Origin of the sequence: Streptomyces sp. NPDC001717 (genome assembly GCF_042892775.1) — a bacterium.
Classification (GTDB): Bacteria; Actinomycetota; Actinomycetes; order Streptomycetales; family Streptomycetaceae; genus Streptomyces.
In genome coordinates, this window is record NZ_JBIAUK010000025.1 from 57,672 (window position 1) to 112,570 (window position 54,899).

Sequence of the window (54,899 nt, forward strand, 5' to 3'; positions counted from 1 at the left end):
GGCCGCGATCAAGGCGGAGTTCCAGCGCAGTGCCGGGAACACCAGCCTCAGCCTCATCGACGACACGTGGGACTACCCCCGTGCGAGGCGCGACGCCTGGGACGCCGACGTACTCGACACGCGGCGTCACCAGGCCGCCGCTGCCCGGGCGTTCGTCGAACGCCCCGGCGTCGGCACCATGCTCATTCCCTGCCCGCCACTGGGCTCGATCCGCTACCCGGCCTGAGACGGGCCGCGCGGTCGTGCGGGCGCGGTACCTCAGTGGTCCACGGTGACCACGATCTTGCCGAACTGGGTGTTGGACTCCATGTGTTCGTGCGCCCGCACGATCTCTTCGAGCGGGAACACGCTGTCCACCACCGGGTGCAGGGTCCCGTTGCGCAGGCCGGAAGTGATGAATGCCGTCGCGCGGCGCATCCGCTGCGGGTTCCGGGTGATCTCCAGCATCGTGTACGTGCGCATGTTCAGCGCGGGCATGCCCAGGTCGAATCCGGGGTAGGGCGTGGGCTGCCCGCTCTGCGCGCCCCACAGGAACAGCGTGCCGTCGGGAGCCACGCCCCGGGCGAGGTCCACCGCGCCCGGTCCGGCGACGGCGTCGAAGACGAACTCGGCGCCCCGGCCGCCCGTCAGCTCCAGCAGGCGTCCCGTCACGTCCTCCTCGTCGGAGACGATCACCTCGGCCGCCCCCGCGTCCAGTAGCCGCTGCCGCTTGTCGCGGGTACGGGTCACGGCGACCGGGGTCGCGCCCACCCGGTCGGCGGTCTGGATCGCGGCCAGGCCGACGCTGCTGGAGGCGGCCGTCACCACCGCGACGTCGCCCGCCCGCATCCCGCCCACCTCGACCATCGCCCCGTACGCCGTCAGGTACGGCATCCACACGGCCGCGCCCGTCACCGCGTCCACGCCCTCCGGACGGGGAAGGACGGCGCTCGCCGGGACGACCGCCCGCTCGGCGTACACGCCGTAGTCGTTGTGGGAGAAGCTCGGCACCACGCTCACCGCCCGGCCCGGTTCGAGCCCGGCCACCCCCGGCCCGACCGCCTCGACCACACCGGCCGCCTCGTTGCCGAGCCCGGACGGCAGTTGCTTCACCTGCTCGATGTACCGGCCGCTCCGGAACAGCGCCTCCGCCCTGTTCAGCCCGATCGCGTCGACCCGTATGCGCACCTCACCCGCTCCCGGCTCACCGGTCTCGAGGTCCTCCACCCGTAACACCCCGGGCCCGCCCAATGCGTGGAACCGCACGGTCCTCGCCATGTCGCTCTCCTTCGTCCGACGCCGATGCCGACGTGAGAGGGAACTGCGATCACGGGCCGGTCCTTCCCGGAGCGGGCAATCAGGCGATGCCCACCGTGAACGCGGCGCGGTACCCGTCGCCGTCGGGCGCCAGGGGCAGGGTCATCGTGGCACCGGCGGCGCGGTAGCGGCTGTCCCGGCTGTTGGGGTGTTTCGGTGCGGGGCGGCGCGCGTAGGGCCGCCGCGCGTACACCTGCAGCAGGACGTCCTCGGGGAAGAAGAACTGCGAGGTGGTCTCGGTGCGCGCGTCCGGGTGCACCTTGAAGTGGATGTGCGGCGCCAGCCCCGCGTACCAGCCGGGCACGATCGTACGGAACACGCACCGACCGGCCGCGTCCGTGAGCTGGGTGCCGCGCAGGAAGGTGGCCTTGCCGGTGGAGTAGTCGCCCGAGGAGTCGGCGTGCCACACGTCGAAGCGGGCGCCTTCGAGCGGGCGGCAGCCCTCGGACGCCTTGACCACCGTCAGGTCGAGGCGCAGCGGCACGCCTCCGCGGCCCTCGGTGATGTCGGACCGGACCCGGTCCAGGTCCATGTAGTAAGGACCCGCGCCCGCCTCCGTGGCCAGGACACAGGCCGGGGTGCCGGTCCCGACCGGCGGCCGGGACGGCAGGCCCGCCGCACCCCCGGTGCCCACCTGGCCGCCGCAGGCCGTGATCAGGGCGGCGGCCCCGGCCGACCCGGCGGCCAGCAGGACCGCCCGGCGGCCGGCCCGGGAGGTGTTCTTCCCGGCTTCGGTCTCGGTGTCGGTCTCGGTGTCGGTCCCGGCTGCGGTCCCGGCTGCGGTCCCTGCTTCGTCCTCGGGCATGCGGACCCCTCACATGTGCCCATCGGTGCCGTCACGCGCGGACGGCTGCGCACAGTGACCAACCGTGCCGGACCGTGGGCCCGCCGGTCCGCACCGACACACCCAGGTCACGTGAACGGCCCGCCCGCCGCCGTCGTGGCATGGTGGGATGCGGGAACCCCGTGATCGGAACGGTGGCCGGCGTTCGGGCAGGTGGACATCATGAGCGGACCCGTCATCGACTACCAGGCGGTCTTCCAGGCCCTGCCGGGGGCGGTCGCGCTGCTGACCACCGACCTGGTGTACGCGGACGCCAACGAGGCGTTCCTGTCCATGGCCGGACGCACCCGCGAGCAGGTGATCGGCCGCTACCTGTTCGACGTCTTCCCCGACAACCCCAACGACCCTGGCGCGACCGGCATGCGCAACCTGTACGCGTCCCTGCGGCGGGTCGCGGTCACCGGCGAACGCGACACCATGGCGTTGCAGCGCTACGACGTGGAGTACCAGGACCGGCCCGGTGTGTGGGAGGAACGCTACTGGAGCCCGGTCAACGTCCCCGTACTGGCCGCCGACGGTTCCGTGAAGCTGCTGCTGCACCGGGTGGAAGAGGTGACGGAGCTGATCCGCGCCCGTGGGGACCGCTCCGCCAGTGACCACGCCTCCGTGCTGGAGGCCGAGCTCTACACCCGCGCCCGGGAGCTCCAGGAACTCAACGAACGGCTGCGCCGGGCCATCGCCCGGGAACGCGAAGTGGCCCTCCACCTCCAGCAGGCGATGCTCCCCGCACCCCGGCCGCTCGCCCACCACCAGGCCGCGGTGCGCTACCGGCCGGCCGTCGGGGCCCTGAACGTGTGCGGCGACTGGTACGACCTCGTGGACCTGGCCGACGGTCACCGCACGGCCGTCGCGGTCGGCGACGTCGTCGGCCACGGACTGCGGGCGGCCGGCGTCATGGGCCAGCTGCGCAGCGCGCTGTCCGCGGCCTCGCGCGTCGCCGACGGCCCCGCCCGGGCCCTCGAAGTCGTCGGTCTGTACTCCCGCTTCGTGGAGGGGGCCGAATCCACCACTGCCGTGTCGGTCTTCATCGACTGGCACCACCGCACCCTCTCCTACAGCAGCGCGGGACACCCACCGCCCGCACTGTGCGGGCCCGACGGCACCGTCAGCTTCCTCGACCAGGCGACCGACCCCCCCGCTGGGCGTCCGCCCCGAACACGTCGCGCGCCCACAGGCGCAGACCGCCTTCACCGAGGGTTCCGTGCTCGTCCTCTACACCGACGGGCTGGTCGAACGCAGGCGGGAGGACATCGACACCGGCCTGGACCGGCTCGCCCGCTCCCTCACCCGCCACCACACCTCCGACCCCGACACCCTCGCCGACGGCCTGCTCGCCGACCTCATCCCGCCCGCCGGGGTCACCGACGACACCGCCCTCATCGTCGTGCGGCTGTGACGGCCGCTACGCTTCCGCCATGAGCAGCGAGCCGTGGAGCCGGCGACGGGTGGTCGGCGCGGCAGCCGGGGCGCTCGCGCTCGCGCTGTCGGGCTGCTCGGGGGAATCCGTACCGGAACGGCGTCTGCGGATCGCGACCGGGCCGGAGGGTGGCCCCTACAACGCGTTCGGTCGAACCCTCGCGCGGGCCGTCGCCGCGAGCGGAGGCCCGCTGGAAGTCGTACCGGTCAGCACGTCCGCCAGCGTGGACAACCTGCGGAGGCTGGAGGACGGTTCCGCCGACCTGGCGCTGGCCATGGCCGACGTGGCCGAGGACGCCGCGCTGGGGCGCGAGCGGTTCTCCCGACCCGCCGCGGTGACCGCGCTGGCCCGGATCTACGTGAACCACACCCACCTCCTCGTGCCGGCGGACGGTCCGGTGCGAGAGGTGGGACAGCTGGCGGGTCGTCCGGTCGCGGCCGGTGCGGCGGGGTCGGGAGTGCAGGTCGTCGCGGGGCGGGTGCTGGCCGCGGCCGGGCTGGGCGAGGGCCCGTCGCAGGCCCACGAGCGGCAACTGGGCCTCACCGAATCGGCGGAGGCGCTGCGCACGGGCACGGTCGACGCGCTGTTCTGGTCCGGCGGTGTGCCCACTCCGGCGCTCTCCCGGCTGGCGGGCGAACTCCCACTGCGTTTCCTGCCGTTGGACGCCTACGTGGGAGCCCTGCGGGAACGCTACGGCCCCGTCTACACGGCGGTCACGCTCCCGGCCTCGGCGTACGGGCTGACGGAGCCGGTGGGAACCATCGGAGTGGGCAACTACCTGCTGGCCCGCGACGACGTCCCGGCGAGCGCCGCACGCGCCCTGCTGCGGGTGGTGTTCGACCGCCGGCACGACCTCCTGCGCGAGGTGACGGCGGGGGCGCGCCTGGAGCCGCGGTTCGCCATCTCGACGGGGAAGGTACCGCTCCACCCGGGCGCGGTCGCGTACTACCGCTCGGTGTACGGCTGAGTGACTCAGGGCCTGTCCTTCGGATCATGCCGCGCTCGCGGGAGCCGGAGTTCGACGACCAGGCCTCGGGGCGTACGGGCTCCGACGGCGAGCGAGCCGCCGCTGATCCGGGCGATCTCGTCGGCGATGGCCAGTCCGAGGCCGCTGCCCGCGACGTTCTGGTGCTCGGGGGAGCGCGCGAAGCGCCGTAGCAGCAGCGGGAGTTGGTCCTCCCGTACTCCCGGTCCGTCATCGGTGACCCGTACGACGGCCGTGCCGTCGGAGCCCCGCGCGGTGGTCACCTCCGTACGGCCGCCCCGCGGCACGAACTTGACGGCGTTGTCGAGGAGCGCGTCCAGGATCCGGCCGGTGGCATCGGGCAGCGCGCGTGCGCGCAGATCCTCCGCGAGGTCCGCGGCTTCCAGTACCAGTCCGGCGTCGCGGAAGACCGGCTCCCAGGCCCGCACCCGCTCCCGCACCGCCCGTGACACGTCCTGCTCCTGAGGATCCGCCGCACCGGACTCCACCCGGGCCAGGGCCAGCAGGCCGTCGAGCAGCTCCTCCAGGCGCTCGGCCTCGTCCAGCGCGCGGGTGTGCTCGGCCCGGCCCGGACCGGGGGCGACGTACGGTTCCACGTTCTCCAGTTGCAGCACCAGGGTGGCCAGCGGATTGCGCAGCTGGTGGGAGGCGTCCGCCACGAAGTCGCGCTGGCGGCCGATGGACTCGGAGACGGCCTGCGCCATGGTGTTGAAGTGCTGCCGCAGACGGCGCAGTTCGGGCGGCCCGGTGGCGGAGACGGCCCGGGCCTGGAGACTGCCCGCGGCCAGGCCCTCCACCGCACGGTCCAGGTCGAGGAGCGGGCGCATCAGCCAGCGCGAGATACCCGCCGCGACCAGGGCCGCCGCCGCGAAGGCGGCCAGTGCCCCGGCGGCGATCAGCGACCAGCGGACGGTCACGTCCCGGCGGGCGGAGGAGGTCGGCACGGTCAACAGGACGGCGCCGCTGACCCGCTCGTCCCGGCCCACCGGTTCCGCGAGCACGACGGACACCGGGCCCCAGGGACGCAGCGTGGGGAGCAGGTCGGTGGAGCGACCGGTGAGGGCGCGCCGGCAGGCGTCCGAAGCGGCCGTGGCGGAACCGGAAGCGGAACCGGAACCGCAACCGGGACCGGTTCCGATGCCCGGGCCCGCCTGTGCGGTCGCCGTGCCCGCCGTGTCGACCACGACCACCCCCGCCCCGTACAGCTCCGCGTACCGGCCGATCTCGGCCGCCAGTTCGGAGCGGTCGGCGTCGGTGCGCATCCGGTCGGCGAGATCCGCGAACCGCACGGCGTCCGAGCGCCGTTGCAGGAGCAGGTGTTCGGTCCGTCCTCGCGCGTAGGCATCGGCCAGCGGGAGGCAGAGCAGCAGCGCGGCAACCCCCATGAGCACCATCAGCACCGCCAGGAGCCTGCGTCTCACCGGGCGCCGTCCGACCCGCCGAACGGGGCGGGGGAGCCCAGCTGGTAGCCGAAGCCGCGGACCGTGCGCACCAGACCCGAGCGGCCGGTCTTGGCGCGGATGCCCGCCACGTGGACGTCCAGTGAGCGGGAGGCGGCGAGGAACGCGTCGCCCCAGATCCGGTCCAGGATCTCCTCCCGGGAACGGACCTCCCCGGGGTGGGCGGCCAGCAGGGCGAGCACGTCGAACTCGCGGCGCGTCAGCCGGACTTCGGTGCCCGCCACGGTGACCGTGCGGCCCGCCAGGTCGACCTCGACGTCCCCGGTGCGCACGAGGCCGCCGCCCGCGGGGGCGGAGCCGGCCGGGTGCGCGTCCGTCCGGCGGCGCACGGTGTCGATACGGGCCATCAGCTCGGCCATCCGGAACGGCTTGACGACGTAGTCGTCGGCGCCCGCCCGCAGCCCCGTCACGATGTCGCGCTCCTCGCAGCGCGCGGTCACCACGATCAGGGGAGCGGCGCAGACGGTGCGCAGCCGCCGCAGGAGCTCTATCCCGTCCAGGTCGGGCAGGCCGAGGTCGAGCAGGACGAACTCGGCCTCGCCGACGTGCCGCAGGGCGTCCAGGGCCCGGGAGACGCGGCGCACGGTGTGCCCGCGTTGGGCGAGGGCGGTGCCGAGCGCCTGGGCCATGCGGTCGTCGTCCTCGACGAGAAGCGCGTGCACGAACGGCCTCCTCGGGACCGACAGCCGGTGACCCGCGACAGGCTACCGGTGTGGATCAGTGGGCGGCATCGGCGGGAGCAGGAGCCGGCCGCCCACCCGCAGGGGAATCGGCATCGGCGCCGGCCTCGGCGCGGCTGAGCGCGGCATTGCGGGTGTCCGGCATGAGGACGTACGTCACGAGGGAGATCAGGGCGCAGCCGGAGACGTACCAGAAGAACATCGTCTCGCGGCCACTGTTCTTGAACCACAGGGCCACGTACTCCGCGGTGCCGCCGAAGAGCGCGTTGGCGATCGCGTACGGCAGCGCCACGCCCAGGGCCCGCACCCGGGTCGGGAACAGCTCGGCCTTCACCGCCGCGTTGATCGAGGTGTAGCCGGTGACGATCACCAGGGCGAGCAGGGACAGGCCCAGCGCGGACCAGTACGAGGAGGCGGACCCCAGGGCGGTCATGATCGGGTACGTGCCGACGGTGCAGCCGACCGCGAAGGTGATCAGCAGGGGACGCCGGCCGACCCGGTCCGACAGCATCCCGGCGAACGGCTGCAGTACGGCGAAGAGGGTCAGCGCCGTGAAACTCACCAGGGTGGCCGTCGTCTTGGCCATGCCCGCGCTGCCGACCAGGTACTTGGTCAGGTAGGTGGTGTAGGTGTAATAGGCCACGGTGCCGCCGAGGGTGAGCGCCATGACCAGGCCCGCCTGCCGCCGGTGTTCCCACAGGGCCCTCAGCGTGCCGCGCGTCCCGTCGTCGTGGGCGTCCGCGTCCGCGGACTGTTCCTTGAACGCGTCGGTCTCCTGCAGCCGCCGTCGCAGCCAGAAGACGACCACCGCGAACACGGCGCCGAGGAGGAAGGGGACGCGCCAGCCCCAGTCGGTCAACTGGGCGGTGCTGAGCGTGTGTTGGAGCGTGATCAGGATGCCGAGGCCGAGCAGCTGGCCACAGGTCATCGATACGTACTGGAACGACGAGCCCAGGCCGCGCCGGCCCGGGGCCGACGCCTCCGTGAGGTAGGTGGCGCTGGCCGCGTATTCGCCGCCGATGCTCATGCCCTGGAGCAGGCGCGCGAGCAGCAGCACGAGGGCGCCGAAGTAGCCGGCCTGCCCGTAGGTCGGCGCGACGGCGATCAGCAGGGCGGCCACCGACATCATCGTGACGGTGAGCGTGAGGGCGCTCTTGCGGCCGTGCCGGTCGGCGGCGCGCCCGAGGATCCAGCCGCCGACGGGGCGCATGAGGAAGCCCACCGCGAAGATCCCCGCCGTGTTCATCAGCTGCGTGGTCGGGTTGTCGCCGGGGAAGAAGGAGTCGGCGAAGTAGATCGCGAAGCTGGCGTAGACGAACCAGTCGTACCACTCCACGAGGTTGCCGAGCGAGCCGCCGATCAGGGCGAGGCGGCGCTTCTTCGCCTCGTCCGCGGACGGTGGTTCGGGCAGGGCGGCGGCGGACGAGGACATGGCGGCTCCAGACGGAAGTCCCCGGTGCGGGACGAGTGACGCGGAACGTGTGCACTTCCCCGGCCCCCCGTGCCGGGGAAGTTCCCAGAGCATGCGTCCGCCGCCGCACCCGTACAAGGCCCGGCGGCCAGATCTAACGTCCCGCTAAGGAAGCGCGGTACGAGTTCCCTCCGGCGGCGGAACGAGGCGGCGGGCGCCCGCCGAGGGAGTCGCGGTGAGGAGGTGCGGGGGACGGTGGCCGGCGGCGGCGAAGGCGGCCGTGACGTGCTCGCCCACGACGTCCTCCTGCCCGGACCGCACCAGGGCGATGACGGACCCTCCGAACCCGCCGCCCGTCATTCGTGCGCCGAGCGCGCCCGCGTCCAGCGCAGCGGCCACCGCGAGGTCGGTCTCCGGGCAGGAGACGCGGTAGTCGTCGCGCAGCGAGGCGTGGCCGGCGGTCAGGATCGGGCCGAGCGCCGCCGCGTCGCCCTCCCGCAACCGGGACACCGCTTCGCCGACCCGGGCGTTCTCCGTCACCACGTGACGGACCAGCGGGGCGAGCTCCCTCGGCAGCGCGTCCAGCACGCCCGGGAGCTCCCCGGCCGACAGGTCGCGCAGGGCGGGGAGTCCGAGCAGGGCGGCCGCCCTCTCGCACCCCTTGCGCAGGGCCGCGTAGGCCCCGTCGCCGAGGTCATGGGCGACCCGCGTGTCGATCACCAGCAGCCGCAGGCCCTGGCCCCGCAGGTCCAAGGGCACGTGCCCGTGCCGCTCCGGGCTGCGGGCGTCGAGGTGCAGGGCGGATCCGGCGGTGCTGCACACGGACGCCATCTGGTCCATGATCCCGCAGGGCACGCCGACGAAGGCGTTCTCCGCGCGCTGGGCGATGCGGGCCAGATCCGCCCCGGGCAGGCGCAGCCCGTGCAGTTCGTCGTAGGCGACGGCGACCGCGCACTCCAGCGCGGCGGAGGAGGACAGTCCGGCGCCGGTCGGCACCGTGCTGTCGAAGTGGAGGTCCGCGCCCGAGACCGGGTGCCCCGCCTCGGCGAGCGCCCAGACCACTCCGGCCGGGTAGGCCGCCCAACCGGTCACGGCGCCCGGGGTCAGCGCGGCCACGTCCAGGTCGGTGATCCGGCCGTCGCCCTGCGCGCTGTGCAGCCGCAGCCGCCCGTCCGTGCGGCGGCGGGCGGCGAGCAGGGTGCTCTGGGGGAGCGCCATGGGGAGGGCGAACCCGTCGTTGTAGTCGGTGTGTTCGCCGATCAGGTTGACCCGGCCCGGCGCCGCCCAGACCCCGTCCGGGGCGCCGTCGAAGAGCCGTCGGAACGCGTCCGCGACGTTGCGCGCCCGGCTCTCGTCGTCCCACTGGTCCGTCCGGTTCACTACAGGGCCTCCCGCAGCCGCCGTGCCGCCGCCTCGGGGGCGACGTCGTTGATGAAGGCTTCCGTACCGGACTCCGTCCCGGCGAGGAACTTGAGCTTGTCGGCGGTCCGCCGGATGGTGAACAGCTCCAGGTGCAGGGCCAGTTCCTCGCCGCCGGTACGGGGAGCCTGGTGCCAGGCGGAGACGTACGGGGTGGGCGCCGGCGCCTCCGACCGCTCGGCCGCGGGGAAGAGCCGGTCGAAGCGGCGCAGCAGGTCCTGGTAGATGCCGGGGAACTCGGCCCGCTCGGCCTCGTCGAGGCAGGTCAGGTCGGCGACGCGGCGGTGCGGGTGGAGGTGCACCTCGTACGGCCAGCGGGCGGCGTACGGCACGAAGGCGGTCCAGTGCTCCCCGGCCGTCACCACGCGCTCGGTGGCGGCGCGGGCGCGCGCGACCAGGTCCTCGAAGAGGTTGCGTCCCGTGGCGGCGCGGTGGGCGGCCGCCGCCGCGGCCATCTTGGCCGTCCGGGGCGTGACGAAGGGGAAGGCGTAGATCTGACCGTGCGGGTGGCTGAGCGTCACCCCGATCTCGACCCCGCGGTTCTCGAAGCAGTACACCTGCTCGACCCCGGGGAGGGCGGAGAGCTCCGCGGTGCGGTCCGTCCACGCGTCCAGGACCAGGCGGGCGGCAGCGGGGGTGAGGTCGGCGAACCGGGCGTCGTGGTCCGGGGTGAAGCACACGACCTCGCAGCGTCCGACCGGGCCCGCGAGGGAGGGGAAGCGGTTCTCGAAGACGGCCACCTCGTAGTCGGCGGCGGGGATCTCGCCGAGCCGTCCGTCCCGGGACGGGCACAGCGGGCACTCCCCGGCGGGCGGGTGGTAGGTGCGGCCCTGCCGGTGGGAGGCGATGGTGATCCAGTCGCCGGTCGCCTCGTCCCGGCGCAGCTCGGGCCGGCTGTCCACGGGCTCCAGTGGGCGCAGGTCGGGAGCCTCGCGCACGGCGCTCGGGTCGGTGTCGAAGTAGATCAGTTCGCGGCCGTCCGCGAGTTTCGTGAGTGTTTTCTTCACCCCTCAAGAATAAACAGAACCGAACAGCAGGCACCAGTATGGAGGTTGAAGTTCCTCACGGTTCAACAGTCGGTCGTGTTATGTTGCTGCCTTCCGTGGCATTGGCCGACACCGGGGGAGCGATCGTGGCCGAACAGACAGCCCAGCTGGCCCATCAGCGGCGCGCGCTCATCCTGGACGCGGTGCGGCGTGACGGCGCGGTGCGCGTGGCGGACCTCGTCGGGAGGCTCGGCGTCTCGGACATGACGATCCGCCGGGACCTGGACGCCCTCGCGCGGAGCGGCGCCGTGGAGAAGGTCTACGGCGGGGCCGTGGCCGCGGGCGGGGCCAGCGGTGGTCACGAACCGGGATTCGACGCCAAGTCCGATCTGGAGGGCGCCGCGAAGGCGGCCATCGCGGAAGCCGCCGCGGCCCTGGTGGAACCGGGGAGCGTCGTCGCCGTCTCCGGCGGCACCACCGCGCACGCGGTCGCCGCCCGACTGCTCGGCATCCCGCGGCTGACGATCGTCACCAACTCGCTCCCGGTCGCCGAGCTGGTCCGGGCCGCCGACGGGGAACCGGGGGGCGGGGCCCCCACCCTGCTGCTCACCGGCGGCGCGCCCACCCCCTCGGCCGCGCTGGTCGGCCCGCTCGCGGACCTGGTGATCGGCTCCCTCCACGTGGACCTGCTCGTCCTCGGCGCCCACGGGGTGTCCGAGGAGGCGGGGCTGACCACCCCGAACCTCATGGAGGCGCAGACCAACCGGGCGCTGGTCGCCTCGGCCCGCCGCGTCGCCGTGGTCGCCGACCACAGCAAGTGGGGCGTCGTCGGGCTCAGCGGCTTCGCGGCCCTGGACCGGGCCGACTGGTTCGTCACCGACGCCGCGATGCCGGCCCCCGCCCGGGCCGTCCTCGCGGACGCGGTGGGTGAACTCGTCATCGCGGGCGAGGAGGACTGACCCCGCCGGCCCGCAAGGGTTCCGCCCGCCTCGGGCCCCGGGGCCGGTCTGCGCGGGCCGGTCTGCGCGGGCCGGCCGCCGCTGTGGCCGGCCGGCCCGCTCCCGGTCAGTCCACGAGTACGCCGGGGTTGAGGACGCCGTGCGGATCGAGCGCGCCCTTCGCGGCGCGCAGCGCGAGGGCGAAGGGCTCGGGGCGCTGGCGGTCGTAGCCCGGACGGTGGTCCCGGCCGACGGCGTGGTGATGGGTGACGGTCGCCCCGTGCCGGTGCAGGACCTCGACCGCGACGGCCTTCAGCTCGTCCCAAAGGACGTCCTCGTCGCCGTCCCGGCCGGCGGCCAGGACGGTGAAGTACGGTGCCGCCCCGTCCGGATAGACGTGCGTGAGGCGGCAGTTGACGGTGGCGGGGTGCCCGGTCGCCTTGAGCGCCGCCGCGCCGACCTCACTGCGCACCGCCTCGATCAGGCCGGGGATCCGGTCCCAGCCGGCCGCCGTCTCGAAGGTCTCCGCGACGGCGCCCATCCTGGCCAGACCGTCGCGGAGGTAGGGCATCCGCAGGAAGGCCGAACGCCAGGCAGTCACCGCCGCGTCGCCGCCGGGGCCCGCCTCCGTGCCGGACGTACCGCCGGGGCGCCCGCCGTGCGAGCGGGCCAGGCCGACGGCGCGGTCGAGCCGGGCGGTCACCGGCTCGTCCGCCGACTCGAAACCCAGGACCAGTACGGCGGAGCCGTCCTGCGCCGCACCCGACAACGCCGCTTCACCGGCGTCCAGCAGACGGCAGTTGGCGGGGGAGAGGTCGGACTGCGCGAGGGCGCGCACCGCCCGGAGCGCGTCGTCGAAGTGGGTGAAGGCGACCGAGGCGGAGGCCTTGTGGCGGGGACGTTCCTGTAGCCGTACCCAGGCCTCGGTGATGACGCCGAGCGTTCCCTCGGAGCCGAGGAACAGCCGGTCGGGGGAGGGCCCGGCCCCGGAGGCGGGCAGCCGCCAGGAGCTGCTCGTGCCGGCCGGGGTGACCACCCGCATCGACTGCACGAAGTCGTCGATGTGCGTGCGGCCGGTGGCGTAGTGGCCGCCCGCGCGGGTGGCCAGCCAGCCGCCCAGGGTGGAGAACTCGAAACTCTGCGGGAAGTGCCGCAGGGTGAGCCCGTGGGGCCTCAGCTGGTCCTCCAGGCTCGGCCCGAGCGTGCCCGCCTGGATGCGCGCGGCCCGCCCTTCGGTGTCGACCTCCAGGACGCGGCCCATCGCCGTCAGGTCGAGGGAGAGCACCGCCCCGTGGGCGTCGCCCCGGTATTCCACGCCGCCGGAGACCGAGGAGCCCCCGCCGTACGGGACGACGGCGATCCGCCGGTCGCCGGCCCACTCCAGCAGGTCGGCCACCGCGCGCTCGTCCGTCGGGCGGGCGACGAGATCGGGTATCCGGCCGGGCCGTGCCCGCAGGGCCCGCACCACGTCCCGGTAGGCCTTCCCCATGGCGTGGGCGGCGCGGTCCTCCGGGTCGGCGGAGACCAGGTGTTCGAGGCTTCGCGGGGGTTCGATCGAGGGGTCCCCGATGCCCAGGTCGCGTACGCGGGGGACGGGGAGCGGGCGGGCGAGGGTTCCGGGGATCAGCGCGCCCATCGCGGCGCATTCCGCGTCGTCGGGATGTGCGTCCGTCCAACCCCAGCCCCACCAGGAGCGGGTGCGGGACTGCGGCTGCGGGGTGGTGCCGGCCATGGATGCGCTCCAGAGGTCGAGGCAATTTACCTAGGGGTAAATTACCTACTGATAATATCGGCGCATGGCAACCCCCCCGACCCGAGCCGGCACCAAGGGAGTCCCGCGGGAGCACCGCCTGCGGCAGATGCTGGAGGCCGCCACGGAGGAGTTCGGCACCCGCGGCTACGCGGCCGCCTCGCTTCCGGCGATCGCCGCGCGCGTGGGCGTCACCAAGACGCTGCTCCACCAGTACCTCGGCACGAAGGAGCACTTGTACGTCGCCTGCCTGGTGCCCGTCGGGGACCGGCTCCTGGAGGCCGTCCGGACGGCGATGGGCGTCGACGGCACTGGGCCGGACACGCCGCTGCGCGTGCTGCGAGGCATCTTCGAGGCCCTGGAGGGGCGCCGGGAGGCGTGGTTCGTGCTGTACGACACCACGCTGCCGCCCGGCGGCGAGGCCGAGCGCCGGGCCTCGGAGTACCGGTCGGCCATCGACGCGCTCGCCGCGGGCGGCACGGCCGAACTGCTGCGCGCCGCCGGTTCCGCCGACCCGCTGGACGCCGACGCGCTCAAGTACGTCTGGCGGGACCTGGTCGCCACCCTCGTCCGCTGGTGGGTCAAGCACCCCGAGCAGACCCCGGCGGCGATGACGGACCGCTGCGCCCGCCTCTTCGCGGCCGCCGCCACGCTCACCTCCGACGGCCGCCCGGGCTGAAGCGGGCCCGCTACCCCTTGTCGGCCTGCGCGGCCTTGACGGCCTTGAGCTTGCGCCACACCCTTTCCAGGTCCTCCAGGTCCCGCTCGTCGAGCAGTCCGGTGAAGACCGGCCCCAGGGCCTCGCGCCGCGTGGCGTCGGCGGCGGTGAACACCGTACGACCCGCCTCCGTGAGGGAGACCTCCACCGACCGGGCGTCGCGCGCCGAAGGCGTACGGGTCACCAGACCCCGGTGGTGCAGGGCGTCGACGACGCGGGATACCTGGCTGCGGCTGAGCAGGGTGCTGTTCCCGAGGGTGGAGGCGGGCACAGGCTCGGGGCTGGAAGCCAGCCACAGCATCACCTCGAACCAGGAGACCGGAAGGTCGTGGGCCTTGACGAGGGCCCGGTCGACCCGGTCGGTCAGAGTGGTGCCCGCCCAGACCAGCCCGTAGAAGGCGTAGTCGGCCGTCGGCATCTCGGTTTCGGTGAGCTTTTTCGCCATGTCCGCAGTGTAGAGCTTGCGTGCACACGCACGTAAATTTATAGTGTGTGTGCACGCACATAAATCACGTTCGGTGACAAGCCCAGTGAAAGGCACAGCCATGTCGACGCACCCCACCGCCGCCACCACCCCCGACGCGTCCCTCCGGACCGTCCTCATCACCGGCACCTCTTCCGGGATCGGGCTCGCTGCCGCCGTCGCCGCCGCCCGCGCCGGATGGCGCACGGTCGCCACCCTCCGTGACACGGGCAGGGCCGACGCACTGCGCAAGGCCGCCGCCGAGGCGGGCGTGGAGCTCGACATCCGGCAGCTCGACGTCGTCGACGAGGACTCCGTGGCCGCCGCCGTGGCCGGGATCATCGCCGACTACGGCCGTCTGGACGCCGTGGTCAACAACGCGGGCGCCGGGCACGTCGGCACCCTCGAACTCGAGTCGGTCGCCGACGTGCGCGAGGTCATGGAGGTCAACTTCTTCGGTGTGCTGAACGTGTCGAAGGCGGCCCTGCCGCACCTGCGCGCCACCGGAGGCCGCCTGATCACGGTCACCAGTGTCGGCGGCGTCGTCGGCCAGCCCTTCAACGAGGCCTACTGCGCCGCCAAGTTCGCGGTGGAGGGATACATGGAGAGCCTGGCCCCCGTCGCGGCTGCCGTCGGCGTGGCCGTGTCCGTCGTCGAGCCCGGCGCGGTGGCGACGGAGTTCGTCAACAACATCGGAATCGACATCGACGCCACCGTCGCCGCGGCCGGTCCTTACGCCGACGCGATGCGCCACTACATCGACCGCACCGTCGCCCAGTTCATGAACGGGGCCCAGACCCCGGCGGGCGCGGCCGAGGCCGTCATGGAGGCGCTGACCGCGGAAACGCCCGCGTTCCGCATCCAGACCTCCGCATGGGCCCGCGGCTTCACCGGGACGAAGCTGGCGGACCAGGACGGCTCCGCGGTCCTCGGCATGACCAACGCCTGGGTCGCCTGAAACCCACGGTGACCGCAACCACACCGGCCGGCCGTCGCGCACCCGGGCCGCCGCCTCGCGGCAGGCCCGGGTCCGGGGGAGACTCGTACGCATGGACGAGTCGCGCAAAGCCTGGGCCATGGTCATCGGCGTCATCACCGTGATCCTGCTGGACCTCGCGGCCATCATCCTGATGAACACGCTCTGATCGGGTTCTGAGCGGGTCCATCGCCGCGCGGCGGTCACGCTCCGGTCCCGCGGGGCCTTCTAACGGCCGAAGACGGACAACTCCTCGCCGCGCGAGTTCCAGAGGCGGGCGGATCCCCCCGACGGCTCGCTCAGGGTGAGTCGGTCCCGCTCGTGGGTCACCCCACCGAGCAGGCGTCCCTCCGCGCGGACCGGCCATTCGACGGTCAGGTGGTCGCCGGGAGCGAGCTCGAACTCGGTCCCCTGGGGTTCGAACTGCACGGTGAGCGGGGTCCCCGGTCCCGCCTGGACGACGAACTTCACGGTTGCCGGCGTGCGGTCGGTTGCCTTCACTCGTCGCCTCAGGTTCATGAGCTCCTCGTCGTCCGGTCGGTGCGTGTCTCTCCTACCCTGCCGTGAGTCCGCCGGCAGTGGCCGTACCAGGTCCGTCGCGGGCGGGCGCTCTCCCGTGACCGACGTCCACGGTGCAGGCTATCGCCGAACCCGGACGGGGACGAGGGCGAGGCGCCGGCCCACCGTACTGCGGTCCCGCCCCGGCTCGAGTCCCGCTCGGAAACGACGGCAAAGGGCGTCCACAGCACGGCAGTTCATGGCTGTTCATGCCGGAAAGAGAGGCCGCCCGCACCCTTGCTGCGCCGCCCCGGTTCGCGAATGATGCTGCCCGGCGTGTCGGCCGACGGTGGTCGTGATGCACGCGCCATCCCGAACCCGGCCGGCCAGGAGGCACGCCTTGCGGACGAACCGTCACATCCGGAAATCATTAGGGGTCGTCGGCGCCGCCCTCGCGCTGGTGGTCGCCGTTCCCCAGGTAGCCTTCGCCGCGCCACCGCCCGCCCTGCCGAGCCAGGCCGAGGCGATCGAGCTGACGTTCCAGCCGGCCTACGACTACGACACCGACGGCTGCTACCCGACCCCCGCCATCGGCCCGACCGGAGTGCTCAACGGCGGGCTCAACCCCACCGGCGCCCTCAACGGCAACTGCCACGACGCCTCGGACCTCGCCAACACCAACGGCTACTCCCGCTGGACCTGCAACAACGGCTGGTGCGCCGTGATCTACGGACTGTACTTCGAGAAGGACCAGGCGATCCCCGGCATCAGCCTCGGCGGCCACCGCCACGACTGGGAACACGTCGTGGTGTGGATCCAGGGCAACGAGGCCAAGTACGTCTCGACGTCCGCGCACGGGGACTTCGTCGTCCACGGGCGCGACCAGATCCGCTGGGACGGCACCCACCCGAAGATCGTCTACCACAAGGACGGCGTCGGCACGCACTGCTTCCGCGCCGCGAACACCAACGACGAACCGCCGGAGAACCACCGGCACACCTGGCAGTTCCCCGCACTCGTCGGATGGTCGGGCTACCCCGCCGGACTGCGGGACAAACTGAGCCAGGCCGACTTCGGCAGCGCGCACTTCGGCCTCAAGGACGGCGCCTTCGCCGACCACCTGGCGAAGGCCAAACCGGCGGGCATCCCCTTCAACCCGTACCAGTAGCCGTCACGGGCGCATGACGCCCTGTCCGGGCCGGGTTCTACAGTGGCCGTACCAGGCGCAGCCGTAGGGGCGGTCCGGACCGAACGGTGAGGTACGTCATGCCGAAACGCCACGCGGTGATAGCCGGGGCGGGCATCGGCGGTCTCACCGCCGCCATCGCCCTGCACCGGCGCGGTTGGCACGTCACCGTCTGCGAACGTGCCCCCGAGCCGCCCGTCACCGGCGCCGGCATCGGCCTGGCGCCCAACGCCCTGCGCGCGCTCGCCGCCATCGGCGTCGACGCGGCCCGCGCCGCCGGCAGCGCCGTACCCGAGACGATGGGCGTACGCCGATCCGCAGGCCAGTGGCTCACCCGAGCCCGCACCGCGGACATGGCGGCCCGCTACGGCATCGCCCCCATGGCCGTCCCGCGCCCCGCCTTCACGGCCGCCCTGGCCGCTGCCCTGCCGCCGGGGACCGTCCGCTACGGGACCGCGGTGACCGCCGTCGACGACGCACGGGGCCGCCCGACCGTCCGTACGGAGGCCGGGCCGGCCCTGTCCGCCGATCTGGTCGTCGCCGCCGACGGCATCCACAGTCCGCTGCGGCACGCGTACTTCCCCGCCCACCCCGGCCTGAACTACATCGGCGAGACCGCCTGGCGGACCATCGTGTACGCCCCGGACCTCGGGATACAGGCCATGAGCGAGACATGGGGGAGGGGGCAGCGGTTCGGTGTGACTCCGCTGTCCGACGGCCGCCACTACCTCTACGCCACCGCGGTCGTCCCGGCCGGCACCCGGTCGACCGACGCCCGCGCCGAACTCCGCGCCCGCTTCGGCGCCTGGCACGACCCGATCCCCGCCCTGCTGGACCGGGTCGGCCGCCTCGCTCCCGCCGACGTCCTGCAGAACGACCTCTACGACCTCGCGGCTCCGCTTCCCCGCCTGCACCACGGCCGGATCGCCTGGCTCGGCGACGCCGCCCACGCCATGGCCCCCAACCTCGGCCAGGGCGGCTGCCAGGCCATCGAGGACGCGGTGGTCCTGGCCCACCTGCTGCCCGCGGGAGACGGTACGAACAGCGCGGACTCCGTCCCGGCCGCCCTCGCCGCGTACACCGCCGCCCGCCGCGCCCGCACCGACGCGGTACGCGTCCGGGCCCGCCGGGTCGGCCGCCTCGGCGTCCTCGGCCACCCGCTCGCGGCGGCCGCACGTGACCTGGCGGTCCGGGCCACCCCCACGCGCCTGGCCCTGCGCGGCATGGACGACCTCTTCAACGGCTTCCGCCTCCCCGGCTAGTGCCGCTCCCTTCCGGGCGGCGCGCGACCGGGAGCCCTTCGGCAGCGGCTGTCGCCGGCGCCGTGCCCAGCCGACGGCGAGCGGCGTCGCCGGCCCCGTCAGAGCGGTGAGCAGGAGCCGGTAGGCGGGGAGCGTGCCCACCTGGACGGCCCAACCCGCCGGGAGGGCGCCGAGGGAGAGGCCCACGTTGGTCACGGCGCGGAGATGGACGCGGAACTCCTGCGGACGGTTCCCTCCGTAGTGCCGCATCAGTCCGGGCATGACGAAGCTCCGCGTCCCGAGAAGGAAGTAAGAACCCCCAAGGCTTCCTGCCTGCTCTTTGCCATAGCAGGCAGGATTGGTTGAAAGGGCCGTTCGGCTCAGCCCGCGCAAACCGCCCCGCGCAGGAAGTCGAGCAGCAGCTCCGTCACGACCTCGGGCCGCTCCAGGCTGGGGAGATGGCCGGCCCAGGGCAGTTCGAGGTGGCGGGCGTCGGTGAGCAGTTGCGGCAGCCGGGCCGCGATCTGCCGGAAGTCCGCCACGTCGTGGCCGCCCGAAACGGCGAGGCAGGTCGCCTTCACTGCCGTCAGGTCGACCTCGACCGGCCTCCGCCCGGCTCCCTGGGGGGCGGCCAACTGCACCTCGAAGGAACGGCGCTGCATCTCGCGCACCCGCTCCCGCACCGCCTCCTCGGCGTCCGGCCCCAGCCAGGTCTCCAGGTTGAGTTCGACGGCTCCCTCGACCTCGCCGGCTTCGAGCAGCGCGTCCTCCCGGTCGCCGAACGCCTTCAGTTCGACGCCGGGTTCGTGCCCGGGCAGCCCGGAGCACAGCAGCGCCATGGCGCGGACCCGGTCGGGTCTGCGTGCGGCGATCTCCAGGGCCACGCGTCCGCCGTACGAGGAGGCGACCAGCGCCGCCCGCTCGACGCCCAGGGAGTCGAGCAGGTCCAGCACGTCCTCCGCGTCGTTGTGGCGGTGGTCCGGCAGCGGCGAGTCGCCGAATCCCCTGAAGTCGGGGCGCACCACGCGGTATCCGGCCTCGGCCAGCGCGGACCACTGCGGATCCCACATCCTCCGGTCGCAGGCCGCGGAGTGGAGCAGTACCAGCGCGGGTCCGTCCCCGGTCGTGTCATGAGCGAGAGTCATGGGTCCGACTCTAGGCGGCGAGTGATCACCGGACGCTACCGGGGAGTACGGGGACGCGGAGCGTCCCCGACCTGATCACCCATCACCCGACTCCCGGCTCCTACCATTGGGTAACCACCCGACTGATTCGGCACCGCACCACTCCCACGCACGGCACCACACCCCAAAGGGAGCGATCAGTACATGACCAACGACTACGACGTCGTCATCAGCGGAGCCGGTCTCGCCGGCTGCACCGCGGCGATCCTCTTCGCCCGACGCGGTGTCCGCGTCGCGCTGCTGGAGCGCCGCTCGGACCCCCGCGCGTACAAACTGCTGTGCACCCACTCGATCACGGCCAACGCCCACCCGGTCCTGGACGAACTCGGCCTCATACCCGAGCTGGAGAAGGCGGGAGCCCTCCACAACGACGCCCGCTGGTACACCCGTTGGGGATGGATCGAGCCGAGGCCCGCCCCGCGGGGCCCCGCGCTGCCGCACGGGTACAACGTCCGGCGCAGCACCCTCGACCCGCTGATCCGGTCCCGCGCGGCGCGAACCCCCGGTGTCGACCTGCTCGTCGGCCACCGTGTGACCGGGCTGCTCCGGGAAGCCGGACGTACCGTCGGGGTCCGTACGTCGACGGCGCAGGGCGACGTTGCGATCCGGGCCCGACTGGTGGTGGGCGCCGACGGCAAGGACTCGGCCGTCGCGAAGTTCGCCGAGGTGCCCACCAAGGTGCACGAGAACACCCGCTTCGGCTATCTCGCGCACTTCCGCGACCTCCCGCTGCACGGCGGGATCGGGCAGACCTGGTTCCTCGAACCGGACATGGCGTACGCCTTCCCCAACGACGACGGGGTGACGGTCCTCGCGGTGCTCCCGGACAAGAAGCGGCTGCCGGCCTTCAGGGAAGACCTGGAGGGCAGCTTCCTGGAGTTCGTCCGCGCCCTGCCCGAGGCACCGCCCATCGACTCCGCCGAGCGCATCACCAAGTTCATCGGAACCGTCGACTACCCGCTCGTCACACGGGAGCCGACGGGGCCCGGCATCGCCCTCGTCGGCGACGCCGCCCTGACCGGCGATCCCCTGTGGGGCGTGGGCTGCGGATGGGCCTTCCAATCCGCGCGGTGGCTCGTGGAGGCGGTCGCCCCGGCCGCGACGGGCCGGGGCGACCTCGACCGCGCGCTCGCCGGGTACGGGCGCAGGCACCGACGCCGGCTGCGCGGCCACCAGTTCATGGCCGTGGACTTCGCCAAGGCCCGTCCGTTCAACCCCGGAGAACGGCTGCTCTTCTCGGCGGCGGCCCGTGACGAGTCGATGGCACGGCACATGTACCTGTTCGCGGCCCGCCTGATCGGCCCGCTGCGCTTCCTGAACCCCGCGGCCCTGGCCAAGGCCGCGGCCGTCAACATCAGGCACCGCGGGGCGGGAGTCCCACCGACGCGCTGAGCCGCGCCCGGGCCCACCGTCACGATCATCCGGACACCGCCCGCGCCTGTGCGGCACACGAATATCCGGGTGCCGCGGAGGCGGGGCCGGGCTATGGTCGGCGGCATGAACGTCACCGGCCCCAACACCCCCGCGACCGCGCGAGCGCCCCGCTCGCCGGTTGCCGCCGCCTGACGTCCCCCTCCCCGGCGACCGGAAACGGTCCGTCGGTCGTGCCGTGGCACCCCTGCCCCGGCCGGAGGTCAATGGTCCCGTTTCCGGTGCGCTTCCCCCGCTTCCACGCGAAGGAGCCTCCCGTGAACACGGAACAACTGGTCAAGACCTTCATCGAGTACTTCGAAGAGCGCGACCACCACCGCATCGTCGGCTCGACGCTGCTGCCACCCCCAGGCGACCCCGTGCTCTTCACCACCTCCGGCATGCACCCGCTCACCCCGTACCTGGAGGGACGCCCCCATCCGCTGGGTCGACGGCTGGTCAACGTACAGCGCTGTCTGCGCACCACCGACCTGGAAGAGGTCGGCGACGCCACGCACCTGACCGTCTTCGAGATGCTCGGCACCTGGTCATTGGGCGACTACGACGGCCCGCTCAGCCTCGACTGGGGATACGGGCTGCTCACCGAAGGGCTGGGGATCGACCCAGGCCTCCTCCACGCCACCGTCCACGCCGGCGACGAGCAGACCGGCCCGGACACCGACTCCCTCCACCTGTGGCAGGACCGGGGCGTCCCCGTCGAGCTCACCGTGGACGACAACTGGTGGTCGAACGGCCCCGTCGGACCGTGCGGGCCCGACTCGGAGATCTTCCTGTGGAGCGGCGAGGGCCCGCCCCGGTCGACACCCACACGGGACGACCGCTGGGTGGAGGTGTGGAACCACGTGACGATGAGCCACCGCCGGCTCGACGACGGCTCGCTCGTGCCGCTTCCCCGGCGCAACGTCGACACCGGACTCGGCGTGGAACGGCTGGCCTCACTGCTCCAGGGCAAGCCGTCCGTGTTCGAGTGCGACGTCTTCGACCCGTGGCGACGTCTCGTTCCGCCCCTGTGGAGCCTGGACGAGACCTCGCTGCGCGTGGTCTGCGACCACCTGCGCTCGGCCGTCGTCGTACGCGGCGACGGCGTGCGCCCGGCCAACACCGGACGGGGCTACGTCCTGCGCCGCCTGGTGCGACGGGTGCTGACCGTACTGTGGCGGGACGACCCCTCGCGCGGTCTCGAAGACCTCCCGGAGGAACCGGTCCGGCACACCCTCGACCACTTCCGACAGGACATCCGCTCCGGCGGCGTACTGCGCGTGCTGCGCGAGGAGGAACACCGCTTCCGCCGCCTGCTGGAACGGGGCCGTCAGGTGCTCGCCCGCCCCCGGTTCCGGGGCCGGCTGACCGAGGACGACTGCCACTACCTCCACGACACCCATGGCCTGCCGCGCGAACTGATCACGAGCCTGCGGTACGAGTGAGGCGCGTCGCCGGTCAGCTGTCGCCGATGGCGCAGGCGAGGTAGAGGTCGACGCGGTCGCGGGCGGTGGACAGGTCGCGGCCGGTGAGGTGTTGGATGCGGCCGATGCGGTAGTGGAGCGTGCTCACGTGGATGTGGAGGGCTTCCGCGGCGGCGCGCCAGGCTCCGTTGGCCTCCAGGAACACGCCGAGGGTGCGTGTCAACTCCGCGCCGTGTTCGGCGTCGTAGGCGTGGAGGGGGCCGAGGAGGCGTTGCCGGTAGGCGGCCCGGACGTCGCCGGGCACGCCTGCCAGGAGCAGCAGGTGGGAGTCGAGTTCGCGGGCGGTGACCAGGGCCAGCCGCTGCGGGCGGAGCGCGGCCAGGCGTGCGGCGTGCCGGGATTCCTCGAGGGCGCGGCAGAGCCCGGCCGGATCGGAACACGTGGCGAGGCCGAAGGCGATGCGCCCGCCGTCGGCGGCGGGCTCGAACTGCGCGAGGCGTTCGCCGAGCCGGGTCGCGAGGGCGCCGTCGTCGAGCCGGGTGCCGAGCGAGGCCAGGACGGTCGGTCCGGCTTCGCCGGCGGCGACGACGGCGCGGATGTCGGGGTCCTCGTCGAGGGTGCTTTCGACCAGGTCCGCGGCGAGGTCCCAGGACCGCAGCGCGCCCCGGGTGAGGGCGGTGAAGGCGACGAGCGGCCGGTCGGTGGCCAGGCCGGCGGTGCGCAGGCGGGCGGCGACGGCCGCGGGCGGGGCCTGCTGGTCGAGGAGTTCGACGAGCTGGGTGTGGAACCGCTGCTCGGTGCGCCGGCGTTCGTCCCGACGGGCGCCGCCCAGGGCGAGGAGCTCGGCGGTCTGTGCGGCGGTGCCCGTGTCGTCGGGGGCCCCGCGGAGGACGAGGAGCCCGCCGCCGGCGCTGCGGCGGCCGATCGGGAGCAGCGTGTGCCCCTCGTCCGTGGCCGGGAGGCGCTCGGCGCGCAGGGCGTGGGCGGCGAGTCGACCGCGGACGGCGGCGCCGAGCTCTTCGCCCGGCCCGGCGAGGAGGCGGCCCGCCGTAGACAGGGCCCAGCAGGGAGTGCCGAGTTCGGCGGAGAGCATGGCCACGAGGCCGCCGAGGTCCGCGCCGTCGACGAGCGCGGTGACCAGGCGGCGGTGGTGCCCGAGGACGTCGGCGAGCACCCGGCCGCGTTCGCGGTTGACGCGGTCGATGACCGTGCGGGACAGCGTGCCGTAGCTGATGTCGGCCGGCGCGGCGAGGACGGGGATGCCGTGGCGGCGGCAGGCGTCGACGAGGGCGGGAGGCACCTCACCGAGCAGGATGTCGCCCGCGACGAGCGCCGCGGCCGCCCCATCGGCCAGGGACGCGGCGAAGGTCTCGCAGTCGGCTTCCGTGCGGTACCAGCCCTCGCTGGTCAGGACGAGCTCGCCGCCGGAGAGGAAGTCGGCGGGCTCCAGCAGGTCGGTGGTGTAGACCCAGCGCAGTTCGCGGTCCAGGCCGGTCGCGCCGCCGTCGTCGAGCGCGGTGAGCCGCAGCTCCGGCATGTCCAGCAGATCCCTCACCCGCACGGTGCGCCTTCCTCCTTCTCGTGTGCAGCACGTGCTCAGGTACTCACGTATCGCGGTCTCCGCACATCCGGGTATCCGACGATCATACGAAACCCCGCCCGATTCCGGCCACGGCTTCCCCGCAACGACGGTGACGACCCGCTGCCCCAAAGGTGTGTACTGCCGTTGCGGCAGCACGCGGCCTTCCCTGATTCCCACGAATGACGGAACGAGGCACGACGCCGCACCACCCTCGCGCGGAAGACCGAAGGCTCCCCGCGTGCCACGACCACCGTCGAGGCCTCCGCCGTCGCTCAGTACGTACTCACCCGCACGCCGCCGACCGGCGGCGACACGACGCACACCGATCCCACCACCAAGGAGATCCCGGCATGACCACCGACCCCACCTCCACCTCCGCCGCGACCGACGCCGACACCGAGCTGCTCCGCACCGCGGTCGCCATCGCCCGCCGCTCCCGCGAGGCCGGCAACCATCCCTTCGGCGCCCTGCTCACGGGCCCCGACGGCGAGATCCTGATCGAGGCCCAGAACACCGTCACCACCGACCGCGACGCCACCGGCCACGCCGAGACCAATCTCGTGCGCCTCGCCACAGCGAAGTACGACGCCGCGTTCCTGCGCACCTGCACCCTCTACACCAGCACCGAGCCCTGCGCGATGTGCTCCGGCGCCATCTACTGGGGCAACATCGGCGCGGTCGTCTACGCCCTCGGCGAGGACGGGCTCCGCGCCCTGACCGGCGCCAACGACGAGAACCCCACCATGGCCCTGCCCTGCCGCGAGGTCTTCGCCGCCGGCCGGCGCCCCCTGCCCGTCACCGGCCCCGTCGACCTCGCGGAAGCCCGCGAGGTCCACCACGGCTTCTGGGACTGACCCACCCCGCCGGTCGGGCACGAACGTGCTGCTCGACCGGCACTCTGCGTCTTCTATCTCCAACCGGCGTTGTTCCTAGAATGGTCGGATGGAGGACATCGATGTGATCGCGGCGCTGCAGGATCCGGTGCGGCGCCGCCTGTACGAGTACGTGGCCGCGCAGGGCCGCGAGGTCGGCCGCAACGAGGCCGCCGAGGCGGCCGGCGTGGCGCGGACGCTCGCCGCGCACCATCTGGACAAGCTGACGGAAGTCGGCCTGCTGGAGAGCGGCAGCCGCCGGCTGACGGGCCGCTCGGGGCCGGGGGCGGGTCGTCCCGCCAAGGTGTACACGCGGGTGCGCACCGAGCGATCGGTGTCGCTGCCCGCCCGTGACTACCGCACCGCCGCCGAGCTGCTCGCGGAGGCCGCCGAGCAGGCCGGACTGGACGCCGGGCTCTGCGCGGCCGCGCACCGCCGGGGTGAGGCCCTGCGCGGCTCGGCGGAACCCTGCACCGGCCTCGCGGAGGCGATGGAGGTGCTGGCCGCGCGGGGCTACGAGCCGTACCGGGAAGGCGCCGAGGGTCCAGGGGGCGCTCCGGGCGCCGATGAGGCGGCCGGGCGGGCCGAGCCCGCCATCCGGATGCGCAACTGCCCCTTCCATGCCGTCGCCGAACGCTTCCCGCCGCTCGTCTGCGGTATGAACCTCGCCCTGCTGGAGGGGTTGCTCGGCGCCGACGGCCCCGTCCGCGCCCGCATGGACGCCAGGCCGGGGGAGTGCTGCGTGGTGGTGGAGGCTTCTAAAGACAACGATCATTGACATAGAAACTGCGGTCGTGCTGGGATGGGGCCATGACCCCATCCGCGCATGCCGCCGCCCACCTCGCCCAGCTCAACGTCGCCACCCTTCGACACCCCCTGGACGACCCGCGCATCGCCCCGTTCGTCGAACTGCTCGACCCGGTCAACGCCGCCGCCGACGGCGCGCCCGGCTTCGTGTGGCGGCTCGTGGAGGACGGGGAGGCCGACGCCACCGGCCTGCGCCCGGCGGGGGACGGCGTGATCGTCAACCTGTCGGTGTGGGAGAACCAGGAAGCCCTCTGGGACTTCGCCTACCGCAGCGGACACCTGGAGGCGATGAGGCGACGTCGGGAGTGGTTCGAACGGCACGTCGAGGCCCACCTGGTGCTCTGGTGGATCCCGGGCGGCCACGTCCCGACCGTCGGGGAAGCGCTGGATCGGCTGGCGGACCTCCGGGCGCACGGACCGTCCCCGCGCGCGTTCACCTTCACCTCCTCCTATTCGGCCGAGGAGGCCGCCCGAGCCGCCGGGACGACGCCGGTCGAGGCCTCGCCGGCCTGACCGGCGACTCCCGGGGTGATCGGCGGCCTCCGGCAGGGGGGCGTGCCCGCAGGGCGATATGGCGTCACGTGGGCGGAAATGCCCGCCGGGCAGTGCGGCGATCGCGCCGTCCCTGGCCGCTTCCGCAGCCGCGAGCCCCGAGCAGCGACTGCTCGCCCTCCTGGGGCGCGAGGCGGGCTGAGGGTGAGGCGGGCGGCGCGCCGCCCGGGCTCGTCCCCGGACCGTCACGGGCCCACTGGCCTCGTCACACGGCCAGTTCCCGCAGCCCTCCTCCCGGCCCGGCGGCCCCGGTGCCCAGGCGGGTGAAGTACTCCGTTGCGATGATCGACTCCCGTACCCGCGCGGGGAGTCGGGCGAGGATGCCGGGCAGGGAACGCTCCCGGGCGGCTTCGCTGCGGTGGGACAGGATCGCGGCCCACTTCCGCTCCAAGGAGCGGCCGGTCACGTCGACCGTCGCGGTGACGTACTCGTCCGGGACGCTCAACACCTTCTTCCCCACCCGTTCGAGCAGCGCGGTGAGCTCGCCGACGCCCGAGTGCGGATGCGTGGCCGCGTACAGGACCTCGGGCCGCCACGGCTCCCCGGTGTCCGGGCGGAAGTGTTCGAGCCCGGCCTCGTGGAAGGCCAGTACGGTCGCCTGGTGGGTGCGGACGTGATCGGGATGCCCGGTGAGCTGGCCGTACGCGTCGTGGGTCACCACGATCCGCGGCCGTACGGCGCGCACGTGCCCGACGATCAGCCCCACCACCTCCTCGATCGGGGCGTCGCACAGCCGGGGACGGCCGGGAGCGGAGTCGGGGACGCGGGCGTCGGCGAAGCCCAGCAGTCGCGGATCCCCGGCGCCCAGGACGGCGAGCGCCTCGGCGAGTTCGGGGGCCCGGTGGCTGTCGGGGGACCAGGTGGTGGTGACCACGGCGGTCGCCGCGCCCGAGGCGGCGTGCTGCGCGAGTACGCCGCCCGCCAGGAGGGACTCGTCGTCGGGGTGGGCGAAGACGCCGAGGAGCGAGGGCCGGGGACCGGCAGGCTGGGACGGGGTCATGGAACGCGCACCTTCCTGTCGAAAGGCGAGGGGCGGTGGAGGGGAACGGAGGAGGGTCGCGACGCGACCGGACGGCGCGACAGAACGTCCGATTTTCGATCCTCCTCGCGGGAACGAAGCCTGTCCGCCCGTCAGTTCACCCAAAGGGATCGTGGCGCCTGCGGACGCCACGTCCCCTGACCGGCAGGCCTTTCGCAAGGAGAAACCGTGCGCATACTCTTCACCGGACCGGCCGCGGCCGGCCATCTCTTCCCGATGATCCCGACCGCGCAAGCCCTGCGAGCCGCCGGGCACGAGGTGCTGTTCGCGAGCGCCCGGCCGCTCGACCGGCTCCGCGAGGCCGGTTTCCCGATCGTCGAGATAGGCGACGGCCGCACCATCCGTGAGGTGTTCGAGCAGTCCAACGGCGAAATCAGTTATGTCAACCATGACATGACCACGGATCAGATCCTCGACAGGGCGGCCCGCGTCTTCGCCCGGGTATCCCGCTCCACCGTGGACCACCTCCTGGAGATCGCCGGCGGCTGGGGCGCCGACCTGCTCGTCTACGACTCGTTCCAGGCGTCGGCCCCGCTCGTCGCGGCCAAGCTCAAGATCCCGTCGGTGCTCCAGAACTTCGGCCCCACCCCCGGCCTCGACATGGTCCGCCGGTTCGCCGACAACTTCACCGAGGCGTACGAGACGTACGGCGTGGCGGGTCCGGCCGAGCCCCTGCCGCTCAACATCGTGCCCACCTCGCTCGGCGGCGACCCGAGCGGACTGCGGATGCGCTACGTCCCCTACAACGGCGGCGGCACCATCCCCGCCGAGCTGCTGGGGCGCGGCTCCCGCCCCCGCGTCGTCATCACGCTGGGCACCGTGCTCACCGAGATGGACGGCGTTCGGGCCATCACCCGCCTGACCGAAGCCGCGGCCTCGGCGGACGCCGAGTTCCTGCTCGCCGTCGGGGACGCCGACCTCGCCCCGCTCGGCACCCTGCCCGACAACGTCCGCCCGTTGCCCTGGGTGCCGCTCGCCGAACTGCTGACCGTCTCCGACGCGTTGATCCACCACGGCGGCTCCGGCACCATGCTCACCGCGCTGCAGGCCGGCCTGCCCCAGCTGCTGCTGCCCCAGGGCGCCGACCACTTCACCAACGCCGACGCCCTCACCGCGACCGGCGCCGCCCTGCGCTCCGCCTCCGAGGACGTCGACACCTCTCTCCTCACCCGTCTCGTCACGGACCCGGTACTGCGCGAGGCCGCCGAGAGCCTCCGGGCGGAGAACGACGCCCTGCCGACCCCGGCGCAGACGGTCCCCGCCCTGGAGGCCCTGGTGGCGTAGGCCGCCGCAGGCCCGCTCCGCCGATCGAAGCCGCCGCGAACGACGTGGCCGGCAGGTAGGACGCCCGGACGGCGGCCCGCGGGCCGCGCGCCGTCTCCGTACCCCACGAGCCCCGCCGGAGCCCCCGAGTCTCCGGCGGGGCTCCGCCGCGTCACGGGGGCCGGGGCCGCGGGAATACCTCGGGGGCACCCTTCGTTCCGGGGTATAGTTGAATCCTCAACAACCTCGGGAAGGGGAGCCATGCAGTTCGGGATCTTCACCGTCGGTGACGTCACGCCCGATCCGACGACGGGACGCACGCCGAGCGAGCACGAGCGGATCAAGGCGATGCTCGCGATCGCGCAGAAGGCCGAGGAGGTCGGCCTCGACGTCTTCGCCACCGGTGAGCACCACAACCCGCCGTTCGTCCCCTCCTCGCCGACGACGATGCTCGGCTACATCGCCGCGCGCACCGAGAACCTGATCCTCTCCACGTCGACGACACTGATCACCACGAACGACCCGGTGAAGATCGCCGAGGACTTCGCGATGCTCCAGCACGTCGCGGACGGCCGCGTCGACGTGATGATGGGCCGCGGCAACACCGGCCCGGTCTACCCCTGGTTCGGCAAGGACATCCGCGACGGCATAGACCTCGCCATCGAGAACTACGCCCTGTTGCGCCGCCTGTGGGACGAGGACGTCGTCACCTGGAAGGGCAAGTTCCGCACCCCGCTGCAGTCCTTCACCTCGACCCCGCGCCCGCTGGACGGCGTCGCGCCCTTCGTCTGGCACGGCTCCATCCGCTCGCCGGAGATCGCCGAACAGGCCGCGTACTACGGCGACGGCTTCTTCCACAACAACATCTTCTGGCCCGCCTCCCACACCAAGCAGATGGTGAACCTGTACCGGGAGCGCTACGCCCACTACGGCCACGGCACCCCCGAGCAGGCCATCGTCGGCCTCGGCGGCCAGGTGTTCATGCGCAGGAACTCCCAGGACGCCGTCCGCGAGTTCCGCCCGTACTTCGACAACGCACCCGTGTACGGCCACGGCCCCTCCCTGGAGGAGTTCACCTCCCAGACCCCGCTGACCGTCGGTTCGCCACAGCAGGTCATCGAGCGGACCCTGTCGTTCCGGGACTACGCCGGCGACTACCAGCGCCAGCTGTTCCTGATGGACCACGCGGGCCTGCCCCTCAAGACCGTCCTGGAACAGCTCGACCTGCTCGGCGAGGAGGTCGTACCGGTCCTCCGCAAGGAGTTCGCGAGCCTGCGCCCCGCGGGCGTGCCGGACGCCCCGACCCACGCGGCCCGCGTCGAGCGGGCGGCCCGTGCCCAGGAGACCCCGAAGGAGGAGACGCGCGCATGAAGCTCGTCGTCGTATCGGCCGGACTGAGCTCGCCCTCCTCGACCCGGCTGCTCGCCGACCGCCTCGCGGCCGAGACGCTGCGCCACGTGGACGCCGGAACCGAAGTGATCGAACTGCGGGACCTGGCGACGGAGATCGCCCAGCACTTCACCACCGGGTTCCCGCCCGCCCGGCTCGCCGCCGCGCTCGACGCGGTGGCGGCCGCGGACGGGCTGATCGCCGTGACGCCGGTCTTCGCGGCCTCGTACAGCGGTCTGTTCAAGTCGTTCTTCGACCTGATCGACAAGGACGCCCTCACCGGCAAGCCGGTCCTCGTCGGCGCGACCGGCGGAACCGCACGGCACTCACTGGTCACCGAGCACGCCCTGCGGCCGTTGTTCACGTACCTGCGCGCGCTCGTTCTGCCGACCGCCGTGTACGCGGCCTCGGAGGACTGGGGCGACGAAGGGCTCGCGCAGCGGATGGCCCGGGCGGGCGCCGAGTTGGCGCGGTTCATGGCACCCGCCGTGCGGGAAGCCGCCCCGGGAGCGGCGCCGGACGTCGACACCACCGCCGCCATCGCACCGCGTTCCCTCACGGGCGCGATCACCTCGGTGCATCCGGCGCACGGCTTCGAGGTGGTGCCGTTCGCGCAGCGGCTGGCCGCGCTGGCGGCCGAATAGCCAATAGCCGAGCAGCCGAGCAGCCGTCGGGGCGATCGGCCGTGTCGGTCGAGTGGATCCACCGCCTCGCGGCCACGCGCGGGGGTCCCGGGCCCTCGTGCGGGGCCGACGAGGCCCTCTGGTGGGCGTGCGGAGAACTGGGGCACCATCTTCCTGCCCCACCCCTCACGGTCACCAGCAGGAGGAAACTCCCGATGAAGATCCGCACGGTCCTCAGCGCACTGGTCCTCTTGTCCGGTGTGCTCTTCACCCCCGGCATCGGCATCCTCGGCGGGGCCACCGAAGCCCACGCCGCCACCAAGATCAGCCACGCGACGGCGACTTCGATGTTCCGGAGCTCCGGCATCACCTGGTCCTCGTCGGGTGGCTGTTCCGACCGCAACAACGCGAGCTGCACCTCCTTCGAGCAGCTCAACCTCGCCACGGCGCAGGGCGCGCAGACCCTCAAGAGCGCCAGCGGCTGCGCGCTGAACATCACCGGCGGCACCGAGACAGGGCACGCGAGCGGCACGTACTCGCACTGGAACGGCTACAAGCTCGACCTCGCCAAGTACGCCTGCGTCGGCACCTACATCAAGAACACCTTCTCCTACATCGGGCTGCGCGGCGACGGGGCTCCACAGTGGAAGTCCGGCGCCGGCAACGTCTACGCCGACGAGGGAAGCCACTGGGACGTGACCTTCTACAACTGCGGCGGCTGCTGACCGAGCCGGCCGCCGAGGCCGTCCGGTGCCGCATCGGGCGACGTTCGCCCCGTCGACGACGACGTGCGCGGGCGCGGGTCGTCGACGGGGCGGTTCGTGTCATGAGCACAATGGTGGCGTGCACCCCGATGCCGTACCGAAAGCGACTGCCATGAACCGCCTTCCCGCGGATCCGACGGTGCTTCACCCGTTTCCCGATCAGCCGCGCGTGGTCCTGCTCAAGCCGCTGGTGACCTCGCCGCTGATCAAGATAGGGGAGTACACCTACTACGACGACCCCGACGACCCGACCGCGTTCGAGACCCGCAACGTCCTCTACCACTACGGGCCCGAGGAGCTGGTCATCGGGAAGTTCTGCGCGCTGGGCACCGGAGTGCGGTTCATCATGAACGGCGCCAACCACCGCATGGACGGCCCCTCCACCTTCCCCTTCCCCATCATGGGCGGCTCCTGGGCAGAGCACTTCGACTTGCTGAGTGACCTGCCCGGCAGGGGTGACACCGTCGTGGGCAACGACGTCTGGTTCGGTTACCACACCATGGTCATGCCCGGAGTCCGCATCGGGCACGGCGCGATCATCGCCTCCGGCGCCGTAGTCGTGGACGACGTCCCCGACTACGGCATCGTCGGCGGCAACCCGGCCGGACTCGTTCGCACCCGCTACAACGACGACGAGATCGCCCGGCTGCTCGCCCGCGCTTGGTGGGACTGGCCCGTGGAGCACATCACCGAACACATCCGGGTCATCATGTCCGGCACCCTCGACGACCTCGAAGAGATCGCACCACGGGCCTGAGTCGACCCCTCGTGAACCCGATGGGGCCCTGGGGCGCGCCGTCTAGCCTGCCGCGCGGAGGCGGGTGGCGGCCGCCTCCGCCTCCCGTACGACGCGGCCCGTGTCGACGTCGACCAGACGGCCGCCGAGCTTCAGGGCCCGCCCGTCCACGAACACGGCGTCGATGTTCTCGGGCCGCCCGTTGAAGACGATCTGGCCGACCCAGTCGAAGCGCGGCGCGAAGTTCAACGCGGCCGGGTTGACGACCACCAGGTCGGCCCGCTTCCCGGGGGTCAGGGAGCCCACCCGGTCGGCGAGGCCGAGGACCTCCGCGCCCCCCAGCGTGGCCATCCTCAACACGTCGTCGACCTGCGGGAAGACGCCGACCTCGGTCGTGCGGGCCCGTTGCAGGCCGATCGCCGTCTTCATCAGGGCGTGGAAGTCGGAGCTGTCGTTCGTACCGCCGTCGAGGCCGAGCCCGACCTTCACGCCCCGCCGCCCGAGATCGCCCAGCCGCATGATGCCGGAGGCCAGCCGCATGTTGCTGAGCGGGCAGTGGGCCGCGCGTACGTCGTGCTCGGCGACGGCGGCGATCTCGGCGTCCGTCAGGTGGATCGCGTGGTTGATCATGAGTCGGGGTCCCAGCGCCCCTATGTCGGTCAGGACCCCGATGGGGTCGTGGGCACGCTGCTCGGGGCGTTCCAGGACATGGGAGTTGAGCATCACCCCGAGCTCCTGGGCGACCTCCCAGTGGGCGCGGTTGTGGTCCTGTGCCGCCCGTGCCGCATGGGTCGCGACCTGGAAGGAAGCGAGCGGCACCGGATCGACGAGTTCCTTCTTCACCCTGCCGACCAGCACCCCGTCGGGCGCCGGGGGGTACATCGCGTACGTGAACCGCAGCCCGGTGTCCGCCAGGGCCCGTACGTAGCTCTCGATGAGGTCGTACGAGAAGATGTCCACCCAGTCCACCAGCGTCGTCACACCCGACTGGACGGCGTCCAGGGCGGCGAGCCGTACGAAGCTGTGCAGGGCCGCGGGTGTCAGCCGGCCCCGCTGGGGGTCGGTACATCGCTGGAACCAGCCGAACAGGTCCCGGTCGGTGCACCCGCCCCGGATCACGGCCTGCCAGAGGTGGTTGTGGGTGTCGACGAACCCGGGCATGACCAGCTTGCCGGAGGCGTCGAGCACCCGGGCGCCGGGCGGCGTGCCCAGTGCCGTGCCGACGGCGGCGATGGCGCCGTTCCGCATCAGGACGTCGGCGTTCGCGAGGGCACCGAGGGGGCCGGTGCCGATGGCGGGGTCCATGGTGAGCACCAGGGACGCCCCGCGGAGCAGGACCGTCCCGCCGCCCGGGGCGGGCGGGAGGGAAGAGCGGTCACCGGGCGCGGGGCCGCGGGTGGCGCCCAAGAGGAGCGGGGCGGCGGCGGCGAGGCCGAGTCCGGCGAGGAGGTCGCGGCGGCGGGGTGCCGCCGACGGCGGAGTGGGGAGTTCCTGCATGGCGTGTTACCTCCCGAAGGCTGAGAACGGAAGGCCCGCCCGGGCGGAACGCTGAGACGGAGCGTCGAGCGGAGGCGGGAGATTACACGCAGCATGCCCAGCGAACGACCATTCGATGGGTGTTCGCGGAAAACTCTTTCCATTCCGGTCGTGAGCCGGACACCTCGTGGCCGCCGGGACGCGGTTCAGGTGCGGTCCGGACGCGGTCCGACGCGGTCCGACGCGGTCCGGACCTTCGGTAGACTCGCTGGTCATGGCGGATACGCAGTACGAAGACCTGTTGAGAATGGTGCTCACCTCCGGGACGGCGAAGGCCGACCGGACCGGCACCGGTACCCGGAGCGTCTTCGGACACCAGCTCCGCTACGACCTGTCCCAGGGCTTCCCGCTGGTCACCACGAAGAAGGTGCACCTCAAGTCCGTCGTGTACGAACTGCTGTGGTTCCTGCGCGGTGACTCCAACGTCGGCTGGCTCCAGGAGCACGGCGTCAGCATCTGGGACGAATGGGCCGACGAGAAGGGCGACCTCGGCCCGGTCTACGGAGTGCAGTGGCGTTCCTGGCCCACCCCCGACGGCAGCCACGTCGACCAGATCGGCCAGATCCTGGACACCCTGCGCCGCGACCCCGATTCCCGCCGGATGATCGTCTCCGCCTGGAACGTCGCCGAGCTGGACCGGATGGCCCTGGCCCCCTGCCACGCGCTGTTCCAGTTCTACGTCGCCGACGGCAAGCTGTCCTGCCAGCTCTACCAGCGCAGCGCCGACCTGTTCCTCGGCGTCCCCTTCAACATCGCCAGCTACGCCCTGCTCACCCACATGGTGGCGCAGCAGGCGGGGCTCGAGCCGGGCGACTTCATCTGGACCGGCGGCGACTGCCACATCTACGACAACCACGTCGCGCAGGTGACGGAGCAGCTCTCGCGCACGCCGTACGACTTCCCCGAGCTGAAGCTGCACAAGGCCGACTCGCTGTTCGAGTACGCCTACGAGGACGTCGAGGTGCTGGACTACCGGCACCACCCCGCGATCAAGGCCCCGGTGGCCGTATGACCACCGGACTGATCTGGGCGCAGACCCTCGACGGCGTGATCGGCGCGGACAACACGATCCCGTGGCGGCTGCCCGAGGACATGGCGCACTTCAAGGCGACCACCCTCGGCCATCCCGTGATCATGGGGCGCAAGACCTGGGACTCGCTGCCCGCGCGCTTCCGTCCGCTGCCCGGCAGGCGCAACATCGTGGTCACGCGGGATCCGCGGTGGGCGGCCGAAGGCGCCGACCGTGCCGGGTCCATCGCCGAGGCCCTCGACATCGCCGGCGCGGCGACGGCCTGGGTGATGGGGGGCGGCGAGATCTACCGTGCCGCCCTGCCGTACGCCACGGAGCTCTCGGTGACGGAGGTCGACACCGCCGTCGAGGGCGACACCTACGCCCCGGAAGTGGATGCGGCCTGGAAGACCGGCGAGGACACGGGCTGGCAGTCCTCGACCGCCGGCCCGCGCTACCGCATCCGCCGGTACGTCCGGCCCTGACCGTGATCGGCGTCGGGGTACCGCCGGCGGGCACACCACTGCCGTTCCTCAGGCCCGTACGCCCGTGACGCCCGGGCCGGACCGGTCCGTGCGGCGGAAGGCGGCCCGATGGGCGCTCGGACGCAGGCCCGTGTGGCGGGCGAAGAGGGCGGCGAACGTCCCCGGATCGCGATAGCCGACGGCCGAGGCGACCGCCGCGACGGTGCGGTCGGTGGTCTCCAGGAGGTGGCGGGCCCGGCGGACCCGGGCGGCCTGCAGGTGCGCCAGCGGGCTGCTCCCGGTCTCCTCCGCGAAGCGGCGCAGCAGCGTGCGGGTGCTGACCCGGAAGGCCTCCGCGAGCGCGGCGAGGTCGTACGGCTCGGCGAGGTTCTGGTCGAGCCGCCGCATGACCCGCCGGGAGAACTCCCGGCCGGGCTGCGGGAGCAGGCGCGGGTCGACGTACGGGGTCTGGGAGGCCCGCGCGTCGTCGACGAGTGCCACCCGGGCGGTGGTCCGGGCGACCCGCGCCCCGTTGTGCCGGCGGATCAGGTCCAGCGCGAAGTCGTACATGGCGCTGAAGGCGGCCGTGGTCGTCACCCCCGAGTCGGTGACGACCAGGTGCTCGGGCCGTACGTCGGCCCCCGGGCAACGCCTGGCCAGTTCGTCGGCGTACAGCCAGGAGGTGGTCGCGCGGCGCCCGTCGAGGAGCCCGGCCTCGGCGAGCAGGAACGCGCCGACGCAGAGGGAGACGACGGCGGTTCCGGCGGCGGCCTGCGCCCGGATCGCGGAGATCTCGGGGGAGAGGCGGGAGAGGCGCGGGCCGAGGTCCGTGCCCGGGTCCGGTTCGAAGCCGGGCACCACGAGGACGTCGACCTCGCGCAAGGGGCGTACGTCCAGTGCCGCCCCGCCCGAGGCGGTGACCCGGCGGCGGGGCGAGACGACCGACACCCGGTAGCCGGGCGCGTCCGGGCCGGCCACGTGCCCGGCCATCGTCAACAGGTCCGGGACGCCGAACACTTCGGACGCGAAGCAGCCCGGATACGCGAGGACCCCGACCCGCAGCGCCTCCGGCCCGCCCGGCCCGTCTCCCGGCCCGCCCGCCCCGTCGCCCGGCCTGTCCGCCCTGGCCCCCGACTTGCGCGCCGCGCCGCCGGCTCCGCCCGGTCCGCCGCCCGGTCCGTCGTCGCCCGGCCACCCGGCGTCCTCCCGCTGCCGCGCCGTCCCCTCCGTCATCGCCCCGCCCCCCGGTGTCGCCCGCCGTCTCCACGCGTGGCGAGATTACCCCTGGCTCAGGCGATCCCGCCCCTCACCCGCCAGCCGGTCCCGGGTCCAGGCTGGCCCCATGAGCGACGACGATCCGATCAACGACTTCCGTCCCCGCAGCGTGGCCGTGGAGGGGGTGGAGAAGACGGTGTACGTGGCCGGCGCCGGGCCGGCGGTCGTGGTGCTGCCCGAGATGCCGGGCATCAGCCCCGACGTGCTGAGGCTGGCGCGCTGGGTGCGCGACGCGGGGTTCACCGTCCACGTGCCCTCCCTGTTCGGCACCGACGGCGCCTTCCCCACGGTCGAGGGCGGCCGGGAGGTCCTCCGCAGGGCCTGTGTCAGCGCGGAGTTCCGCGCCTTCGCCGGCGGCGGAACCAGCCCGGTGACGCTCTGGCTGCGCGGCCTGGCGCGCCGGGCCCACGCCGAGTGCGGCGGGCCGGGAGTGGGCGCGATCGGCCTGTGCTTCACCGGCAACTTCGCCCTCACCATGGCCCTGGAGCCCGCGGTGCTCGCGCCGGTGGTCAACCATCCGTCGCTGCCGCTCGACGACCCGGGCGGCCTCGAACTCGACGAGGCGGACGCCCTCGCGGTGCGCGACCGACTGCACCGCGACGGCCTCACCGTCCTCGCCCACCGCTTCGAGGGCGACCGCTGGTGCACGGGGCAGCGCTTCGCCGCCTACCGCGCCCTGCTCGGTGACGCCTTCGACGGGCGGGTCCTCCCCGACGGCGCCGCCAACCCCGCCCCGCCGCCGTTCTTCGCCGACCTGGTCGGCACCCCGCACAGCGTCGTCACCGCCCACCTCGTCGACGAGGCGGGCCACCCCACGATGCGGGCCCGCGACGACATCCTCGCCTTCCTCGCCGCGCGCCTGCACGGCTGAGCCCGTCTCGGTCGGCGCCCGCTTCCACGCCCTGCTCGGCGCGCCGATGCTTCGCGGGGCGCCGCCCGTCCGCGGCGCATGGGCCCGGCCGGGCCGGTCGCCCAGGCCGGGCCTGGGCGTGCGCGGTATCGGTTCCGTACCCTGGGCGGCATGCGCGTGCGTCCCACTCTGAGCTGGACCCCGCCGGACGGCCTGCCGCCGGGCACCACCGACCTGGAGCCGGTGGTCGAGGCCCTCGACGGCGGCGGTGTGCTGGTGCTCAGCGGGGCCGGCATCTCCACCGAGTCGGGGATCCCCGACTACCGCGGGGAGGGCGGGAGCCTCAGCCGCCACACCCCGATGACCTACCAGGACTTCACCGGCAGCGCCCAGGCCCGGCGCTGGTACTGGGCGCGCAGCCACCTCGGCTGGCGCACCTTCGGCCGTGCCAGGCCCAATGCCGGGCACTTGGCCGTGGCGGCGTTCGGACGGCACGGCCTGCTCTCGGGCGTGATCACCCAGAACGTCGACGGCCTGCACCAGGCCGCGGGCAGCGAGGGCGTGGTGGAACTCCACGGGGGCCTGGACCGGGTCGTCTGCCTCTCCTGCCGGGCCTTCAGCCCGCGCCGCGACCTCGCCCTGCGGCTGGAGGAGGCCAACGCGGGGTTCGAACCGGTGGCCTCCGCCCTCAACCCGGACGGCGACGCCGACCTCACCGACGCACAGGTCGGGGACTTCCGTGTCGTGCCGTGCTCCCGGTGCGGGGGCATCCTCAAACCGGACGTGGTGTTCTTCGGCGAGAACGTTCCGCGGGCCCGCGTCGACCACTGCCGCGAGCTGGTCGGAGCGGCGGCCTCGCTGCTGATCCTGGGCTCCTCGCTGACGGTGATGTCCGGCCTGCGGTTCGTCCGTCTGGCGGCGGACGCCGGGAAGCCGGTGCTGATCGTCAACCGCGACGCGACCCGGGGCGACCGGCACGCGCTCACCCGGGTGGAGCTCCCCCTCGGCAACGCCCTCACGGCGGTGGCCGACCGACTGGGCATCCCCGTCGACCCCCCGGCGACGGCCTGACCGGGCACCGGGGCCTTCCGGATCCTGTCGGGCGTCACGGGGCGGGCACGGTCCGGAAGGGACGGGCCTAGGGCCTGTCGTCAAACTCCTGTCGTCGCGCGGGGCAGACGGGAGTTTGACGACAGGCCCTACGCCCCCGCCGGGCGGATCAGGCGTCGTACGGACTCGACCACGGTCTCGCGGTGCCGGGCCAGCCGCTCCGCAGGCCAGGCGGTCTCGGGGACGCCGGCGGCGGGGCCGCCCGGAGCTCCGGTCCAGGCCTGGGCCAGGCCCATGACCAGCGTGAGGAGGTCCGCCGGATCCAGTGCCGGGTCGATCAGCCCCGCCCGCTGCGCCCGCTCCACCGCGGCGATCTTCACCCGGTAGGACTCCGCTTCGGTGTCGGCGCTGCCGGGCCGCTCCAGCTGCTTCCACTGCACCAGCCGCATCAGGTCGGGCCGGGCCACGAGGTGGTCGAAGACGGCGCCCACGTACCGGGGCAGGTCCTCCGCGTCGAAGGGCACCGACTCCGAACCGGTCTCCAGGGCGCGCTGGAGAACCGCGTCGAACAGCTGCTCCTTGTTACCGTAATAGACGTAAATGAGCCGCTTGTTCGCCTGGGCGGCGACCGCGATGCGGTCGACGCGCGCCCCGGCGATGCCGTACGCGGCGAACTCGGCGAACGCCGCGTCCAGCAGTCGTGCCTTCGTTGCGCTGGAATCCCGTGCCATGACCGGAAGCCTAGCAAGTAACTATCTGGTTATTGACATCTCGGCACCGGGTGCGTCATTCTCAAACTATCCAGTTAGTTACTTACCCCGCTCCCTGAGGAGAACACCATGGAGATCCGCGCACTCGGTACGCAGGGCCTGAACGTCGGAGCGGAAGGCCTCGGCCTGATGGGCATGAGCGCCTTCTACGGAGCCACCGACGAGACCGAGGCCCTCGCCACCATCGACCGCGCCCTGGAGCTGGGTGTGACCCTGCTCGACACCGCCGAGGGCTACGGCCCCTTCGTCAACGAACAGCTCCTCGGCAAGGCCCTCGCCGGCCGCCGCGACGCGGCGGTCGTCGCCACCAAGACCGGCGTCGAGTTCACCGACGACGGCACCCCGCGTGGTTTCAACGGCACCCCGGAGTACATCCGCCGGGCCGCGGACCGCTCCCTGCGCCACCTCGGCACCGATCACATCGACCTGTACTACCTCCACCGGGTCGACCCCAACGTGCCCATCGAGGAGAGCGTCGGCGCCATGGCCGAGCTGGTCGCCGCGGGCAAGGTCGGTTACATCGGCATCAGCGAGGCTTCCGCGGCCACGATCGCCCGCGCGCACGTCGTGCACCCGCTGACCGCCGTACAGACCGAATACAGCCTCTTCGAGCGCGGCATCGAGCACGACGGCGTCCTGGACACGCTCCGCGAGCTCGGGATCGGCCTCGTGGCCTACTCGCCGCTCGGCCGCGGCTTCCTCTCCGGCGCCGTGACCAGCCCGGACGACTTCGCCGCCGACGACTTCCGGCGTACGGACCCCCGCTTCCAGGGCGAGAACTTCGACCGCAACCTGGCCGTCGTGGAACGCGTCCGCCACCTCGCCGAGGAGAAGGGCGTCACCCCGTCGCAGCTCGCACTGGCCTGGACCCTGCGCATGGGCGCCGTTCCCATCCCCGGGACCAAGCGCCGCCGCTACCTGGAGGAGAACGTCGCCGCGACCGCCGTCACCCTCACCGACGCCGACCTCGACTCCATCGAGGCCGTCGCCCCCTACGGCGTGGCCTCCGGGGACCGCTACGCCCCGGAGCTCATGAAGTCGCTGAACGGCTGACCCCCGGCACCCCCGGCGCTCACGGGTCAGAGCGCTATGCCCCTTGTATGTCGATATTCTGTGAAGTGTGATCGAGTCCGGACGGCCGCGGCTCCGCCGGCGCCCCGGCCCGGGAAGACTTGTGCGGCTGTCGCCGGTCATCCTGACCGTCGTCATCGCCGCCCTGGCCTACAACACTCCGCCGGACATGGCCTTCAGCCGCCTCCTGCCCGCGGCACCGGCCCTCGCCGCCGCCATGTGGCCGGTACTCCCCACCGTCCTGCTCGGCACGGTCTGCCTCTTCCTGATGATCGGGCTCAGCCTCGTCTTCCCGGACCTGGGGACCTGGTGGACGGCCGCAGGGATCATCGCGGTCACCGTGGCCGCCGCGTACGGGAGCCACCTCCGCCTCCAGCGGGAGCGCACCCTCTTCCAGGTCAGGCTCGTCGCCGACGCCGCGCAGCAGGTGGTGCTGAGCCCCATGCCCCGCCGCTTCGGCGGCATCGAGATCGAGGCGCTGTACCTCGCCGCCGCGGCGGAGGCCCGCATCGGCGGGGACTTCTACGAGGTCGTCGACACGCCGTACGGGGTCCGGCTGCTCATCGGCGACGTACGGGGCAAGGGGCTGCCCGCGGTGGGGGCGGCCGCGGCCATCGTCAACGCCTTCCGGGAGGCGGCCTACGACGAGCCGGACATGGTCGACATCGCCCGCAGGTTGGACGTCAGCAGCACCCGCTACAACGCCGCCTTTCCCCCGGAGGGGCCAACCGAGCGGTTCGCCACCGCACTCCTGGTGGAGATCCCGCACGAGGGCGGGCGGATCGGCATCCTCAACTGCGGGCACCCTCCGCCACTGCTGCTGGGCGGAGGGGAACTCCGTGTGCTGGAGACCGCCACTCCCTCTCCGCTGCTCAGTCTCGCGGAGCTGATCGGCGACCACTACAGCGTGGACACCTTCGACGTCGCCCCCGGTGACCTGCTCCTCCTCTACACCGACGGGATCGCCGAGGCCCGCGCCCGCGACGGCGAGTTCTTCCCCCTGACGGACTGGATGGGCAGGCAGTCGCCCTCTCCGCCCCGCGAACTGCTTGCCGACCTCCACCGCGACCTCCTGCACTACAGCAAGGGACGCCTCGACGACGACATCGCGGCCCTCGCCGTACGGCTGAACGGACCGGGGGACGCGGAATCCCGGTGATCGACGTCCGGGGAGCCGATGAGTTCCGGCACTCCCGCCGGTCCATCCCTTGACGGAGACAACCGACTCATCGGGAGCAAGCCATGGGACTCATCCACATCGAGATGTTCGCGACCCTCGACCTCGTCGGGCAGGCACCCGGCGGCCCGGACGAGGACCCGGCGGGCTTCCCGTTCGGCGGCTGGCAGGCTCCCCTGCTGGAGGAGGTCACCGGGGCCCAGATCGGAGCCGCGTACGAAGGCACGGACGCGCTCCTGCTCGGCCGGCGCACGTACGACATCTTCGCCGGCTACTGGCCCCATCAGAAGGGCGGCGAGGACAACGAGATCGCCGAGCTCTTCAACAGCGTCCCGAAGTACGTGGCCTCCCGTGGCCGGCCCCACCTCTCCTGGGCCGGATCCGCACAGCTCGGCCCGGACCTGGCCGGCGCGGTCCGCGAGATCCGCGACCGCCACGAGAACGTGAAGGTCGTCGGCAGCCTGGACCTCGTGCAGAGCCTCCTGCGAGAGAAGCTCTTCGACCGGCTCGACCTCTGGGTGCACCCGATCGTGCTCGGCGTCGGGAAGAAGGTCTTCGACGAGGGCGCGGTGCCCACCAACCTCACGCTCCTCGCACCTCCGGCGACCAGCCCCAAGGGCACCGTCTACCTGCGCTACGGCCTCGCCGACGGCGTCCCCGCCACCGGCGACATGAGCGCCCCCGATCGCGGCCTCGGCGACAACGCCTGACGCCACCCCGGACCCGGCCGGTCCGGGAACGGATACGGGACCGGCCCGGCCCGGCCCGGCACGAGACGTGTCGGGCCCGCGCCCCGCGCACGCACGTCCACTCCCCACGGCGCCACGAGCCGGGGGAGCGGACGTGCCGGTCCGCTGCTCAGCCCTGGCGCGAAGGCTGAGAAAGGCGGGCGCCGGCCACCGCCGGCGCCTTGCGGGCGTGCAGGACGCTCGCGCCCAGCGGCAGCGGGGAATGGCCGATCAGCCGGAGCCCGGCCCCGTCCAGCAGGGCCGCGTAGTGGTCGGCCCGGCGCTCGCGACCTCCGACGTTGCACATCATGTGGAGGTCCCAGGCCGTCGCCAGCGACGGCGAACCATCCGACGGCAGCAGCCGCTCCACGACGAGCAGGTCGGCGTGGGCCGGCATCGCGCGGGCACAGTCGCGCAGGATCTCCAGGCAGCGGTCGTCGTCCCAGTCGTGCAGCACACGGGACAGTACGTACACGTCCCCGCCCGCGGGGACGTCGGCGAAGTCGCCCACCCGGTAGGTGCAGCGGGCGCCGACGCCGACCGTGTCGAGGTGCCGCCGGGCCGCCTCGACGACGTGCGGGCGTTCGAGCAGCACGCCGTGCAGGGCGGGGCGCGCGGACAGGATCCGGCCGAGCAGTTCCCCCGTACCGCCCGCGACGTCGACGACCGTCCGCCGCTCGGGCGCGGAGTCGGCCTCGGCGATGACCGGGTGCGTGGGGAGCGGATCGAACATGCGCGCGCTCGCGGCCATGGACTGGTCGAAGCGCTCGGCGAGCGCGGGCTGACGCGCGAAGTAGTCGAAGTGGTTCTCGCCGAAGAGCTGCTCGAAGCCGGTCTGCCCCGTGCGCACGGCACTCGCCAGCAGTGCGAACGACTGGTAGAAGGCACCGCCGTACATCAGCGCCAGCGACCGCATCGACCCGGGGGAGTCGGCGTGCAGCAGCGCCCCGAGCTGCGTGAGGCGGAAGCCGTCCGGCTCCGCCACGACCACGCCCAGCATGGCGAGGTAGCGCAGCAGGGTGGCGAGGTTCTCCGGGTCGGCGTCCACGGCCCGGGCCAGTACGTCCACGCCGACGGCGGCACGGGGGCCGCCGTCGTTCCCGGCGTCCATGGCCTCGGGCAGCCGCAACTGCGCGCACGCCGCGAGGGCCTGGGTCGTCCACGCGCCCGTCATCAGCCGCAGGAGCGTTTCCGCCGGCCGGCGCGCCTGGTAGTCGGCGAGGTGGGGGGTGAGCACGCCGCGGTGGTCGCCGCTCGCGTAGAGCTCGACGCGCCGGTAGCCGGCCTTCGAGTCGGCGGGCGCGGTGAAGTAGAACACCGTGCCGTCCTCGTGCGGGTTGTAGCCGCCGCCGTCGGCGACCGCGCCGTGCTGCGCGAAGGTCTCGCACAGGCCGCGCAGCACCAGCGGGTCGGGCTGCTCGACCTCGAACGCGATGTGCGCCTCGTGGTCCCGGGCACGCTCGTGCGCGGCGACCTCCCCGAGGTCCGAGCCGGGCGGGAGGGACAGCGTGAACACCTCGACCACCCGGCGCTCGCCGTCGGCGCAGTGCACCTCGGGCCGCAGAATCCTTACGTCCAGCGTCGCCGCATCGCGCCGATGCCGCAGGGCCAGCCGCTCCCGTACGACGACGCTCGGCTGCGCCACCGCTTCGGGGTCGAGTCCGCAGGCGGTGAACTGCCGCCGCAGGGACGTTCCGTCTGCCGGGAAGACGAGCAGCGCGGCGTGCGCGAAGCGGCAGCGGTCGGCCAGCGCCCGCAACTCCAGGCCGTCGAGCCCGGGCAGCAGGAGGCGGAGCAGGGTGGCGGTGTCCTGGTTCCGGACGAAGTCGACCGCGGCGCCGAGCCGGTCGGCGTCGTCGGGGGCGTGCGCGGTGGTGGGGATTCCGGAGGAGGCGGGTCCTGCGGGTGCCGTGGGTGCCGTGGGTGCTGCGGTCGGTGTCGTCATGGGGAGGACATCCTTGGTTCCGGTCCGTTTCGGTGCTCGGGCGTGGGGGCGACCGGCTTCCGGGCAGCACGAAGCGCCTGGGAAACCGGGGGAGCGGTGAGGCGGCGCCTCAGAGGCCGACGTAGTTCTCCGCGAACCAGTCCTGTTGGGTGCGCGAGGTGCGCAGCGCCTCGATGCGGGAGTGGCGCAGCCGGTCCGCGAACAGCGGATCGCCGCCCGCGCCCTCCGGGTCCGCGTGCAGCAGCCGGATCATCCAGTGCGAGAACTCCTGCGCACGCCAGATGTAGGCCAGGCACCGCTCGGAGTAGCGGTCGAGCGGGGTGGGGTCGGAGTGCAGGAGGGCGGCGGTGAAGGCGTGGGCGAGGATCTCCGCCTCCAGCACGGCGAGGTTCGCGCCCTTCGCGGCGGACGGGCTGATCAGGCTCGCGGCGTCACCGACGAGGAAGAGCGAGCCGTGCCGCAGCGGCTCCAGTACGTCGGACTCCAGGTCGACGACGGTGCGGTGGGCGATCGGGCCACGCGTGAGCGGGCCGTGGTCGGCCGCCCCGAGGCGCAGCGCGAGCTCCTCCCAGATCCGGTCCTCGGACCACTCGTCGGCCGCGGTCCCGCGTGCGACCTGGAGGTAGTAGCGGGTGATCTCGGGGGAGCGGGCCATGTGCCCGGCGAAGCCGCGCGGGTGGATCGCGTAACCCACGGCATCGAGGCTCGGCGGTGCCTGCGCCAGGAGCCCCAGCCAGGTCACCCCGTGGTCGCGGTGGTGGCGGATCGTTCCGGCCGGGAGCGAGCGCCGGGCCGCGCCGTGGCGGCCGTCGCACCCGGCGACGTACCGGGCCCGCCACCGGACCGGGCGGCCGTCGGCGTCGCGCACGTCGACCGAGGGCCGCGGCCCGTCGGCGTCGAGCACGGCCAGTGCCTCGGCCTCGAACAGGATCCGGCCGCCGCCGGCCAGGTACCGCGCGAGCAGGTCGGTGACCAGCTCGTGCTGGGGGTAGACGGTGTGCTGCTCGCCCCTGCCGAGGAGCCCGTAGTCCAGTCGGAAGCTCTCGCGCACGGTGCGGAACTCGCAGACACGGTGCTCCTGTCCCCGCCGGCGCAGCCCCTCGGCCAGACCGTGCCGGTCCAGGATCCGCACGGTCCGCTCGGCGAGGTAGCCGGCCCGTGCCCGGGTCTGCACGTGCTCACGGGCGGCGCGCTCCAGGATCACGCAGTCGATGCCGGCCGAGAGTAAGAGGTTTCCGAGTACCAGCCCCGCGGGCCCGGCTCCGAGGATGACGACATCGGCCGAGTCCTGGGCCCTCAGGGCCTTCTGACTTGCTGTCATGAAGGTGGATCATAGGCACTGAAAACATCGTGGATTGACGAAAATAACCCGAATGCCACAGTGACGGATGGGGTTGCTGAGGTTTTAGGGGTCGGTTGGGACTTGAGAGGCTTACGGGAGTGGCGGTGCCACTGCCCGTGGGTGCCACGAGGGGTTTTCCGCCAGAGGTCCGCGCCGAACGGCGACGCCCCCGCCGGATCGGGTCCGGCGGGGGCGTGATCATCGGAATCGCCCGATTCGGGCCGCCGTCCGTACGGCGTGCGTGCTGTGCGTCACATCGGTGGAGTGTGGCCAGGCGCGCCTCTCAGCCCCGGCGTGCGACCGCCGCCGCCAGTGCTTCCTTGACGTCCCGCGCCACACGGGCCGCGTCCTCGGGGTTGTTCACCACGTCCGTGTTGTTCATGTCGACGATGAAGACCTCGCTGGCCGAGTAGTGCTTGTGCACCCAGTCGTCGTAGCCGGACCACAGCGTCCGGTAGTACTCGACGAGGCTCTCGTCCTGCTCGAAATCGCGGCCCCGCAGCCCGATGCGGTGCATCACCGTCTCGAAGTCCGCCTTGAGGTAGACCATGAGGTCGGGAGCCTTGCGGTACGGCAGGCCGTCGATCTCGCGCATCATCTCGCCCAGGAGCCCCTCGTACACCTGCATCTCGAGGGAGCTGATCCGCCCCAGGTCGTGGTTGACCTTGGCGAAGTACCAGTCCTCGTAGATGGACCGGTCGAGGACGTTGTCGTCCTGCTTGTAGGCCTCCTTGATCGCGGCGAACCGCGTCTGGAGGAAGTACAGCTGGAGCAGGAAGGGGTAGCGCCTCGCCTGGATCTCCTCGGGGCTCGACGTGTAGAAGAGCGGAAGGATCGGGTTGTCGTCCACGCTCTCGTAGAAGACGTCGCTGCCCAGCTCCTTGGCGAGGAGTTCGGCCACGCTCGTCTTGCCGATTCCGATCATGCCTCCGACGCAGATCACTGGCATACCTCACTTCTCCCTGGGAGTCTTCTGTTCGTGGGCGGGTGTGCCCGGCGCCCCACACCCCTGAGACGCACGCCGGTGGTCACGTGACTCCCCGGATCTTCATGATCAGCTTGATGTGGTCCCCATCCGGACCGGGGCCCGACACGGGTCCCGGCTGGGGCCCCGACCGCGGTCCTGGTCGGTCTCCCCGACCGGCCGGCCCGACCGGTGCGCGGTCGCCGCGCAAGGCGACAATCCGCAGCTCCGCGGCCGCCCTGAATCTTAAATGACGATTCACCGCGCGTCTGACCGGGCACCGGCGACCCGATCGCGGCCGTCCACGGCCGTCGCCCCTTGACCGGGCCGCTGTCGTGAGTCCCGGGGCATCGGCTACGGTCCTTGGCTGTGAACCGTACCGAGCGTCTGTACGCCCTGGTGGAGGAGTTACGCGCGGTCTCGCCCCGGCCGCGCAGCGCCCGGTGGCTCGCCGAGCGCTTCGGTGTCAGCACCCGCACCATCGAGCGCGACCTCGGCGCGCTCCAGCAGTCCGGAGTGCCGCTCTACGCCGAGCCGGGCCGCAGCGGCGGGTACGTGGTGGACAAGGACCACACCCTGCCGCCCCTGACGATCACCGCACCCGAGGCCGCGGCACTGGCCGTGGCCCTGCGCGGGCTGTCCGGTTCACCCTTCGCCGAGGACGCCCGCTCGGCACTCCACAAGGTGCTCGCCGTCATGCCGCAGCGGGACCGCCAGGCCGCGCGCGAGCTCGCCGGCCGAATCCGGGTCCCCGCGGAGCCCGCCCCGCCGTCCGCGGTCCCGCACACCCTGCGCGAGGCGCTGTCGACGGGACGGCTGCTGCACCTGCACTACGCCGACGCCCGGGGAGAGGCCTGCGACGGCGTCGTCGAACCCCTCGGCTTCCTCGGGGGCGAACACTGGCACCTCATCGGCTGGTGCCGGCTGCGCTCCGCCGTGCACGGCTTCCGACTCGATCGCATCCGGGAGGCGCGGGCCCTGGAGGAGACGGTGGACCCGCGCCCCGTGGACCTTTCCGAACTCGACACCCCCGGGAGGGAGTTCGTCGCACTCGACGAACTCTGGGGTTTGGCTTGAGCCGCCGCCGAGCGGGCTAAACACCGACAGGGGGTTGTCGCCCACGGCCCAGAGGCTGGGTGACCAGGAACCGACCACGGAAGGCACCCATGTCTGTCACGACGACCCCCGCCACCGACTCCGCACCGCTGACCCGGGAGGCCGGCACCCGGCTGGTGGAGGGCTGGGCGGCGCTCTGGAACGGAGACGTCGACCTCGCCGAGCAGATCCTCGCCCCAGGCTTCCGGCTCTACTTCGCGGACGACTTCGGCGGCTCCGGCTCCGCCGCCACCTTCGGCCAGGAGGAACTGACGGCATTCATCGCGGTCAACAGCCATGCCCTCACCGGCGTGACGTTCTCCGCCGACGCCCCGCCGCTCGTCGACTCCGAACGCGGCGAGATCGCCTGCCGGTGGAGCGAGAGCAACGCCGACGACGGCGGCGACGTCGTCGTCAAGAGCGGCATCGACATGTTCGCCGTCACGGACGGCAGGATCTCCGCCGTCTGGTCGCTCACCGGCAACCGCCGCTTCGCCGCCTGACCGGCACGGACCCCGCGCACCTCCCGCGGCCCGCCACCCGCCGCGGGGTGGTGCGCATGTTCTAGGGTCGGCGTCATGAGCACGCAGAACCAGACCCTTGAGCCACTTCTGTCTCAGATCGCCCGTCAAGAGGCCTTGTGGCAGGCCGAAAAGGACCTGAAGGCGCTCGGATCCGAAGGGGTCGCCGGCCTGCTGGAGATACGCCGCGACGGGCCGGGCACCCTGCGCCGCCACGCACTGCACGCGCTGGCGATGATCGGTGCCGGGGACGAACTGGACGACCGCGACCGGCTGGCCCTGGAACGCCTCGTACGGATCAAGCTGCTGGACGACCGACCGCTGGACCACCACTGCCCGTTCATGTGGATCGCGGTGCCGGCCGCCGGCTACGAGGGAGTCTTCGAGGCCCTGGGGCTGCACGACCGCATCCCCGCGACCATGGCGATGGGCATGTCCGGCGTGCTGCACGACACGGCGGTGACGACCGGCCCCGACGGCGAGGAGCTGACCGTCCACCGGGCCTTCGTCACCCCCGAGTTCGCGGGGTGGCGGATGGTGTTCGGCGTCGTGGTGTTCAAGACCGCGGAGGAGACGGTGGCCCGGGTCAGCGCGCACTGCGGAGAGGCCCACTTCTACTTCCGCGACGCCTACGACGACGAGCACGGCTGGGCGATCGCCAGGCAGGGCCGGGTGATCCGCTCGTACCAGACCTACCGCGAGCCGGCCTGGACGGGCGAGCCGATGCCCTGGGAGACGCCCCAGACGGACGACGAGCATTGGGAACCCGGCCTGTACGAGCCCAACGCCTCGTGCGAGACGAGCGCCAACTGCGCGGCGGACAAGCTGAGCATCGATCCGGAGGAGATCGACGAGGACACCCCGATGAGCGGCCACGGCTGGCTGGCCGTCACCGCACCCGGCGTGGGGCACGGACCGTTCCCCGGAGCGCTCGAAATCTGACACCCGCGGCCCGCCGCTCCGGCCCCGACAGCGGGGCCGGATCCCCGGGCGTCGGCCTCCGGCGTCAGAACCCCCACGGGCTGAGTTCGACGACGGCCGCGAAGAGGTGCCCCCACGCGTCCCCCGCGGGCGAATCCTCGTCCACCGAGAGCGGTTCGAGGGCGGCGACCTCGCGCAGGAAGTCCCGCTCGCCGTCCTCGCCCGGGTACGAGTCCCAGCAGGCGCTCATGAACCGGTACTGGGCCTCCATCAGCCGCACGAAGGTCTCGGTGTCCCGGGCGAAGGGGAACGGCCCCTCGTCCTCGCGGATCATCGACACCGCGCCCGTCTCGGGATGGACGAGCACCAGGCCGGTGTCGCCGTACGCCATGTCGAAGGTGCCCAGGTGCAGCAGGCCGTGCTCGCCGGGCTCCAGCGCGTGCGCCTTTCCGTCGGACCAGGCCAGGGTGAAGGTGGCGACCCCGGCGGCGAACCATGTCGGCAGCCCGGCCGTCACCGCCAGCTCCCGAGTGGGCTCGTGGGTCAGCGCGACCGGCAGCTGATCGGGCGTCAGCAGCACCATCCCGTCCGCGTCGAACGCCTCCTCCATGCGGGCCGCGTCCAGGGGTGCCTCGGCGGCCGTCGGCCCCGCGAACCACGGCCCGTCGCCGCCCCGGGAGACGGCCTCGGAGTCCGTCGACCGGTCGGCCGCCGCGGCGTTCCGCTCCAGCACCACCACGCCACGCGGCTCCGAGAACATGACGCGACCGCCTCCGAGGGGAGAGGGCTCCTCCCAGGTGGCGGGCAGGAAGAGGCCGTGGTCGTCGTCCGGGTCGAAGAGGACGGGCCCCTCGACCGGGGCGTCGTACGGCCGTTCGGTGAACTCGCCGTCGGCGGGCGCGGGGACCCGCTCGCCGGTGGCCGGATCGAGCCAGCGCTCCCGCGTCCACTGCGACCACACCTTCACCAGGAGACGGCCGTCAGATGCCTCGTACACCTCGACGTCGGCGTCCCCGCTCAGGTTCGGCTTGGCCCGGTACGAGCCGACCGGCCGCCACCAGGCCCAGACGGTGCGCCACGGCATGTCCGGTTCGGCCGCGGCGACGCGTTCGGCGTAGGCGTCGTGCCCGAGCACCTTCGCGCCGAAGTGCAGCCACGAGGCGAACTCCGCCCGCGACACCTCGGCCCCGTCGAGTATCGCGACGGCCTGGGCCCAGGCCTCACGCCCCGCACCGCCGCCCTCGGGAGGCAACTCCTCGAAGACCTCGGGCCCGGCGTCGAGCAGGGCGGCGGGGGAGGCGAACAGCAGGTCGAGATCGTCGCGAGTCATGGGCACATGCTGCCATTCGCCGCCGCCGACACCCCTCCCAGGTGCGGGGCGGTGGCGACCCGGAGCAGTTCCTCGATCCGCGGATCGGTGCGTCGGCGGGACTTTTGCAATTCGTGGATCGCGAGACCTTCGCCCGGCCTTGGAAGTACTCTTCCGGCATGGGCCTCGCCGCCTCCCCCGTCGGCGAGGCCCATGCCGCGTGCCCCTTCACAGGGCCGCGTGCGGCCCCTGCGTGAGGAGCCGGGCAGCGGCGAGTTCGGCGCGGGCCGCCTGCTCCGCCAGGTCCAGGAAGCCGTACGCGTCGTCGCCGACCGGGATCCGTACGGGTACGGGGGCATCCGAGGCGACGATGTCGAGGACCCGCTCCGCGAAGTCCTCGGGGCGCCCGGTATCGGGATTGTCCGCGATGCCGCGGGTGCCCTCCAGCATCTCGCGGTTGGTCGCGTCGTAGGCGGGGACCCGGTGGCGGGCTTCGGTCAACGACGTGCCGTAGCGCGTGGCGAACATGCCCGGTTCGATCACGGTGACGCGGATGTCGTGCGGGGCGGCCTCGGCGGCCAGGGCCTGGCTCATGCCCTCGAGGGCGTGCTTCCCGGCGACGTACGCCGCCAGACCGGGGAAGGCCATCCGGCCCGCCACGGACGAGATGTTGACGACGTGGCCGTGCCCCTGGGCCCGCATCAACGGCAGGACGAGGCGGGTGAGCCGCCAGGGCCCCACGAGCAGGGTCTCCAACTGGTCGCGCAGCTCGGCGTCCGAGACCTCCTCGACCGCGCCGAACAGGCCGACGCCCGCGTTGTTGACGAGGACGTCGATGCCCCCGAGACGCTCCACCACGGTGCGCACCGCCTCCTCGCAGGAGGAGGCGTCCCGCAGTTCGAGCGGGACCGGGACGACGCGGCCGGGCCAGGCGGCCGCGAGTTGCTCCAGATCGGCGGTCTTGCGGGCGGTGACCGCCAGTTCGTCGCCGGCCCGGGCCGCGGCGCCGGCGAGGGCCTGACCGAGTCCGGAGGAGCATCCCGTGATGAGCCAGCGTCGTCCCATGGTCCCCCGCCGTTTCCGAGTTGCCGCGGACGCTCGCGACGTCCTCGATGGGCCGTCGCGTCCATCCAGGCGGCGGCAGTTCATGTTCAGGTGCACCCCGTCCCGCGGCCACCCCCCGGGGAGGGGCGTGCGGGCGCACTACGGGCGCACGAGGCGGGTCCGCGCGCACGGACCGAGAAGTGTCCTGTGCCACGGCTCGGTGTCGGCATCGACGAACCCGTGCCCAGCGGTGTCGGCGTGCTGCATTCTGGGCCTGGGTCGGATCGAGGGGGCGATCACGACGGGGCGGACCATGCCTCCGGAGCGGTGCCCCGGATCCGCGACGAGCGATCACCCTACGTCTCAGGAGGAGCCAGGTGGGTTTGAGTGGGCTGCGCGCGGGGGACCCGCAGCGGATCGGCGAGTTGACGCTCGTCGGTCGGCTCGGCGCCGGCGGCATGGGCGTCGTCTACCTCGCCCAGGGTTCCGACGGTCGACTCGTCGCCCTCAAGCGGTTACGCGAAGAACTGGCCTCGGACCCCGAGTTCCGGGCGCGGTTCCGCCGCGAGGCGGCGGCGTTGACGCGCGTCCAAGGCGCCTGCACGGCGCGGGTGTTGACGGTCGAGGTCGAGGCGAGCAGTCCGTACGTCGTCATGGAGTATGTACCGGGCCCGACGCTGGCGGAGCACGTCACCGAACACGGGCCGCTGCGCGGGGAGATGGCGCACGGTTTCGCCGTCGGGCTCGCGGAGGCGCTCGCGGCGATCCACCGGGCCGGCCTGGTGCACCGCGACCTCAAGCCCGGCAACGTACTGCTGTCGGACCAGGGCCCGAAGGTCATCGATTTCGGCATCGCACAGGCCACCGACGCGACCGCCGTGACCCGTACCGGTGTCGCGGTCGGAACCGTCGGCTACATGGCGCCGGAACAACTGCGCGGACAGGCCGGCCCTCCGTCCGACGTGTTCGCGTGGGCGCTGACCGTCGCCTACGCCACCACCGGACGGCCGCCGTTCGGCACCGGACAGATCGAGGTGGTGCTCTACCGGGTCCTGCACGACGAACCCGATCTCGACGGTGTTCCCGACCGGCTCAGAGCGCTGCTGACCTCGGCCCTGAGCCGATCGCCGGAGCAGCGCCCCACCCCGGGCCGCGTCCTCGCCGAACTGACCGGTGCCGAGGACCCCGCGACCGTGGTCGACGTCGACGCCGTCACCACGATGCTCGCGCACGCGTGGCGGATGCCCGAGACCCCCGCACCGCCGGTTTCCGCGCCGAAGCGGCGCACCGTACGGGTGGCCGCCGCGGCGGCGGTGCTCCTGCTCTCGGCGGCCGGGATCCTCTGGGCGGTGTTGCCGGGCCGGGGGTACTCGACGGAGTCCGGCGGGAACACGCCCGCGAGCCGTGCGGCGAGCACTCCGCTGTCGTCGTCCTCGCCGTCGTCACCGACGCCCTCCGTTCGGTCCACCGGCCCTGGAGCGACACCTCGATCGCCCACCGCCGAAACGACGGCGCCGTCCGCTCCGGCGGTGGCCCAGGCGCCCCCGGCGCCGGCCTCGTCCTCCGTGTCGACGGGCGCGCTCACCAACACCCACAGCGGACTGTGCATCGACACCAACGGCCCACAGAGACCCGGGCTCGACGTGGTGCTCCGAGCCTGCGGGAACTGGAGCGGCCAGATCTGGCGCTACGACCGGACGGACCTGCACCTCACGAACACCCCCAGCGGCCTGTGTCTCGACACGAACGGGAGCCCGGCCACCGGCGTCACGGTCGTACTCAACTCCTGCGGCTACTACAGCGGCCAGCAATGGACGTACGACGCGGGCAGCGGCCGCTTCACCAACCCGACGAGCGGCCTGTGCCTGGACACGAACGGAGACCCGACCCTCAACCTCGGCCTGACGCTCAACCCCTGCGGCAACCACACCGGCCAGCGCTGGCGGCTGTGAACGGGCGGACGGCCCGGTGGTCAACGCAGGGCGGCGGCCACGAGGCCCTCGAGCGCCTCGCGCGGCACCTCGCCCCCGGACACCAGGCGGTCGAAGACCAGACCGTCGATGCAGGTCAGCAGCGTGTGCGTACGGTCCTCGACGTCCGTCACGCCGTGCCCGGAGAGGAATGACCGCACGGCTTCCCGGCCGGCGTTCTCGCGGGGTACGAGGATCTCCCGCAGTTCCGGGTCGCGGACGCTCTCGACGGCGCAGGCGTAGCGGGCCAGCGAGCGGCGCCGGCCTTCTCCGGTGAGCCGCTGCCGGATCAGCAGCGCCATGCCGTCCACCAGTTCCTCCGCCGTGCGCAGGGGTGGCAGCCGCTCGGCCGTCGCGTGCAGCTCCGCCTGGTCGAGTCGGACCAGGCGTGTGACGAGTCCCGTGAGCAGTGCGGCCCGGGTTCGGAAGTACGCCGACGTGGTGCCCGGCGGCAGGCCCGCCCGCCGGTCCACCGCGCGGTGCGTCAGGCCGCGGATCCCTTCGTCGGCGAGTACGTCGAGAGCCGCGTCCGCGAGCAGGGTGCGCCGATCCGTAGCCATGGTTCCTTTCTACACCTGTAGAAGTGCGGGTAAGGTCATTCTTCTACAGGTGTAGAAGAAGTGGGGGCTTTCGCCATGGGCGGCACAGCGGTGATCATCGGAGGGGGCATCGGCGGACTGGCCGCCGCGATCGGCCTGCGCCGCATCGGCTGGGAGGTCACGGTCGTCGAACGCACGCCGGTGCTCGACGACGCGGGAGCGGGCATCTCGCTGGCCGCCAACGGCCTTCGGGCCCTGGACGAACTCGGCGTGGGCACGGCGGTACGGGAAGCATCACGAGGCCAGTACACCGGCGGCACCCGCACGCCGGCGGGCGGTTGGCTGGCCCGGATGGACGGCGCGGCCCTGGAGAAGGCGGTCGGCACGCCCATCATGGGCATCCCCCGCGCCACCTTGCACCGGCTGCTTCGCCAGGCCCTGCCCGCCGGGACGCTGCGGACCGGAGCGGAGGCCGGCCCGGTGGAACGGACCGGGCCGGCAACGGTACGCGTCGTCTGCGGCGACACGGACCTCGACGCCGACCTGGTGGTGGCGGCCGACGGCATCGGCAGCAGGGTGCGCGGCCGTCTCTTTCCCTCCCACCCCGGACCGGTCCACAGCGGCTCGACGGTACTGCGCGCCATCACCGAGGAGCCCGTCGACCCGCGCACGGACTTCGAGCTGACATGGGGTCACGGGGAGGAGTTCGGGCACATCGCCCTCCCCGACGGGCGCGCCGAGTGGCACGCGGTGCTCGCCCTTCCCCCGGGAACGCGGTTCGCCGACCCACTGGCCGAGCTGCGCCGGCGCTTCCACAGGTGGCACGACCCGATCCCCGCCCTGCTCGACGCGACCCGGCCCGACGCCGTCCTGCACCACGACGTGGGCGAACTGCGCACGCCGTTGCCTTCGTACGCGGTGGGCCGCATCGCGTTGCTCGGCGACGCGGCGCACGCGATGACCCCGAACCTGGGGCAGGGCGCCTGCCAGGCGCTGGAGGACGCGGTCACGCTGGCCGCCGCGCTCACCACCGAGCCCACCGTGGAAGCCGCGCTCGCCCGGTACGACGCGGAGCGCCGCCCGCGCAGCCAAGCCGTCGCCCGCGCCGCCCGACAGGCCGGACGAATGGGCCATCGCCTCACCCACCCCCTCCCCGTCGCCCTGCGCAACACGGCGATGCGCCTGACTCCCTCCTCCGCCGCCGTGCGCATGATCCTGCGACACCACGACTGGAGCCCGCCGCGCCTGCCTGCCTGATGCCGTCCCGCCGACGAAGCGTGCCGCCTCTCGTACGCCGAAGGGCCCCCGCCGTCAGGCGGGGGCCCTGGTCCGGAGCGAGCGGGCGCTCTAGCGGTATTCGCAGAGGTACGCGGTGTCGGCCGCGACCTTCAGCTGGAACTTGCTGT

52 protein-coding genes and 1 pseudogene (2 of these 53 cut by a window edge) are annotated in these 54,899 nt (G+C 72.8%); 30 read left to right on the forward strand and 23 right to left on the reverse strand.

Translation table 11 applies throughout. The annotated features are described in order from the left end of the window. Positions 1-226 carry the end of a hypothetical protein gene (locus ACFYZL_RS30225; protein ID WP_384747193.1) on the forward strand. It extends 551 nt beyond the left edge of the window, so only the last 226 of its 777 coding nucleotides appear in the window; its start codon lies beyond the left edge, outside the window; the stop codon is at positions 224-226. A 32-nt stretch (positions 227-258) separates the two neighbouring features. On the opposite strand, the gene ACFYZL_RS30230 is transcribed toward ACFYZL_RS30225, so the two are convergent. Continuing rightward, entirely contained in the window at positions 259-1,206 is a 948-nt protein-coding gene (locus ACFYZL_RS30230) for a zinc-dependent alcohol dehydrogenase family protein (RefSeq protein WP_384747195.1), read from the reverse strand. 130 nt (positions 1,207-1,336) lie between these two features. Continuing rightward, complete coding sequence (locus ACFYZL_RS30235) at positions 1,337-2,101, reverse strand: intradiol ring-cleavage dioxygenase (protein ID WP_388683324.1); 765 nt, start codon at positions 2,099-2,101, stop codon at positions 1,337-1,339. Between the two features lie 201 nt (positions 2,102-2,302). On the opposite strand from ACFYZL_RS30235, the pseudogene ACFYZL_RS30240 reads away from it, so the two are divergent. Further along, positions 2,303-3,536: pseudogene (locus tag ACFYZL_RS30240) on the forward strand (PP2C family protein-serine/threonine phosphatase). A 19-nt stretch (positions 3,537-3,555) separates the two neighbouring features. Further along, positions 3,556-4,524 (forward strand): TAXI family TRAP transporter solute-binding subunit, encoded by a 969-nt coding sequence (locus tag ACFYZL_RS30245; RefSeq protein ID WP_388683327.1) that lies wholly within the window; start codon positions 3,556-3,558, stop codon positions 4,522-4,524. Between the two features lie 5 nt (positions 4,525-4,529). Here ACFYZL_RS30245 and ACFYZL_RS30250 read toward each other — a convergent pair whose 3' ends face one another. From ACFYZL_RS30250 to galT, 5 genes are all read right to left on the reverse strand, one after another. Continuing rightward, positions 4,530-5,963 (reverse strand): ATP-binding protein, encoded by a 1,434-nt coding sequence (locus ACFYZL_RS30250; RefSeq protein ID WP_384747202.1) that lies wholly within the window; start codon positions 5,961-5,963, stop codon positions 4,530-4,532. Next, the gene (locus ACFYZL_RS30255; RefSeq protein WP_384747204.1) at positions 5,960-6,664 is read right to left on the reverse strand and encodes a response regulator transcription factor; all 705 of its coding nucleotides are present in this window, start codon (positions 6,662-6,664) and stop codon (positions 5,960-5,962) included. Before ACFYZL_RS30255 ends, ACFYZL_RS30250 begins: the two co-directional genes overlap by 4 nt. 55 nt (positions 6,665-6,719) lie before the next feature. Then, positions 6,720-8,114, reverse strand: a complete 1,395-nt coding sequence (locus tag ACFYZL_RS30260) for an MFS transporter (RefSeq protein ID WP_388683329.1) — start codon at positions 8,112-8,114, stop codon at positions 6,720-6,722. A gap of 144 nt (positions 8,115-8,258) precedes the next feature. Further along, entirely contained in the window at positions 8,259-9,473 is a 1,215-nt protein-coding gene (galK, locus tag ACFYZL_RS30265) for a galactokinase (protein WP_388683331.1), read from the reverse strand. After that, positions 9,473-10,519, reverse strand: a complete 1,047-nt coding sequence (gene galT, locus ACFYZL_RS30270) for a galactose-1-phosphate uridylyltransferase (protein WP_388683333.1) — start codon at positions 10,517-10,519, stop codon at positions 9,473-9,475. The genes galK and galT overlap by 1 nt, the downstream gene beginning before the upstream one ends. A gap of 125 nt (positions 10,520-10,644) precedes the next feature. On the opposite strand from galT, the gene ACFYZL_RS30275 reads away from it, so the two are divergent. Then, positions 10,645-11,457, forward strand: a complete 813-nt coding sequence (locus ACFYZL_RS30275) for a DeoR/GlpR family DNA-binding transcription regulator (RefSeq protein ID WP_384747212.1) — start codon at positions 10,645-10,647, stop codon at positions 11,455-11,457. Between the two features lie 106 nt (positions 11,458-11,563). Here ACFYZL_RS30275 and ACFYZL_RS30280 read toward each other — a convergent pair whose 3' ends face one another. After that, positions 11,564-13,168, reverse strand: coding sequence for an FAD-binding oxidoreductase (locus ACFYZL_RS30280; RefSeq protein ID WP_388683335.1), 1,605 nt, complete (start codon positions 13,166-13,168; stop codon positions 11,564-11,566). Between the two features lie 64 nt (positions 13,169-13,232). Between ACFYZL_RS30280 and ACFYZL_RS30285 the strand changes: the two genes are divergently transcribed. Continuing rightward, positions 13,233-13,865, forward strand: a complete 633-nt coding sequence (locus ACFYZL_RS30285; RefSeq protein ID WP_388683337.1) for a TetR/AcrR family transcriptional regulator — start codon at positions 13,233-13,235, stop codon at positions 13,863-13,865. A gap of 10 nt (positions 13,866-13,875) precedes the next feature. On the opposite strand, the gene ACFYZL_RS30290 is transcribed toward ACFYZL_RS30285, so the two are convergent. Continuing rightward, positions 13,876-14,349, reverse strand: coding sequence for a MarR family winged helix-turn-helix transcriptional regulator (locus tag ACFYZL_RS30290; RefSeq protein ID WP_388683340.1), 474 nt, complete (start codon positions 14,347-14,349; stop codon positions 13,876-13,878). A 100-nt stretch (positions 14,350-14,449) separates the two neighbouring features. Here ACFYZL_RS30290 and ACFYZL_RS30295 point away from each other — a divergent pair, with 100 nt between their 5' ends. Beyond that, positions 14,450-15,325 carry an SDR family NAD(P)-dependent oxidoreductase gene (locus tag ACFYZL_RS30295; RefSeq protein ID WP_388683342.1) on the forward strand — a complete coding sequence of 292 codons (876 nt, stop codon included), beginning with the start codon at positions 14,450-14,452 and terminating at the stop codon, positions 15,323-15,325. A gap of 246 nt (positions 15,326-15,571) precedes the next feature. On the opposite strand, the gene ACFYZL_RS30300 is transcribed toward ACFYZL_RS30295, so the two are convergent. Next, positions 15,572-15,862 (reverse strand): hypothetical protein, encoded by a 291-nt coding sequence (locus ACFYZL_RS30300; protein WP_388683345.1) that lies wholly within the window; start codon positions 15,860-15,862, stop codon positions 15,572-15,574. A 379-nt stretch (positions 15,863-16,241) separates the two neighbouring features. Between ACFYZL_RS30300 and ACFYZL_RS30305 the strand changes: the two genes are divergently transcribed. Together ACFYZL_RS30305 and ACFYZL_RS30310 are read left to right on the forward strand one after the other, a co-directional pair. After that, on the forward strand, positions 16,242-17,009 hold the full coding sequence (locus ACFYZL_RS30305) for an NPP1 family protein (protein ID WP_384747229.1): 768 nt from the start codon (positions 16,242-16,244) through the stop codon (positions 17,007-17,009). Positions 17,010-17,107: 98 nt separating this feature from the next. Then, entirely contained in the window at positions 17,108-18,289 is a 1,182-nt protein-coding gene (locus tag ACFYZL_RS30310; protein ID WP_384747232.1) for an FAD-dependent monooxygenase, read from the forward strand. A 359-nt stretch (positions 18,290-18,648) separates the two neighbouring features. Here the strand turns inward: ACFYZL_RS30310 and ACFYZL_RS30315 are convergent, their stop codons facing one another. Next, positions 18,649-19,413 (reverse strand): alpha/beta fold hydrolase, encoded by a 765-nt coding sequence (locus ACFYZL_RS30315; RefSeq protein WP_388683347.1) that lies wholly within the window; start codon positions 19,411-19,413, stop codon positions 18,649-18,651. Between the two features lie 183 nt (positions 19,414-19,596). Here ACFYZL_RS30315 and ACFYZL_RS30320 point away from each other — a divergent pair, with 183 nt between their 5' ends. After that, the gene (locus ACFYZL_RS30320) at positions 19,597-20,844 is read left to right on the forward strand and encodes an NAD(P)/FAD-dependent oxidoreductase (protein ID WP_388683350.1); all 1,248 of its coding nucleotides are present in this window, start codon (positions 19,597-19,599) and stop codon (positions 20,842-20,844) included. Positions 20,845-21,140: 296 nt separating this feature from the next. Next, positions 21,141-22,307, forward strand: a complete 1,167-nt coding sequence (locus tag ACFYZL_RS30325; RefSeq protein ID WP_388683352.1) for an alanine--tRNA ligase-related protein — start codon at positions 21,141-21,143, stop codon at positions 22,305-22,307. A gap of 13 nt (positions 22,308-22,320) precedes the next feature. Here ACFYZL_RS30325 and ACFYZL_RS30330 read toward each other — a convergent pair whose 3' ends face one another. Next, entirely contained in the window at positions 22,321-23,847 is a 1,527-nt protein-coding gene (locus ACFYZL_RS30330; protein WP_388683354.1) for a PucR family transcriptional regulator, read from the reverse strand. 371 nt (positions 23,848-24,218) lie between these two features. On the opposite strand from ACFYZL_RS30330, the gene ACFYZL_RS30335 reads away from it, so the two are divergent. The 3 genes from ACFYZL_RS30335 (at position 24,219) to ACFYZL_RS30345 (ending at position 26,060) form a co-directional block, all read left to right on the forward strand. Beyond that, positions 24,219-24,722: a nucleoside deaminase gene (locus ACFYZL_RS30335; protein WP_388683357.1), complete on the forward strand. Its 504-nt coding sequence runs from the start codon at positions 24,219-24,221 to the stop codon at positions 24,720-24,722. An 88-nt stretch (positions 24,723-24,810) separates the two neighbouring features. Further along, positions 24,811-25,518, forward strand: coding sequence for a helix-turn-helix transcriptional regulator (locus ACFYZL_RS30340; RefSeq protein ID WP_388683359.1), 708 nt, complete (start codon positions 24,811-24,813; stop codon positions 25,516-25,518). 32 nt (positions 25,519-25,550) lie between these two features. Beyond that, positions 25,551-26,060, forward strand: a complete 510-nt coding sequence (locus tag ACFYZL_RS30345) for a DUF3291 domain-containing protein (RefSeq protein WP_388683362.1) — start codon at positions 25,551-25,553, stop codon at positions 26,058-26,060. A 244-nt stretch (positions 26,061-26,304) separates the two neighbouring features. Here ACFYZL_RS30345 and ACFYZL_RS30350 read toward each other — a convergent pair whose 3' ends face one another. Next, entirely contained in the window at positions 26,305-27,099 is a 795-nt protein-coding gene (locus ACFYZL_RS30350; protein ID WP_388683364.1) for a PIG-L deacetylase family protein, read from the reverse strand. A 207-nt stretch (positions 27,100-27,306) separates the two neighbouring features. Between ACFYZL_RS30350 and ACFYZL_RS30355 the strand changes: the two genes are divergently transcribed. From ACFYZL_RS30355 to ACFYZL_RS30375, 5 genes are all read left to right on the forward strand, one after another. Further along, the gene (locus ACFYZL_RS30355; RefSeq protein WP_384749784.1) at positions 27,307-28,422 is read left to right on the forward strand and encodes a nucleotide disphospho-sugar-binding domain-containing protein; all 1,116 of its coding nucleotides are present in this window, start codon (positions 27,307-27,309) and stop codon (positions 28,420-28,422) included. A 240-nt stretch (positions 28,423-28,662) separates the two neighbouring features. Further along, entirely contained in the window at positions 28,663-29,772 is a 1,110-nt protein-coding gene (locus tag ACFYZL_RS30360) for an LLM class flavin-dependent oxidoreductase (RefSeq protein WP_384749787.1), read from the forward strand. Then, a complete protein-coding gene (locus ACFYZL_RS30365) occupies positions 29,769-30,434 on the forward strand; it encodes a CE1759 family FMN reductase (RefSeq protein WP_384749790.1) in 666 nt (221 codons plus the stop codon). Before ACFYZL_RS30360 ends, ACFYZL_RS30365 begins: the two co-directional genes overlap by 4 nt. Positions 30,435-30,628: 194 nt before the next feature. Continuing rightward, on the forward strand, positions 30,629-31,138 hold the full coding sequence (locus ACFYZL_RS30370; RefSeq protein WP_384749793.1) for a hypothetical protein: 510 nt from the start codon (positions 30,629-30,631) through the stop codon (positions 31,136-31,138). A gap of 151 nt (positions 31,139-31,289) precedes the next feature. Further along, the gene (locus ACFYZL_RS30375; RefSeq protein ID WP_388683368.1) at positions 31,290-31,934 is read left to right on the forward strand and encodes a CatB-related O-acetyltransferase; all 645 of its coding nucleotides are present in this window, start codon (positions 31,290-31,292) and stop codon (positions 31,932-31,934) included. Positions 31,935-31,976: 42 nt separating this feature from the next. Here the strand turns inward: ACFYZL_RS30375 and ACFYZL_RS30380 are convergent, their stop codons facing one another. Then, positions 31,977-33,410: an amidohydrolase family protein gene (locus tag ACFYZL_RS30380; RefSeq protein ID WP_388683369.1), complete on the reverse strand. Its 1,434-nt coding sequence runs from the start codon at positions 33,408-33,410 to the stop codon at positions 31,977-31,979. A 253-nt stretch (positions 33,411-33,663) separates the two neighbouring features. Between ACFYZL_RS30380 and ACFYZL_RS30385 the strand changes: the two genes are divergently transcribed. Continuing rightward, the gene (locus ACFYZL_RS30385; protein ID WP_384749802.1) at positions 33,664-34,461 is read left to right on the forward strand and encodes a thymidylate synthase; all 798 of its coding nucleotides are present in this window, start codon (positions 33,664-33,666) and stop codon (positions 34,459-34,461) included. Continuing rightward, positions 34,458-34,943 carry a dihydrofolate reductase gene (locus ACFYZL_RS30390; protein WP_388683372.1) on the forward strand — a complete coding sequence of 162 codons (486 nt, stop codon included), beginning with the start codon at positions 34,458-34,460 and terminating at the stop codon, positions 34,941-34,943. The genes ACFYZL_RS30385 and ACFYZL_RS30390 overlap by 4 nt, the downstream gene beginning before the upstream one ends. A 48-nt stretch (positions 34,944-34,991) precedes the next feature. Here the strand turns inward: ACFYZL_RS30390 and ACFYZL_RS30395 are convergent, their stop codons facing one another. Then, positions 34,992-36,155 (reverse strand): GlxA family transcriptional regulator, encoded by a 1,164-nt coding sequence (locus ACFYZL_RS30395; protein WP_388683374.1) that lies wholly within the window; start codon positions 36,153-36,155, stop codon positions 34,992-34,994. A 109-nt stretch (positions 36,156-36,264) separates the two neighbouring features. Here ACFYZL_RS30395 and ACFYZL_RS30400 point away from each other — a divergent pair, with 109 nt between their 5' ends. Continuing rightward, positions 36,265-37,068 (forward strand): dienelactone hydrolase family protein, encoded by an 804-nt coding sequence (locus tag ACFYZL_RS30400; protein WP_388683376.1) that lies wholly within the window; start codon positions 36,265-36,267, stop codon positions 37,066-37,068. Positions 37,069-37,218: 150 nt separating this feature from the next. After that, complete coding sequence (locus tag ACFYZL_RS30405) at positions 37,219-38,118, forward strand: NAD-dependent protein deacetylase (RefSeq protein ID WP_388683379.1); 900 nt, start codon at positions 37,219-37,221, stop codon at positions 38,116-38,118. A gap of 128 nt (positions 38,119-38,246) precedes the next feature. On the opposite strand, the gene ACFYZL_RS30410 is transcribed toward ACFYZL_RS30405, so the two are convergent. Continuing rightward, positions 38,247-38,828 (reverse strand): TetR family transcriptional regulator, encoded by a 582-nt coding sequence (locus tag ACFYZL_RS30410; protein ID WP_384749817.1) that lies wholly within the window; start codon positions 38,826-38,828, stop codon positions 38,247-38,249. Positions 38,829-38,936: 108 nt separating this feature from the next. On the opposite strand from ACFYZL_RS30410, the gene ACFYZL_RS30415 reads away from it, so the two are divergent. The 3 genes from ACFYZL_RS30415 (at position 38,937) to ACFYZL_RS30425 (ending at position 41,825) form a co-directional block, all read left to right on the forward strand. Next, the gene (locus ACFYZL_RS30415) at positions 38,937-39,920 is read left to right on the forward strand and encodes an aldo/keto reductase (RefSeq protein WP_388683382.1); all 984 of its coding nucleotides are present in this window, start codon (positions 38,937-38,939) and stop codon (positions 39,918-39,920) included. A 121-nt stretch (positions 39,921-40,041) separates the two neighbouring features. Then, positions 40,042-41,097 carry a PP2C family protein-serine/threonine phosphatase gene (locus ACFYZL_RS30420; RefSeq protein ID WP_388683383.1) on the forward strand — a complete coding sequence of 352 codons (1,056 nt, stop codon included), beginning with the start codon at positions 40,042-40,044 and terminating at the stop codon, positions 41,095-41,097. A gap of 83 nt (positions 41,098-41,180) precedes the next feature. Next, on the forward strand, positions 41,181-41,825 hold the full coding sequence (locus tag ACFYZL_RS30425) for a dihydrofolate reductase family protein (protein WP_384749826.1): 645 nt from the start codon (positions 41,181-41,183) through the stop codon (positions 41,823-41,825). Between the two features lie 148 nt (positions 41,826-41,973). Here the strand turns inward: ACFYZL_RS30425 and ACFYZL_RS30430 are convergent, their stop codons facing one another. The 3 genes from ACFYZL_RS30430 to ACFYZL_RS30440 all read right to left on the reverse strand — a co-directional run bounded on the left by ACFYZL_RS30430 (position 41,974) and on the right by ACFYZL_RS30440 (position 46,079). Further along, positions 41,974-43,788, reverse strand: a complete 1,815-nt coding sequence (locus tag ACFYZL_RS30430; RefSeq protein WP_384749829.1) for a methyltransferase — start codon at positions 43,786-43,788, stop codon at positions 41,974-41,976. A 109-nt stretch (positions 43,789-43,897) separates the two neighbouring features. Beyond that, entirely contained in the window at positions 43,898-45,109 is a 1,212-nt protein-coding gene (locus tag ACFYZL_RS30435; RefSeq protein ID WP_384749832.1) for a 4-hydroxybenzoate 3-monooxygenase, read from the reverse strand. Between the two features lie 304 nt (positions 45,110-45,413). Beyond that, on the reverse strand, positions 45,414-46,079 hold the full coding sequence (locus ACFYZL_RS30440) for a deoxynucleoside kinase (protein ID WP_384595303.1): 666 nt from the start codon (positions 46,077-46,079) through the stop codon (positions 45,414-45,416). A 384-nt stretch (positions 46,080-46,463) separates the two neighbouring features. Between ACFYZL_RS30440 and ACFYZL_RS30445 the strand changes: the two genes are divergently transcribed. The 3 genes from ACFYZL_RS30445 (at position 46,464) to ACFYZL_RS30455 (ending at position 48,652) form a co-directional block, all read left to right on the forward strand. Continuing rightward, positions 46,464-47,171, forward strand: a complete 708-nt coding sequence (locus ACFYZL_RS30445; RefSeq protein ID WP_384749835.1) for a helix-turn-helix transcriptional regulator — start codon at positions 46,464-46,466, stop codon at positions 47,169-47,171. Positions 47,172-47,260: 89 nt separating this feature from the next. Continuing rightward, positions 47,261-47,692, forward strand: a complete 432-nt coding sequence (locus ACFYZL_RS30450) for a hypothetical protein (RefSeq protein ID WP_384595297.1) — start codon at positions 47,261-47,263, stop codon at positions 47,690-47,692. A gap of 75 nt (positions 47,693-47,767) precedes the next feature. Next, positions 47,768-48,652, forward strand: a complete 885-nt coding sequence (locus ACFYZL_RS30455) for a hypothetical protein (RefSeq protein WP_384749838.1) — start codon at positions 47,768-47,770, stop codon at positions 48,650-48,652. Between the two features lie 64 nt (positions 48,653-48,716). Here ACFYZL_RS30455 and ACFYZL_RS30460 read toward each other — a convergent pair whose 3' ends face one another. Beyond that, a complete protein-coding gene (locus tag ACFYZL_RS30460; protein WP_388683389.1) occupies positions 48,717-49,961 on the reverse strand; it encodes an SUKH-4 family immunity protein in 1,245 nt (414 codons plus the stop codon). A gap of 207 nt (positions 49,962-50,168) precedes the next feature. Next, positions 50,169-51,005, reverse strand: a complete 837-nt coding sequence (locus tag ACFYZL_RS30465) for an SDR family oxidoreductase (protein WP_388683392.1) — start codon at positions 51,003-51,005, stop codon at positions 50,169-50,171. A gap of 356 nt (positions 51,006-51,361) precedes the next feature. Between ACFYZL_RS30465 and ACFYZL_RS30470 the strand changes: the two genes are divergently transcribed. Beyond that, the gene (locus tag ACFYZL_RS30470) at positions 51,362-52,936 is read left to right on the forward strand and encodes a serine/threonine protein kinase (protein WP_388683395.1); all 1,575 of its coding nucleotides are present in this window, start codon (positions 51,362-51,364) and stop codon (positions 52,934-52,936) included. Between the two features lie 20 nt (positions 52,937-52,956). Here the strand turns inward: ACFYZL_RS30470 and ACFYZL_RS30475 are convergent, their stop codons facing one another. After that, a complete protein-coding gene (locus ACFYZL_RS30475) occupies positions 52,957-53,514 on the reverse strand; it encodes a TetR/AcrR family transcriptional regulator (protein ID WP_388683397.1) in 558 nt (185 codons plus the stop codon). 75 nt (positions 53,515-53,589) lie between these two features. Here ACFYZL_RS30475 and ACFYZL_RS30480 point away from each other — a divergent pair, with 75 nt between their 5' ends. Continuing rightward, on the forward strand, positions 53,590-54,750 hold the full coding sequence (locus ACFYZL_RS30480) for an FAD-dependent monooxygenase (protein WP_384749852.1): 1,161 nt from the start codon (positions 53,590-53,592) through the stop codon (positions 54,748-54,750). Positions 54,751-54,840: 90 nt separating this feature from the next. Here ACFYZL_RS30480 and ACFYZL_RS30485 read toward each other — a convergent pair whose 3' ends face one another. Continuing rightward, positions 54,841-54,899, reverse strand: partial view of a pyrimidine/purine nucleoside phosphorylase gene (locus ACFYZL_RS30485; RefSeq protein ID WP_384736194.1) — the final stretch only. The gene runs 223 nt beyond the window's last position; 59 of the gene's 282 nt are visible here — the last part of the coding sequence; its start codon lies beyond the right edge, outside the window; its stop codon occupies positions 54,841-54,843.

Excerpts from the sequence above, each read along its gene's own strand:
- ACFYZL_RS30415 (WP_388683382.1), top strand. The coding sequence starts at position 38,937 with ATGGAGATCCGCGCACTCGGTACGCAGGGCCTGAACGTCGGAGCGGAA.
- ACFYZL_RS30395 (WP_388683374.1), bottom strand. The coding sequence starts at position 36,155 with ATGACGGAGGGGACGGCGCGGCAGCGGGAGGACGCCGGGTGGCCGGGC.
- ACFYZL_RS30260 (WP_388683329.1), bottom strand. The coding sequence starts at position 8,114 with ATGTCCTCGTCCGCCGCCGCCCTGCCCGAACCACCGTCCGCGGACGAG.
- ACFYZL_RS30385 (WP_384749802.1), top strand. The coding sequence starts at position 33,664 with ATGGCGGATACGCAGTACGAAGACCTGTTGAGAATGGTGCTCACCTCC.
- ACFYZL_RS30455 (WP_384749838.1), top strand. The coding sequence starts at position 47,768 with ATGAGCACGCAGAACCAGACCCTTGAGCCACTTCTGTCTCAGATCGCC.
- ACFYZL_RS30235 (WP_388683324.1), bottom strand. The coding sequence starts at position 2,101 with ATGCCCGAGGACGAAGCAGGGACCGCAGCCGGGACCGCAGCCGGGACC.
- ACFYZL_RS30315 (WP_388683347.1), bottom strand. The coding sequence starts at position 19,413 with ATGACTCTCGCTCATGACACGACCGGGGACGGACCCGCGCTGGTACTG.
- ACFYZL_RS30475 (WP_388683397.1), bottom strand. The coding sequence starts at position 53,514 with ATGGCTACGGATCGGCGCACCCTGCTCGCGGACGCGGCTCTCGACGTA.
- ACFYZL_RS30320 (WP_388683350.1), top strand. The coding sequence starts at position 19,597 with ATGACCAACGACTACGACGTCGTCATCAGCGGAGCCGGTCTCGCCGGC.
- ACFYZL_RS30390 (WP_388683372.1), top strand. The coding sequence starts at position 34,458 with ATGACCACCGGACTGATCTGGGCGCAGACCCTCGACGGCGTGATCGGC.
- ACFYZL_RS30340 (WP_388683359.1), top strand. The coding sequence starts at position 24,811 with ATGGAGGACATCGATGTGATCGCGGCGCTGCAGGATCCGGTGCGGCGC.
- ACFYZL_RS30360 (WP_384749787.1), top strand. The coding sequence starts at position 28,663 with ATGCAGTTCGGGATCTTCACCGTCGGTGACGTCACGCCCGATCCGACG.
- ACFYZL_RS30290 (WP_388683340.1), bottom strand. The coding sequence starts at position 14,349 with ATGGCGAAAAAGCTCACCGAAACCGAGATGCCGACGGCCGACTACGCC.
- ACFYZL_RS30460 (WP_388683389.1), bottom strand. The coding sequence starts at position 49,961 with ATGACTCGCGACGATCTCGACCTGCTGTTCGCCTCCCCCGCCGCCCTG.
- ACFYZL_RS30430 (WP_384749829.1), bottom strand. The coding sequence starts at position 43,788 with ATGACGACACCGACCGCAGCACCCACGGCACCCACGGCACCCGCAGGA.
- ACFYZL_RS30425 (WP_384749826.1), top strand. The coding sequence starts at position 41,181 with ATGGGACTCATCCACATCGAGATGTTCGCGACCCTCGACCTCGTCGGG.
- ACFYZL_RS30280 (WP_388683335.1), bottom strand. The coding sequence starts at position 13,168 with ATGGCCGGCACCACCCCGCAGCCGCAGTCCCGCACCCGCTCCTGGTGG.
- ACFYZL_RS30375 (WP_388683368.1), top strand. The coding sequence starts at position 31,290 with ATGAACCGCCTTCCCGCGGATCCGACGGTGCTTCACCCGTTTCCCGAT.
- ACFYZL_RS30310 (WP_384747232.1), top strand. The coding sequence starts at position 17,108 with ATGCCGAAACGCCACGCGGTGATAGCCGGGGCGGGCATCGGCGGTCTC.
- ACFYZL_RS30345 (WP_388683362.1), top strand. The coding sequence starts at position 25,551 with ATGACCCCATCCGCGCATGCCGCCGCCCACCTCGCCCAGCTCAACGTC.
- ACFYZL_RS30380 (WP_388683369.1), bottom strand. The coding sequence starts at position 33,410 with ATGCAGGAACTCCCCACTCCGCCGTCGGCGGCACCCCGCCGCCGCGAC.
- ACFYZL_RS30335 (WP_388683357.1), top strand. The coding sequence starts at position 24,219 with ATGACCACCGACCCCACCTCCACCTCCGCCGCGACCGACGCCGACACC.
- ACFYZL_RS30370 (WP_384749793.1), top strand. The coding sequence starts at position 30,629 with ATGAAGATCCGCACGGTCCTCAGCGCACTGGTCCTCTTGTCCGGTGTG.
- ACFYZL_RS30465 (WP_388683392.1), bottom strand. The coding sequence starts at position 51,005 with ATGGGACGACGCTGGCTCATCACGGGATGCTCCTCCGGACTCGGTCAG.
- ACFYZL_RS30440 (WP_384595303.1), bottom strand. The coding sequence starts at position 46,079 with ATGCCAGTGATCTGCGTCGGAGGCATGATCGGAATCGGCAAGACGAGC.
- ACFYZL_RS30295 (WP_388683342.1), top strand. The coding sequence starts at position 14,450 with ATGTCGACGCACCCCACCGCCGCCACCACCCCCGACGCGTCCCTCCGG.
- ACFYZL_RS30435 (WP_384749832.1), bottom strand. The coding sequence starts at position 45,109 with ATGACAGCAAGTCAGAAGGCCCTGAGGGCCCAGGACTCGGCCGATGTC.
- ACFYZL_RS30450 (WP_384595297.1), top strand. The coding sequence starts at position 47,261 with ATGTCTGTCACGACGACCCCCGCCACCGACTCCGCACCGCTGACCCGG.
- ACFYZL_RS30300 (WP_388683345.1), bottom strand. The coding sequence starts at position 15,862 with ATGAACCTGAGGCGACGAGTGAAGGCAACCGACCGCACGCCGGCAACC.
- ACFYZL_RS30285 (WP_388683337.1), top strand. The coding sequence starts at position 13,233 with ATGGCAACCCCCCCGACCCGAGCCGGCACCAAGGGAGTCCCGCGGGAG.
- ACFYZL_RS30400 (WP_388683376.1), top strand. The coding sequence starts at position 36,265 with ATGAGCGACGACGATCCGATCAACGACTTCCGTCCCCGCAGCGTGGCC.
- ACFYZL_RS30410 (WP_384749817.1), bottom strand. The coding sequence starts at position 38,828 with ATGGCACGGGATTCCAGCGCAACGAAGGCACGACTGCTGGACGCGGCG.
- ACFYZL_RS30405 (WP_388683379.1), top strand. The coding sequence starts at position 37,219 with ATGCGCGTGCGTCCCACTCTGAGCTGGACCCCGCCGGACGGCCTGCCG.
- ACFYZL_RS30350 (WP_388683364.1), bottom strand. The coding sequence starts at position 27,099 with ATGACCCCGTCCCAGCCTGCCGGTCCCCGGCCCTCGCTCCTCGGCGTC.
- ACFYZL_RS30365 (WP_384749790.1), top strand. The coding sequence starts at position 29,769 with ATGAAGCTCGTCGTCGTATCGGCCGGACTGAGCTCGCCCTCCTCGACC.
- ACFYZL_RS30480 (WP_384749852.1), top strand. The coding sequence starts at position 53,590 with ATGGGCGGCACAGCGGTGATCATCGGAGGGGGCATCGGCGGACTGGCC.
- ACFYZL_RS30245 (WP_388683327.1), top strand. The coding sequence starts at position 3,556 with ATGAGCAGCGAGCCGTGGAGCCGGCGACGGGTGGTCGGCGCGGCAGCC.